General features: G+C 70.2%; 57 protein-coding genes (1 of these 57 cut by a window edge). 7 read left to right on the plus strand and 50 right to left on the minus strand.

Annotated elements, in window-relative coordinates:
* Positions 1 to 471: 471 nt before the first annotated feature.
* The 12 genes from tyrS to KZX17_RS14075 all read right to left on the minus strand — a co-directional run bounded on the left by tyrS (position 472) and on the right by KZX17_RS14075 (position 12,610).
* Entirely contained in the window at positions 472 to 1,785 is a 1,314-nt protein-coding gene (tyrS, locus tag KZX17_RS14020; protein ID WP_248175224.1) for a tyrosine--tRNA ligase, read from the minus strand.
* A gap of 32 nt (positions 1,786 to 1,817) precedes the next feature.
* Positions 1,818 to 2,168 (minus strand): VOC family protein, encoded by a 351-nt coding sequence (locus tag KZX17_RS14025; RefSeq protein ID WP_248175222.1) that lies wholly within the window; start codon positions 2,166 to 2,168, stop codon positions 1,818 to 1,820.
* Positions 2,169 to 2,207: 39 nt separating this feature from the next.
* On the minus strand, positions 2,208 to 2,903 hold the full coding sequence (locus KZX17_RS14030) for a hypothetical protein (protein ID WP_248175220.1): 696 nt from the start codon (positions 2,901 to 2,903) through the stop codon (positions 2,208 to 2,210).
* A complete protein-coding gene (locus KZX17_RS14035) occupies positions 2,900 to 3,547 on the minus strand; it encodes a SatD family protein (protein WP_248175218.1) in 648 nt (215 codons plus the stop codon). The genes KZX17_RS14030 and KZX17_RS14035 overlap by 4 nt, the downstream gene beginning before the upstream one ends.
* 70 nt (positions 3,548 to 3,617) lie before the next feature.
* Positions 3,618 to 5,048, minus strand: a complete 1,431-nt coding sequence (gene argH, locus KZX17_RS14040) for an argininosuccinate lyase (protein WP_248175216.1) — start codon at positions 5,046 to 5,048, stop codon at positions 3,618 to 3,620.
* Positions 5,045 to 6,172, minus strand: coding sequence for a heparan-alpha-glucosaminide N-acetyltransferase domain-containing protein (locus tag KZX17_RS14045; RefSeq protein WP_248175214.1), 1,128 nt, complete (start codon positions 6,170 to 6,172; stop codon positions 5,045 to 5,047). Before KZX17_RS14045 ends, argH begins: the two co-directional genes overlap by 4 nt.
* Positions 6,151 to 7,074 (minus strand): ornithine carbamoyltransferase, encoded by a 924-nt coding sequence (argF, locus tag KZX17_RS14050; protein WP_248175212.1) that lies wholly within the window; start codon positions 7,072 to 7,074, stop codon positions 6,151 to 6,153. The genes KZX17_RS14045 and argF overlap by 22 nt, the downstream gene beginning before the upstream one ends.
* A complete protein-coding gene (locus KZX17_RS14055) occupies positions 7,071 to 8,315 on the minus strand; it encodes an acetylornithine transaminase (RefSeq protein ID WP_248175210.1) in 1,245 nt (414 codons plus the stop codon). Before KZX17_RS14055 ends, argF begins: the two co-directional genes overlap by 4 nt.
* Positions 8,315 to 9,211: an acetylglutamate kinase gene (gene argB / locus KZX17_RS14060; protein ID WP_248175207.1), complete on the minus strand. Its 897-nt coding sequence runs from the start codon at positions 9,209 to 9,211 to the stop codon at positions 8,315 to 8,317. The genes KZX17_RS14055 and argB overlap by 1 nt, the downstream gene beginning before the upstream one ends.
* Positions 9,208 to 10,365: a bifunctional glutamate N-acetyltransferase/amino-acid acetyltransferase ArgJ gene (argJ, locus tag KZX17_RS14065; protein WP_248175205.1), complete on the minus strand. Its 1,158-nt coding sequence runs from the start codon at positions 10,363 to 10,365 to the stop codon at positions 9,208 to 9,210. The genes argB and argJ overlap by 4 nt, the downstream gene beginning before the upstream one ends.
* Positions 10,362 to 11,411, minus strand: a complete 1,050-nt coding sequence (gene argC, locus KZX17_RS14070; RefSeq protein WP_248175203.1) for an N-acetyl-gamma-glutamyl-phosphate reductase — start codon at positions 11,409 to 11,411, stop codon at positions 10,362 to 10,364. Before argC ends, argJ begins: the two co-directional genes overlap by 4 nt.
* Positions 11,412 to 11,617: 206 nt before the next feature.
* A complete protein-coding gene (locus KZX17_RS14075; protein WP_248175201.1) occupies positions 11,618 to 12,610 on the minus strand; it encodes an NAD-dependent epimerase/dehydratase family protein in 993 nt (330 codons plus the stop codon).
* A 106-nt stretch (positions 12,611 to 12,716) separates the two neighbouring features.
* On the opposite strand from KZX17_RS14075, the gene KZX17_RS14080 reads away from it, so the two are divergent.
* Positions 12,717 to 13,838 carry an AAA family ATPase gene (locus KZX17_RS14080; RefSeq protein WP_248175237.1) on the plus strand — a complete coding sequence of 374 codons (1,122 nt, stop codon included), beginning with the start codon at positions 12,717 to 12,719 and terminating at the stop codon, positions 13,836 to 13,838.
* A 6-nt stretch (positions 13,839 to 13,844) separates the two neighbouring features.
* Here the strand turns inward: KZX17_RS14080 and KZX17_RS14085 are convergent, their stop codons facing one another.
* The 11 genes from KZX17_RS14085 to infC form a co-directional block, all read right to left on the minus strand.
* Positions 13,845 to 14,243: a hypothetical protein gene (locus KZX17_RS14085; protein WP_248175199.1), complete on the minus strand. Its 399-nt coding sequence runs from the start codon at positions 14,241 to 14,243 to the stop codon at positions 13,845 to 13,847.
* Between the two features lie 55 nt (positions 14,244 to 14,298).
* A complete protein-coding gene (gene pheT, locus KZX17_RS14090) occupies positions 14,299 to 16,809 on the minus strand; it encodes a phenylalanine--tRNA ligase subunit beta (protein ID WP_248175197.1) in 2,511 nt (836 codons plus the stop codon).
* A complete protein-coding gene (gene pheS, locus KZX17_RS14095; protein ID WP_248175195.1) occupies positions 16,809 to 17,849 on the minus strand; it encodes a phenylalanine--tRNA ligase subunit alpha in 1,041 nt (346 codons plus the stop codon). The genes pheT and pheS overlap by 1 nt, the downstream gene beginning before the upstream one ends.
* A 49-nt stretch (positions 17,850 to 17,898) precedes the next feature.
* Entirely contained in the window at positions 17,899 to 18,807 is a 909-nt protein-coding gene (locus tag KZX17_RS14100; RefSeq protein WP_248175193.1) for an amino acid ABC transporter permease, read from the minus strand.
* The gene (locus tag KZX17_RS14105) at positions 18,804 to 19,451 is read right to left on the minus strand and encodes an amino acid ABC transporter permease (protein WP_248175191.1); all 648 of its coding nucleotides are present in this window, start codon (positions 19,449 to 19,451) and stop codon (positions 18,804 to 18,806) included. The genes KZX17_RS14100 and KZX17_RS14105 overlap by 4 nt, the downstream gene beginning before the upstream one ends.
* 62 nt (positions 19,452 to 19,513) lie before the next feature.
* Positions 19,514 to 20,410 (minus strand): glutamate ABC transporter substrate-binding protein, encoded by an 897-nt coding sequence (locus tag KZX17_RS14110; RefSeq protein ID WP_248175189.1) that lies wholly within the window; start codon positions 20,408 to 20,410, stop codon positions 19,514 to 19,516.
* Between the two features lie 65 nt (positions 20,411 to 20,475).
* Complete coding sequence (locus KZX17_RS14115) at positions 20,476 to 21,195, minus strand: amino acid ABC transporter ATP-binding protein (RefSeq protein ID WP_248175236.1); 720 nt, start codon at positions 21,193 to 21,195, stop codon at positions 20,476 to 20,478.
* Positions 21,196 to 21,357: 162 nt separating this feature from the next.
* Complete coding sequence (locus tag KZX17_RS14120) at positions 21,358 to 22,158, minus strand: RNA methyltransferase (protein WP_248175187.1); 801 nt, start codon at positions 22,156 to 22,158, stop codon at positions 21,358 to 21,360.
* Positions 22,159 to 22,255: 97 nt separating this feature from the next.
* Positions 22,256 to 22,636 carry a 50S ribosomal protein L20 gene (gene rplT / locus KZX17_RS14125; RefSeq protein WP_248175185.1) on the minus strand — a complete coding sequence of 127 codons (381 nt, stop codon included), beginning with the start codon at positions 22,634 to 22,636 and terminating at the stop codon, positions 22,256 to 22,258.
* Positions 22,637 to 22,667: 31 nt separating this feature from the next.
* A complete protein-coding gene (rpmI, locus tag KZX17_RS14130) occupies positions 22,668 to 22,862 on the minus strand; it encodes a 50S ribosomal protein L35 (protein WP_248175183.1) in 195 nt (64 codons plus the stop codon).
* A 45-nt stretch (positions 22,863 to 22,907) separates the two neighbouring features.
* Positions 22,908 to 23,534: a translation initiation factor IF-3 gene (gene infC / locus KZX17_RS14135; protein ID WP_248175234.1), complete on the minus strand. Its 627-nt coding sequence runs from the start codon at positions 23,532 to 23,534 to the stop codon at positions 22,908 to 22,910.
* 250 nt (positions 23,535 to 23,784) lie between these two features.
* Here infC and KZX17_RS14140 point away from each other — a divergent pair, with 250 nt between their 5' ends.
* Complete coding sequence (locus KZX17_RS14140; protein ID WP_248175181.1) at positions 23,785 to 24,183, plus strand: DUF1844 domain-containing protein; 399 nt, start codon at positions 23,785 to 23,787, stop codon at positions 24,181 to 24,183.
* Between the two features lie 36 nt (positions 24,184 to 24,219).
* Here KZX17_RS14140 and KZX17_RS14145 read toward each other — a convergent pair whose 3' ends face one another.
* The 6 genes from KZX17_RS14145 to KZX17_RS14170 are packed head-to-tail and all read right to left on the minus strand — an operon-like array spanning position 24,220 to position 28,570.
* Positions 24,220 to 24,999, minus strand: coding sequence for an SseB family protein (locus KZX17_RS14145; RefSeq protein WP_248175179.1), 780 nt, complete (start codon positions 24,997 to 24,999; stop codon positions 24,220 to 24,222).
* Positions 24,983 to 25,729, minus strand: coding sequence for a bifunctional 1-(5-phosphoribosyl)-5-((5-phosphoribosylamino)methylideneamino)imidazole-4-carboxamide isomerase/phosphoribosylanthranilate isomerase PriA (gene priA, locus KZX17_RS14150; protein WP_248175177.1), 747 nt, complete (start codon positions 25,727 to 25,729; stop codon positions 24,983 to 24,985). Before priA ends, KZX17_RS14145 begins: the two co-directional genes overlap by 17 nt.
* A 53-nt stretch (positions 25,730 to 25,782) precedes the next feature.
* Complete coding sequence (hisH, locus tag KZX17_RS14155; protein ID WP_248175175.1) at positions 25,783 to 26,427, minus strand: imidazole glycerol phosphate synthase subunit HisH; 645 nt, start codon at positions 26,425 to 26,427, stop codon at positions 25,783 to 25,785.
* Positions 26,424 to 27,035 carry an imidazoleglycerol-phosphate dehydratase HisB gene (gene hisB / locus KZX17_RS14160; RefSeq protein WP_248175172.1) on the minus strand — a complete coding sequence of 204 codons (612 nt, stop codon included), beginning with the start codon at positions 27,033 to 27,035 and terminating at the stop codon, positions 26,424 to 26,426. Before hisB ends, hisH begins: the two co-directional genes overlap by 4 nt.
* Positions 27,036 to 27,088: 53 nt before the next feature.
* Positions 27,089 to 28,162, minus strand: coding sequence for a histidinol-phosphate transaminase (locus tag KZX17_RS14165; RefSeq protein WP_248175170.1), 1,074 nt, complete (start codon positions 28,160 to 28,162; stop codon positions 27,089 to 27,091).
* 27 nt (positions 28,163 to 28,189) lie between these two features.
* Positions 28,190 to 28,570, minus strand: coding sequence for a LysM peptidoglycan-binding domain-containing protein (locus KZX17_RS14170; RefSeq protein ID WP_248175169.1), 381 nt, complete (start codon positions 28,568 to 28,570; stop codon positions 28,190 to 28,192).
* Between the two features lie 276 nt (positions 28,571 to 28,846).
* Between KZX17_RS14170 and lexA the strand changes: the two genes are divergently transcribed.
* Complete coding sequence (gene lexA, locus KZX17_RS14175; RefSeq protein ID WP_248175167.1) at positions 28,847 to 29,512, plus strand: transcriptional repressor LexA; 666 nt, start codon at positions 28,847 to 28,849, stop codon at positions 29,510 to 29,512.
* A 61-nt stretch (positions 29,513 to 29,573) separates the two neighbouring features.
* Here the strand turns inward: lexA and metE are convergent, their stop codons facing one another.
* Positions 29,574 to 31,892, minus strand: a complete 2,319-nt coding sequence (metE, locus tag KZX17_RS14180) for a 5-methyltetrahydropteroyltriglutamate--homocysteine S-methyltransferase (protein ID WP_248175165.1) — start codon at positions 31,890 to 31,892, stop codon at positions 29,574 to 29,576.
* Positions 31,889 to 32,848, minus strand: a complete 960-nt coding sequence (locus KZX17_RS14185; protein WP_248175163.1) for a methylenetetrahydrofolate reductase — start codon at positions 32,846 to 32,848, stop codon at positions 31,889 to 31,891. The genes metE and KZX17_RS14185 overlap by 4 nt, the downstream gene beginning before the upstream one ends.
* 216 nt (positions 32,849 to 33,064) lie before the next feature.
* On the opposite strand from KZX17_RS14185, the gene KZX17_RS14190 reads away from it, so the two are divergent.
* Entirely contained in the window at positions 33,065 to 34,972 is a 1,908-nt protein-coding gene (locus tag KZX17_RS14190) for a prolyl oligopeptidase family serine peptidase (protein ID WP_248175161.1), read from the plus strand.
* A 70-nt stretch (positions 34,973 to 35,042) separates the two neighbouring features.
* Here KZX17_RS14190 and hflX read toward each other — a convergent pair whose 3' ends face one another.
* A complete protein-coding gene (hflX, locus tag KZX17_RS14195; protein WP_248175159.1) occupies positions 35,043 to 36,557 on the minus strand; it encodes a GTPase HflX in 1,515 nt (504 codons plus the stop codon).
* A 78-nt stretch (positions 36,558 to 36,635) separates the two neighbouring features.
* Here hflX and KZX17_RS14200 point away from each other — a divergent pair, with 78 nt between their 5' ends.
* Complete coding sequence (locus KZX17_RS14200) at positions 36,636 to 37,277, plus strand: class I SAM-dependent methyltransferase (protein ID WP_248175157.1); 642 nt, start codon at positions 36,636 to 36,638, stop codon at positions 37,275 to 37,277.
* 7 nt (positions 37,278 to 37,284) lie between these two features.
* Here the strand turns inward: KZX17_RS14200 and dapF are convergent, their stop codons facing one another.
* From dapF to thyX, 18 genes are all read right to left on the minus strand, one after another.
* Positions 37,285 to 38,151 carry a diaminopimelate epimerase gene (gene dapF / locus KZX17_RS14205; protein WP_248175155.1) on the minus strand — a complete coding sequence of 289 codons (867 nt, stop codon included), beginning with the start codon at positions 38,149 to 38,151 and terminating at the stop codon, positions 37,285 to 37,287.
* Positions 38,152 to 38,186: 35 nt separating this feature from the next.
* A complete protein-coding gene (miaA, locus tag KZX17_RS14210; protein ID WP_248175153.1) occupies positions 38,187 to 39,098 on the minus strand; it encodes a tRNA (adenosine(37)-N6)-dimethylallyltransferase MiaA in 912 nt (303 codons plus the stop codon).
* 4 nt (positions 39,099 to 39,102) lie between these two features.
* Positions 39,103 to 40,662, minus strand: a complete 1,560-nt coding sequence (gene miaB / locus KZX17_RS14215) for a tRNA (N6-isopentenyl adenosine(37)-C2)-methylthiotransferase MiaB (protein WP_248175151.1) — start codon at positions 40,660 to 40,662, stop codon at positions 39,103 to 39,105.
* Between the two features lie 56 nt (positions 40,663 to 40,718).
* Entirely contained in the window at positions 40,719 to 41,597 is an 879-nt protein-coding gene (locus tag KZX17_RS14220) for an ABC transporter permease (protein ID WP_248175149.1), read from the minus strand.
* Positions 41,594 to 42,514, minus strand: coding sequence for an ABC transporter ATP-binding protein (locus KZX17_RS14225; RefSeq protein ID WP_248175147.1), 921 nt, complete (start codon positions 42,512 to 42,514; stop codon positions 41,594 to 41,596). The genes KZX17_RS14220 and KZX17_RS14225 overlap by 4 nt, the downstream gene beginning before the upstream one ends.
* Positions 42,515 to 42,580: 66 nt before the next feature.
* On the minus strand, positions 42,581 to 43,075 hold the full coding sequence (locus KZX17_RS14230; RefSeq protein WP_248175145.1) for a regulatory protein RecX: 495 nt from the start codon (positions 43,073 to 43,075) through the stop codon (positions 42,581 to 42,583).
* 242 nt (positions 43,076 to 43,317) lie between these two features.
* Positions 43,318 to 44,373 carry a recombinase RecA gene (gene recA / locus KZX17_RS14235; protein ID WP_248175143.1) on the minus strand — a complete coding sequence of 352 codons (1,056 nt, stop codon included), beginning with the start codon at positions 44,371 to 44,373 and terminating at the stop codon, positions 43,318 to 43,320.
* Positions 44,374 to 44,606: 233 nt separating this feature from the next.
* Positions 44,607 to 44,828: a DUF3046 domain-containing protein gene (locus KZX17_RS14240; RefSeq protein ID WP_248175142.1), complete on the minus strand. Its 222-nt coding sequence runs from the start codon at positions 44,826 to 44,828 to the stop codon at positions 44,607 to 44,609.
* Between the two features lie 7 nt (positions 44,829 to 44,835).
* Positions 44,836 to 45,150: a helix-turn-helix domain-containing protein gene (locus KZX17_RS14245; protein WP_248175140.1), complete on the minus strand. Its 315-nt coding sequence runs from the start codon at positions 45,148 to 45,150 to the stop codon at positions 44,836 to 44,838.
* 147 nt (positions 45,151 to 45,297) lie between these two features.
* The gene (locus tag KZX17_RS14250; protein WP_248175138.1) at positions 45,298 to 45,837 is read right to left on the minus strand and encodes a CinA family protein; all 540 of its coding nucleotides are present in this window, start codon (positions 45,835 to 45,837) and stop codon (positions 45,298 to 45,300) included.
* Positions 45,834 to 46,400 carry a CDP-diacylglycerol--glycerol-3-phosphate 3-phosphatidyltransferase gene (gene pgsA / locus KZX17_RS14255; protein ID WP_248175136.1) on the minus strand — a complete coding sequence of 189 codons (567 nt, stop codon included), beginning with the start codon at positions 46,398 to 46,400 and terminating at the stop codon, positions 45,834 to 45,836. Before pgsA ends, KZX17_RS14250 begins: the two co-directional genes overlap by 4 nt.
* A gap of 18 nt (positions 46,401 to 46,418) precedes the next feature.
* The gene (locus KZX17_RS14260; RefSeq protein ID WP_248175134.1) at positions 46,419 to 49,121 is read right to left on the minus strand and encodes a DNA translocase FtsK; all 2,703 of its coding nucleotides are present in this window, start codon (positions 49,119 to 49,121) and stop codon (positions 46,419 to 46,421) included.
* Positions 49,122 to 49,193: 72 nt separating this feature from the next.
* Positions 49,194 to 49,685, minus strand: coding sequence for a GNAT family N-acetyltransferase (locus KZX17_RS14265; protein WP_248175132.1), 492 nt, complete (start codon positions 49,683 to 49,685; stop codon positions 49,194 to 49,196).
* Positions 49,686 to 49,723: 38 nt separating this feature from the next.
* A complete protein-coding gene (locus KZX17_RS14270; protein ID WP_248175130.1) occupies positions 49,724 to 51,400 on the minus strand; it encodes a ribonuclease J in 1,677 nt (558 codons plus the stop codon).
* Positions 51,397 to 52,374 carry a 4-hydroxy-tetrahydrodipicolinate synthase gene (gene dapA / locus KZX17_RS14275; protein ID WP_248175128.1) on the minus strand — a complete coding sequence of 326 codons (978 nt, stop codon included), beginning with the start codon at positions 52,372 to 52,374 and terminating at the stop codon, positions 51,397 to 51,399. Before dapA ends, KZX17_RS14270 begins: the two co-directional genes overlap by 4 nt.
* Before the next feature lie 138 nt (positions 52,375 to 52,512).
* The gene (locus KZX17_RS14280; protein ID WP_248175126.1) at positions 52,513 to 53,361 is read right to left on the minus strand and encodes a type IV toxin-antitoxin system AbiEi family antitoxin domain-containing protein; all 849 of its coding nucleotides are present in this window, start codon (positions 53,359 to 53,361) and stop codon (positions 52,513 to 52,515) included.
* A 223-nt stretch (positions 53,362 to 53,584) separates the two neighbouring features.
* The gene (locus KZX17_RS14285) at positions 53,585 to 54,340 is read right to left on the minus strand and encodes an SDR family oxidoreductase (RefSeq protein WP_248175124.1); all 756 of its coding nucleotides are present in this window, start codon (positions 54,338 to 54,340) and stop codon (positions 53,585 to 53,587) included.
* A 20-nt stretch (positions 54,341 to 54,360) separates the two neighbouring features.
* Positions 54,361 to 55,104 (minus strand): FAD-dependent thymidylate synthase, encoded by a 744-nt coding sequence (thyX, locus tag KZX17_RS14290; RefSeq protein WP_248175122.1) that lies wholly within the window; start codon positions 55,102 to 55,104, stop codon positions 54,361 to 54,363.
* Positions 55,105 to 55,200: 96 nt separating this feature from the next.
* Here thyX and KZX17_RS14295 point away from each other — a divergent pair, with 96 nt between their 5' ends.
* Together KZX17_RS14295 and KZX17_RS14300 are read left to right on the plus strand one after the other, a co-directional pair.
* Positions 55,201 to 55,638: a thioredoxin family protein gene (locus KZX17_RS14295; RefSeq protein ID WP_248175120.1), complete on the plus strand. Its 438-nt coding sequence runs from the start codon at positions 55,201 to 55,203 to the stop codon at positions 55,636 to 55,638.
* Positions 55,631 to 56,032: the 5' portion of a DUF4395 domain-containing protein gene (locus KZX17_RS14300; RefSeq protein WP_248175118.1), read on the plus strand. The gene runs 174 nt beyond the window's last position; 402 of the gene's 576 nt are visible here — the first part of the coding sequence; the start codon lies at positions 55,631 to 55,633; its stop codon lies beyond the right edge, outside the window. Before KZX17_RS14295 ends, KZX17_RS14300 begins: the two co-directional genes overlap by 8 nt.

A 56,032-nucleotide genomic window follows, 5' to 3' on the forward strand; every position in this document is an offset into this window, starting at 1 on the left:
TGATCCAAAGGAATCTCACCTCAGCCAAAACTGAGATCGAGGTTATTTGGCATTTGACAAGTGCACGCTGTTGAGTTCTCAAGGATCGGACGCTCCCACACCACCCCGCAGGGCTTCGTAGTGAGGCTCTTCACTCTGTGCTCCACCCGATGACCGAGCGAGACGGCACAACACGACCGAAGGTCTTCGTTGGGCTCATCACCACGGGGCTTCGAGGTGGAGTTTCCATCCTAGACCATGAGGTCATGTTCTCTCTAGGAGAGGTTTGGGATGGGATGTTCTCCGCTTGAGGGGGCGGGAGCCTTTCGGCCTCTCGCTCTTCCCTGTGGGGCGAACAAGTAATAAGTTACGCGGGGATCGGGGGTCCGGCAAATCAGGTCCGCATCCCGGGCGTGTCGCGCACGCATCCCCCGGAACGACGGAGGCCGCCCTCCCCCGTTCGGGAAGGACGGCCTCGATCTGCATGGCTGGTCAGGAGACGAATACGCCCGCGAGGGTCTTCTTCCCGCGACGGAGGACGGAGACGCCGCCGGGCAGCGAGCCGCTGATCACGTGCGTGTCGTCCGCGACCTTCTCGCCGTCGACGGAGACGCCGCCTTGTGCGATGGCTCGACGGGCTTCACTCGCGCTCGCGACCAACCCGGTGTCGACGAGCGCCTGGACGACGGAGACCTCCTCCGCGGCCGTGATGTGCGGCAGCTCCTCGAGGGCCGATCGCAGTGTCGGCGCGTCGAGCGTCGTCAGATCCCCCTGGCCGAACAGCGCCTCCGATGCGGCGACCACCGCGGAGGCCGCATCGATGCCGTGCACGGTCGTCGTGACCTCCATTGCGAGCCGGCGCTGCGCAGCGCGCCGGAACGGCTCGGCCGCCACGAGGGCCTCGTACTCCTCGATCTCCGCACGAGTGAGGAAGGTGAAGACCTTCAAGCGTGCGATGACGTCCGCGTCGTCGGTGTTCAACCAGAACTGGTACATCCGGTACGGGCTGCACATATCAGCATCCAGCCAGACCGCGTTGCCTTCGCTCTTGCCGAACTTCGTGCCGTCGCTGTTCGTGATCAGCGGGGTGCCGATCGCGTGGACGCTCGCCCCCTCGACACGGTGGATCAGATCCGTCCCACTGGTGAGGTTGCCCCACTGATCGCTGCCGCCGGTCTGCAGCACGCAGTCGTACTGGCGGAACAGCTCCAGGTAGTCCATCCCCTGCAGGATCTGGTAGCTGAACTCGGTGTAGCTGATGCCCGCGTCGGAGTTCAGGCGGGCGGCGACGGCATCCTTCTTCAGCATGGTGCCGACGCGGTAGTGCTTGCCGATCTCGCGCAGGAAGTCGATGGCGCTCATCGGAGCCGTCCAGTCGAGGTTGTTCACCAGGCGCGCCGCGTTCTCGCCCTCGAAGCTCAGGAACCGTTCGACCTGCGACCGGAGCTTCTCGACCCACTCCGTGACGGTCTCACGTGTGTTGAGGGTGCGCTCCGCCGTCGGTCGCGGATCGCCGATCAGTCCGGTGGATCCGCCCACCAGGCCGAGCGGCTTGTGCCCGGCCAACTGCAGACGCCGCAGCAGGAGGAGCTGGACGAGATTGCCGAGATGGAGACTCGGGGCGGTCGGGTCGAATCCGCAGTAGTACGTGATCGGCGCTCCCCCGAGACGCTCCCGCAGGGCGCCTTCCTCGGTGGACACGTGGACCAGGCCACGCCACACGATCTCGTCCCAGACGTTCTCGAAGTCGGGATCGTTGGCGGGCGCGAGCGCTCTCACATCGGCGCTCGAGACGGTTTCAGACACGCCTTCCAGGCTATCAGCGGGCCCGGGCGCGATCAGGCGGCGGAGACCTCGTCGTACAGACCGATGATGTTGCCTTCCGAGTCGCGGATGTAGACCCAGCGCGAGGTCTCGTCGAGCGGCTGGATGTCGCCCAGTTGCGATCCGCCATTCGCCACCGCGAGCGCGACGGTGTCCTCGATGCGATCGACGGTGAACACGACGGTCGGATGCGGAGTCGCCCCGCGCAGGTGCAGGTCGCCGTTGATCCCTCCCCCGCCGGGCTGCTCGATCATGCCCATCTCATCGCCCCAGGGGGTGTAGTCGAAGCCGAGGACGTCTTTGTAGAACGCCTGCGCTCGTGCGATGTCGTCGACCGGGATCTCGAAGTGCTCCACCTTCGCCATGCCGTTCAGCCTCGCATCGCGCGGATCACTGGGCAAGGGTCAGCCGCCGGCTCCCCACCAGAGCAGGAACGCCGCACCCAGCGCGGTCGCCCAGCTGACGAGGCTCCCGATGAGGAAGTACTCCGCTCGGGTACCGGTGTCGCTGTCGCGGGAGATCTCGGGGAATCGGACGATGCCCTTGGCGGCGAGCACGGCCGCGAGGAGCGTGAAGGCGCCAGCGACCGTGAGGGCGAAGACGAGGATCCGCTCCAGCGGCCCGATGAGCCGGCCACCCTTCAACGCGGGGGCGTCCCCGTCGGGGAGCTCCCCGTCCCGGAGCGCCGCGCGCACGACGACGTTCCCTGATTCCGCGAGGAAGCAGATGGCGCCGAGGACGAACAGCCCGGTGTCGAGGGTGACCAGACCCAGCGGCGAGGAATCCGGCCAGATGTCGCCGAGCGGGCCCTGCTGGACGCGGATGCCCTGGAGTGCCACGGCGACGGCGCTCACCGCGGCGACGAGGACGACGGGCCAGAGACCCGCGCGGCCCCCGCGTCGAGCCGGCGTCCCGAGCGTCCACAGCACGGCGACGCCGATGCCGGTGAACAGCCAGGGAACAGCATCGGCGCCTGCAGCCACGACGAGGAGGAGGATGCCGACGGTTGCGAAGAGCGCGATGCGCGCACGCGGCGGCGCATACAGCCGGATGAGGTCGGTCATCCCGACGGCGAGCAGGACGATCCCGGCGCCGATCATCGGCTGCTGCTCAGCGATTCGAATCCGGAGACGATCGCCGCCGCGCCGGCGGTCGCGAGTGCCTGCGAGACGGCGGGCTGGGTGATCCCCTCGCGTTCAGCCAGCTCCCGCTGCGTTCTGCCGAGGCAGCGGCCGTAGGTCAGACGTCGCGATCGCTCGCTCATCGAGCCGACCGTCTCGTCGCGGACGAGGAGGTAGGCGTTGGCGTAGGCGATGCGCTCGCTCATGTCAGCATCCTGCTCCGCCGAGTGGGCGACGCGTGTGCGTGCGCTCGGCACGACGCGATCCTGCAGTCGGTGCACGTGATCGATGGCTTCACGCGCCGCCCACCAGCCGGGGCCGTCCATGATGCCTTTCCCCGAAGAGCCCACGTCGTCGACGAGTCCGACGCCGATGCCGAAGCGGAGTTCGATCCCGTCCGGCAGCGCCAGCTGCATCAGGAGGAGCGACGTCAGTGCCGCTGTGAGATCGGGATAGATGCCTTGGAACTCATCCCCCACGGTCGCCTCGAGCGGGGCGACGTCCACGGGGTGGTCGCGATGCACCTGCGCTGCGCACGATTCGATCGATTGCTGCGCGGCGCTGCGATCGGCGAGCTGCCGCGATCCGACGATGTCGGCGATCACTGCGACCTGGAGAGCCATATGGGCACGGTAGCCGACTTATGGATGACAATCAATAAGTTATCGGCTTATACACTCGTTACGATAAGGGTCAGAGCCCGAGATCGTGGCCCGCTCCCTGCGAACGACGGACGAGCTCGGCCCGCTGCTCTCCCACCCGGACCGGCGCGGTCCCGCCGGCGCCCGTGCGACTCGCGACGGACCCCTCGATCGACAGCACTTCGCGAACGGCGGGTGGGAGCTGGTCGGAGACCTCCGCCAGCAGGTCGTCGTCGGCATCCTCGAGCCCGATGCCGCGCTGCTCGCATGCCTGCACGAGGGCGCCGGAGATCTCGTGCGCGTCGCGGAACGGAACACCTTGCTTGACCAGCCACTCGGCGACGTCCGTCGCAAGGGAGAAGCCCTGCGGAGCGAGCGCCGCCATCCTCTCGGTGTCGAAGCGGAGCGTGGCCACCATGCCGGCGAACGCCGGCAGGAGCACCTCGAGGGTCGTCACCGAGTCGAACACCGGCTCCTTGTCCTCCTGCAGATCGCGGTTGTACGCGAGCGGCAGAGCCTTCAACGTCGCGAGCAGCCCCGAGAGGTTGCCGATGAGCCGGCCCGACTTGCCCCGCGCGAGCTCCGCGATGTCGGGGTTCTTCTTCTGCGGCATGATGCTCGACCCGGTCGAGTAGCCGTCGTCCAGGCGCACGAAGGAGAACTCGCGGGTGTTCCAGATGATGATGTCCTCGGCGAAGCGGGAGACGTCGACCCCGATCATCGCCGTGATGAACGCGAACTCGGCGACGACGTCTCGCGAGGACGTGCCGTCGATGGAGTTCTCGGCGGGGCGGGCGAGTCCCAGCTCCGTGGCCACCAGCTGAGGATCGAGACCCAGGGTGGCGCCGGCGAGCGCTCCGCCGCCGTACGGCGAGACGGATGCCCGAGCCGACCAGTCGCGGAGGCGCTCCAGGTCGCGCACGAGCGGCCACGCATGCGCCTGCAGATGGTGTGCGAGGAGGACGGGCTGCGCGTGCTGCAGATGGGTGCGCCCGGGCATGATCGCGTCGGGGTGCGCCTCGGCCTGCGCGACGATCGCGTCGATGACCCGGAGGAGGTCCCGTGCGATGACACGGGAATGATCCAGCAGGTACATCCGCACGAGGGTCGCGATCTGATCGTTCCGGCTGCGGCCGGCACGGAGCTTGCCGCCGAGCTCCGGACCCACCTCGCGGATGAGCGCTGCCTCGAGCGCGCCGTGCACATCCTCGTCCGACTCCGCGGCGACGAGCGAGCCGTCCTGGACCGCGGCTGCGAGCGCGTCGAGGCCCGCGTGCATCCGGGCCTCCTCTTCGGGCGTGAGGTACCCGGCGGCGGCGAGCGCCCGCGCATGGGCGTGAGACCCGGCGAGGTCGTATCCCGCCAGCGCCCAGTCGAAATGGGTCGACCGGCTCAGCGCCGCGAGCTCCGGTGAGGGACCGGATGCGAACCGCCCGCCCCACAGTGCGCCCCGGTTCGTCGCTTCGCTCTTGCTCTCGCTCACTTGTCCACCCTACCGGCGACCGGTTCGGCCTCGACGGGGGCGAGGCGCCGCGCGAGTGCGACGAGCGCGCGCTCGAGGGGCCCCTGCCCGGCGAGGAGGGCCCACGCCGTGCAGAAGAGGACGATGCCCACGACGAACCACCAGAACGGCTCGAGCGCGCGGAAGGCGAACAGGTCCGAGGGGTCGCCGATCAGGGCGAGCCCGGCAACGGCCCAGATCACCACGTGCAGGACGTACGCCGTCAATGGCATCGACCCGACGGCCCGAAGCGGTAGGACGACCCACGTCAGCGGGGTCCGGCAGACCAGCAGACAAGCACCGAGCACGGCGACCGCGAACCCACCGGAGCCGACGACCTCGATGAGGCCACCGGAGTGGGGCTCGTTGCTCAGCACCCGCCCGAGCAGCGGGTCGGCGAGCGCCGCGCCCGAGACATCCACCGCGAGCGCGGCCATGCCGGCGACCGTGGCGGCGGCGAGCCCGCCGGCCAGCAGGTTCACCTGCACGGCGAGGCTCCGGAGGTCGGTCCGGCCCAGGGCGATCCCTGCGGCGACGAACGCGATCCAGAGCGGGAACGGATACGCCCAGCCGACGACGAAGAACGCTGCTTCCCCGACGTCCCCGTTCCAGATCGGCAGCGCATCGAGGTCCGGCAGCACCCACGGCACGATCAGCGCCACGGACCCGGCGACGGCCCACAGTGCCGCCACGGGGAGGCGGACGATCGGGATCGCGAGGAGGAACAGGATGCCGTAGGCGGGCAGGATGCCGTAGATCGGCACCGTCGTCTGGATGAGCAGCAGACCGATGCCCCAGAGCGCGACGGCGCGGATGGCCAAGCGTCGCCGGTCTGTGCGGAGCCGGATGCCCCCGTGCGGCGTTCGTCCGCCGGTGACGAGGGCGATCGACACACCCGCGAGCACGGCGAAGAGGATCGACGACCGACCGTCGACCACGCCGATCCAGGTCTGCGGCGCGAACAGGATCACCGGATCCTCGATCGTCAGCAGATGCGCGGCGAACATCCCGATCACGGCGAGCGCTCGAGCCAGGTCGATGCCGTGCAGCCTGTCGGGGCCGTTCCAGCTCCGCCAGGCGCGGGTCAGGGCTGCCGGAGCAGCCACACCAGCAGCGCCTTCTGCGCGTGCAGGCGGTTCTCCGCCTCATCCCACACGACACTCTGCGGACCGTCGATCACCTCGGCGTCGACCTCGTACCCGCGATCGGCGGGCAGGCAGTGGATGAAGATCGCGTCGTCCTGGGCGAGGGCCATGGTCTCCTGCGTGACCTTGTACGAGCCGAGGTCTCGGAGCCGGGCGGTCTTCTCCTCCTCCTTGCCCATCGAGACCCACGTGTCGGTGACGATGACGTCCGCTCCGGCCGCTGCCTCGAGCGGATCGGTGAACAGCGTCAGCGAGCCACCGGTCTCGGCGGCTCGGCGGTCGGCGTCGGCGACGACATCCTCGCGGGGCGCGTAGGCCTCGGGCGACGCGATCCGCACGTGCATGCCGGCGGTCACCCCGGCCAGTGCGTACGAGTGCGCCATGTTCGAGAGTCCGTCGCCGAAGAATGCGAGGGTCAACCCCTCGAGTTCGCCCTTGTGCTCTCGGATCGTCAGCAGATCGGCCAGCAGCTGGCACGGGTGGAAGTCGTCGCTCAGCGCGTTGACGACGGGCACCCGCGTCCCGGCGGCCATCTCCTCGAGGCCGGCCTGGGCGTACGTGCGCCACACGATCGCCGCCACCTGGCGTTCGAGGACGCGCGCCGTGTCGGACGGGGTCTCCTTGCCGCCCAGCTGGCTGTTGGCCGTGGAGATGATCAGTGGCGACCCGCCGAGGTCCGCGATGCCCACCGCGAACGAGACGCGGGTGCGCGTGGACGACTTGTCGAAGATGACGGCGACGGTCTGCGGGCCCTCGAGCGGCTTCTCGCCCCAACGATCGGCTTTGAGCTGAACCGCGAGGTCGAGGATCTCGGCCTGTTCGGCCGGGGTCAGATCGTCGTCGCGCAGCAGGTGGCGGGTCATGCGGATGCCTCCGTGGTGTGGGGATGCGGGGTGCGCAGCAGCAGCGCGTCCTCGACGGTCGCGAGCGCCTTGGCGAACAGGGTCTGGAATTCGTCGATCTCGACGTCGCCGATCGTCAGGGCCGGCGCGAGGCGGATCGTCGAGTCGTTGGCCGCGTTGATGATGAGGCCGTGCTGCTGGGCAGCGGCGACGACGGCGGAGGCCACCGGGCGGCGGAGCGCGACCCCGATGAGCAGTCCTTGGCCCCGGCATCCCTCCACCAGCTCCGAGTCGATGGCCGCGACCGCGTCGCGTACCTGCGCCCCGCGCTCGGCCGCGGCCTCGACGAGGCCGGCACGCTCGATCTCGTCGAGGACGGCCGAGGCGACGGCGGTGGCGAGGGGGTTGCCGCCGAACGTCGAGCCGTGGGTGCCCGGGTAGAAGAGGTCGCTCGCCGCGCCGAAGGTGACGAGGGCGCCGATCGGGATGCCGTTGCCGATGCCTTTCGCGACGGTGATCGCGTCCGGCGTGATGCCGGCGTGCTGGAAGGCGAACCAGGCGCCGGTGCGTCCGGCTCCGGTCTGGATCTCGTCGATGATGAGCAGCGCTCCGTGGCGCTCGGTGAGCTCACGCGCGGCCGCGAGGTAGCCGTCGGGCAGCTCGAGCACACCGGCCTCGCCCTTGATCGGCTCGACGAACAGCGCAGCGACGCGGTCGTCGATGGCCGCCTCGAGCGCGTCGATGGTGGTGTCGAGGAACTCGACGCCCGGCACCATCGGCTCGAAGGGCTGCTGCATCGCCGGCTTCCCGGTCAGCGCCAGCGTTCCCATGGTCCGGCCGTGGAACGCGTTCTTGAGGGCGAGGATGCGGGGGCGTTCGCTGCCGCCGTGGAGCCGGGCGAGTTTGAACGCCGCTTCGTTGGCTTCGGCACCGGAGTTGCCGAAGTAGACGCGGCCCGACTCGCCGGTGCCGGCCAGCCGCTTGAGCCGGGCGGCGAGACCGAGCTGGGGCGGCGTCGCGAAGTAGTTGGAGACGTGTCCGAGGGTCGCCGCCTGATCGGCGACGGCCTGGACGAACACGGGGTGCGCGTGGCCGAGCGAGATCACCGCGATGCCGCCGAGGAAGTCGAGGTAGCGGGTGCCTTCGTCGTCCCAGAGGTGCGCACCCTCGCCGCGGACGAGCAGCGCGAACCGGTCCCCCGAGTTCAGGACCAGATCCCGTGCCGCATCGTCCTTCCAGCCGGCTCCCGTCTGCGCGGTCATCACGCCACCACCTCTGTTCCGATTCCGCGTTCCGTGAAGAGCTCGACGAGCACCGAGTGCGGCTGTCGACCGTCGATGATCGCGGCCCGGTCGACGCCGCCCTCGACCGCGTCGAGGCATGCCTGCATCTTGGGGATCATCCCCGACTCGAGGCGCGGGAGCATGTCCCGCAGCTCGGTCGCCGTCAGGTGGGACACGAGCGAGTCGCGGTTCGGCCAATCGGCGTAGAGACCGGCGACGTCGGTCAGGATGACGAGTTTCGTGGCCCCGAGGGCGACGGCGAGCGCCGCGGCCGCGGCATCCGCGTTGACGTTCAGTGACGTTCCGGGCGCGTCGGCGTCGGGGGCGATGGAGGACACGACGGGCACCCGGTCCGCGGAAAGGTGGTCGAGCACGGTCTGCGGGTCGACGCCGACGACGTCCCCGACGTGGCCCAGGTCGTGCTCGGCACCGTCGACGACGACGCCGCGGCGACGTCCGCGGAACAGTCCCGCATCCTCTCCGGAGAGGCCCGTCGCGAACGACCCGTGGGCGTTGATGCGGGAGACGAGCTGCGGATTGATCTGCCCGGTCAACACCATGCGGACGACTCCGATGGCTTCGGTGCTGGTGACGCGGTACCCGCCTTTGAACTCGCTCGGGATGTCGAGGCGGTCGAGCATCTTCGAGATCTGCGGGCCGCCGCCGTGCACGACGACGACCTTGACGCCGACGTGATGCAGGTAGGCGACGTCCTCGGCGAACGCCGCCTGCAGCTCTTCGCTGACCATCGCGTTGCCGCCGTACTTGATGACGACGATCTGATCGCGGAACCGCTTGAGCCACGGCAGGGATTCGACGAGCACGGCGGCCTTCCCGGCCGCTTCCTCAGGGGTGGTCTGCTGGATGTCGGTCATGACGAGTAGGCGCTGTTCTCGTGGACGTAGTCGTGGGTGAGGTCGTTGGTGAGGATCGTCGCGGCGGCGGCGCCGACCCGGAGGTCGATGAGGATGTGCGTCGCGCGCGGCGTGAGGTCGACCTCCTCCCGCGGGCGGTCGGGGCCGCCGGCGTGGCAGACGCGCACCCCGTTGAACGACACGTCGACGTCGTACGGATCGAAGGCGGCATCGGTCGTGCCGATCGCCGCGAGGACGCGACCCCAGTTCGGGTCGTTGCCGAAGATGGCGGCCTTGAAGAGGTTGTTGCGGGCGACCGAGCGGCCGACCGTCACGGCGTCGTCCTCGCTCTCGGCGCCGACGACCTCGATCGTGATGTCGTGGCTCGCGCCCTCGGCATCCCCCTGCAGCTGCGCCGCGAGATCGAGGCACAGCTCCGTGAGGGCGGCGGTGAAGTCCACCGAGGCGGGACGGATGCCGCTGGCCGCGTTCGCGAGCAGGGTCACCTGATCGTTCGTCGACATGCAGCCGTCGGAGTCGAGCCGGTCGAAGCTGACGCGCGTCGCCTGGCGCAATGCTGCGTCGGCCTCACTCGGCTCGAGGTCGGCGTCGGTGGTGATCACCACGAGCATCGTCGCAAGACCCGGCGCGAGCATGCCCGCACCCTTCGCCATGCCGCCGATCGTCCAGCCGTCACGGGCGACGACCGAGCGTTTGGGGCGCGAGTCCGTCGTCATGATGGCGAGGGATGCCGCCTCTCCCCCGTCCGGCGAGAGCGCGGCGATGCCCCGCTCGACGCCGTCGAGCACCTTCGCGCGGAAGACCTCGTCGCCGGTGCCGATGAGCCCGGTGGAACAGACGAGGACATCACCCGCGCCGATGCCCAGCAGCTCCGCGGCCTTCTCGGCGGTCTGATGCGTGGTCTGGAATCCGAAGGCGCCCGTGAAGCAGTTCGCGCCGCCGGAGTTCAGGACGATCGCCTCGACGACGCCGTCACCGATGACCTGCTGCGACCAGAGGATGGGGTTCGCCTTCGCGCGGTTGGAGGTGAAGACGGCGGAACCGGTCTTCTTCGGTCCGCGGTTGACGACCACCGCGACGTCGTTGGCTCCGGTCGACTTGAGCGCCGCAGCGACGCCGGCCGCTTCGAATCCCTGAGCTGCCGTGACGCTCACGGTGCCACCCCGTTCACGGTCAGGCCCGTGTCCTCGGGGAGGCCGAGGGCGATGTTCATCGATTGGATCGCGGCGCCCGCGGTGCCCTTCACGAGGTTGTCGACCGCGGCGACCACCACCACCCGGTTCGCGGCACGGTCGATCGCGAGGCCGAGGAGCGCGGTGTTGGCGCCGACGACGTCGGCCGTGCGGGGGAAGCGCCCCGCGGGCAGCAGCTGGACGAAGGTCTCGCCGGCGTAGGCCGACTCCCAGGCATCCCGGATCTGCGCGTCGGTGACGCCCGGCGCGATCGGTGCCGTCGAGGTGGCGAGGATGCCGCGAGCCATCGGGACGAGCACGGGCGTGAACGACACCCGGATGTCGACGGGCGTCGTCGACGCAGCCGCGAGCGCCTGCCGGATCTCGGGGATGTGACGATGACCCCCGCCCACCGCGTACGGATTCGCCGTTCCAAGGATCTCGGAGGCGAGGAGATTCGGCTTCAGGCTCTTGCCCGCACCCGAGGGTCCGACCGCCAACACCGTCACGATGTCACCCGGATCGATGACCCCGGCGGCGACGCCGGGCGCGAGGCTGAGCGACACCGTCGAGGCGTTGCACCCCGGCGCCGCGATCCGACGTGCTCCCGCGAGCGCCTCGCGCTGCTTCGCGGACCCCGCGGGCAGCTCGGGCACCCCGTAGGCCCACGGCTCGGAGAAGGCCCCACCGTAGAACGCATCCCATGCGGCAGCATCCGTCAGACGGTGGTCGGCGCCCGCGTCGATGACGAGGGGGACGTCGGCGAGCATCTCGGTGTACTGCGCGGACTGCCCGTGCGGCAGGGCGAGGAAGACGATGTCGTGCCCCGCGAGGTTCTCCGGGGTGGTGTCCTGGAGCGTCAGATGCGACAACGAGCGCAGGTGGGGCTGGTGATCGATCAGCGGCTGTCCGGCGTTCGAATGCGCCGTGACGGTGCGGATCTCGACATCGGGGTGGGCGGCGAGCAGGCGGAGGATCTCGCCGCCCGCATAGCCGGAAGCGCCGGAGACGGCGACCGAAGAGGTCATGGATGCAACCTTATTGTCTGGGAGGAACGGGCCGGGAACGGCGACGCCTGCGGCTCGATCCGCACAGGCGGAGAGCGGGAGGGTCGCCTAGCGTCGGCGGTCGCCCAGACGTCGACGCGCGCGCGAGCCCGCGGAAGCGGGGCGGATCACGGCGGAGGACACAGGCCGACGGTATCGCCGCGGCATCCGGTCCCGCAAATCGAGCGTCACACTCCGGTCGGTCGCTCGGCCTCCCACATCCGGAGCAGATCGAGCTCCTCGCTGCGTTCGAGACCGGATCCGCGCGTGCGTGCGACGCCTCGAGTGCGCTCGTCTGCGAGCACCCGGGCGGCAGTCTCGGCGAGGGGACGGATGCGGCCGCCAGCCGCGCGGTAAGCGGCGTTGCTGCGCGTCGCGAAGCCGGGCATGTCGTCGGGGAGCCACAGCGGCAGGGACCGCGGGCCCATCCAGTGCGCCACCCCGTGACGTCCCAGCCAGTCGGCCGGCGCCTCGCGCAGGTCGCCGGTGTGGCCGGCGAGATCGCGGAGAAGGGTCAGGAACTCCGCGATCGGATGCGACTCCCCCACCGCGTTCACGATTCCGTCGAACGCACGGGCACCGCCGGTGACGATGAAATCGGCCAGGTCGTCCACGTCGATCACCTGCACCCGCCCCGCGGTCTGCGGAACGAGGACCGGGCCGTCGGCAGCCGCCGCGAAGCGCGCCGGCCAGTATCCGAAGCGCTCCGTCGGATCGCCGGGACCGACGATGAGGCCCGGCCGTACGATCGCGACGCGCGCCGCATACCCGGTCACGGCGCGCTCGGCGGCGACCTTCGCGCCGGCGTAGTCGTCCTCGTCGCCGTCCGTCCAGGCGGGCACGAGCTCGGCGGTCTCGTCCGCGTCCTCCTCATCGGCGCCGGCATACACCGAGACACTGGACACGTAGGTGGCGTGCGCCGCGCGACCCGCGAGCGCGTCGGCGGCAGCCCCGACCTGGACCGGATCGGAGGAGACGTCGATGACCTCGTCCCAGTCCCGCTCCTGCACAGCGCGGTAGGCATCGGGAGCGTCACGGTCGGCGACCACGAGCTCGACGCCGTCGGCACCGTGGCGATGACCTCGCGCCAGGGACGTCACCTCTGCGCCCCGGTCGACCCAGCGCTGCGCGATGCGGGATCCGAGCCAGCCGGTGCCGCTCAGGATGAGGATGCGCGTCATGCGTCCATCGAATCAGCACCGACGGCGGGACGACACCCCTCCCGCGGCGTCAGCGCGGCGGCGCGAGGCCGACACCGATGTCGGCGTCGCCTGGCACAGTGAGGGGATGCTGCGCACGCTCGCCGTCTCCGGGTACCGGTCCCTCCGCGACGTGGTGATCCCACTCGAGGACCTCACGGTCGTGACCGGACCGAACGGCTCGGGCAAGTCGAACCTCTACCGCGCGCTGCGGCTGCTGGCGTCGGCGGCGACCGGGGACCTCGTCGGGGCGGTCGCACGCGAGGGCGGACTCCCCTCGCTCCTGTGGGCGGGTCCGGAGAACGGCGGCGAGCAGGGGACGGTGCGACGGAACCCCATCGCCGTGCAGCTCGGGTTCGCGTCCGACGAGTTGGGCTACCTCGTCGACCTCGGCATCCCGCAGTCGCAGGACAGCGTGTTCGCCCGAGACCCGGAGATCAAACGGGAGCAGATCTTCGCGGGCCCGATGGCCAAGCCCGCGACGCTCCTCATCGACCGTCTGCGTGCCCGGACCCGCGTCCGCGACGGCGCATGGGTCTCGCTCGACCAGCAGCTCGCCCCCTTCGAGAGCATCATCACCGACCTCGCCGACGGCGACACCGCCCCGGAGCTGCTCGGGCTCCGGCGGATCCTGAACGGATGGCGGTTCTACGACCACTTCCGCGTCGACGCCGACGCCCCTGCGCGCCGCCCGCAGGTCGGCACGCGATCACCGCTGCTCGCGCACGACGGATCCAACCTCGCCGCGGTGTGGGCGACCGTCGTCGACGCGGGGTTCGGCCACCAGCTCGATCAGGCGGTCGACGAGGCGTTCCCCGGCAGTCGTGTGAGGGTCGCGGCATCCGACGGCGTCCTGCGACTCACGCTCCGTCAACCGGGCCTGCTCCGGCCGTTGGACGCCTCGGAACTCTCCGACGGCACGCTCCGGTACCTGCTCCTGTGCGCCGCCCTGCTTCCGGCTCGCCCCGCGCCCCTCACCGTCCTGAACGAACCGGAGTCGAGCCTGCACGCGAGTCTCCTGCCCCCACTGGCGAATCTGGTGCGCTCCGCTGCGGAGCAGACGCAGGTCCTGCTGGTGTCCCACGCCGCCGGCCTGGTCGACGGACTCGGCGACGCGCATCGGATCTCGCTGGTCCGGTTCGCCGACGGCACGGCGGTCGAGGGTCAAGGTCGCCTCGAGGGGCCTCCGTGGCGATGGGGCGCCCGCTGAGACGGGTCAGAGCGTGATGAACGAGGCTCCGACGACGAGGACGATGAGCACGACGGCGATCACAGCTCCGCAGATGGTGAGCGAGCGGTACACGCCGTAGCCCCGGTGTTCGGCCGGCGCACCCAGCGCACCGACACCCGCGGCGAGGACCGCGATGGCGGCGAAGACGAACCAGATCGCTCCGCGCGGGACGATCTCGGCCCATGCGCTGGGGAAGAAGACCGCCGCCTGCGGGAACAGCCACGTCCCGTACTGCCAGCCGGTGGCGAAGGCGACCACGCTCACCACGACCGTGACGAGGTTGAAGACCGCCAGTGCACGGATGACGCCGGCCGCTCGCGGCATGCGGGGCGGCGCGTCACCGCCGTCCGCTCGCGCGGGCACGGTCTCGGTCGTGGAGCTCATCGTCGCACCGTATACCGACCGCGGGTGTCCCCGCCGTCGGCTTCGGCGGACATCGTCACTCGCGGATGGTCGCTCCGAAGCGCTCGGCGGTGACCGCCACACCCGCGAGTTTCGCGTCCGTGGCCTCCGCTGCCGTGAGCGTGCGATCGCTCGCCCGGAACCGCAGGGCGAACGTCAGGCTCTTCGCCCCGTCCGACACTCCGGCCCCCCGGTAGTCGTCCACCAGTCGGACGTCCTCGAGCAACGGTCCTGCGCCGTCGACCAGCGCCGAGCCGACTGCGCCGGCGGGAACGTCCGCCGGCACGACGAGGGACACGTCCTGCGTCGCCGCGGGGAATGTCGCGAGCGAGGCGGCCACCTCGGGCTCGCGCACCAGGGACAGGATGCGGTCGAGGTCGAGCTCCGCGACGAAGACGCGTCCGTGGAGGTCCGCCGCGTCCGCGACCGCCGGCAGGAGTTCGCCGATGTAGCCGACCTCCTCGCCGCGGACGTGGAGCGTTCCGGTGCGTCCGGGGTGCAGCGCCGCCCGCGCCCCCTGTCGCACCTCGATGTCCACGCCTGCCGCGACGGCGACCGTGCGGACAGCGCCGAGCGCGTCCGCGAGATCGAACGGCACCGCCGCACCGGCGGGACGCTTCACGGCTGCGTTCCCGTGCAACAGCACGGCGATATGCCGGGGCTGCGGCGGGATCGACGCGTGGAGCGCGGCCAGGGTCTCCTCGTCAGGGCGCTGCGCGAGCGGCGGAACGGTGTCGGTGCCGTAGATCGCGCCCTCGTCGGGCGTGAAGACGCTGCCGGACTCGAAGAGGGCGACGTCGGTGAAGCCGCGCGAGACATTGCGGTGCGCGATCTGCAGGAGACCCGGGACGAGCGACCGGCGGAGGAACGGCGCCTGCCCGTCAAGCGGATTGGCGAGTCGGATCGACGTGAGGTGGTCACCGGACGCCGAGCCGTGGAGGTCGTTCTGCTCCGCTGTCGTGAACGGGAACGCGACGACCTCGACGAGGCCCGCCGCGGCGAGCGCGTTCGCGACGCGCCGACGGCCGCGCTGGTGGGCGGTCAGTCCGCGGCCCGAGGGCGGGGTCGGAAGAATGGACGGGATGCGGTCGAGCCCGTGGATACGGGCGACCTCCTCTGCGAGCGTCCACCGGTCGGTGAGGTCGGGACGCCAGGTCGGCGGAACGACCTCCCACGCCTCGGCCGCATCCGAGACCTCGCACCCGATCGTCTCGAGCGCGCCGACGACCTCGTCGTCGGAGTAGTCGACGCCGATGAGGCCGGCGGTGAACGCCTTCGGCAGGTCGATCGAGGGGACGAAGACCTCGGCGAAGAGGGCGCCGCCGGTGGCCGTGTCGAGCGTTCCCCCGGCGAGCTCGACCATGAGGTCGGCCACGCGGCGGGCTGCCACGAACGGGATGAGCGGGTCGACACCGCGCTCGAATCGGCGCGACGCCTCGCTGGGCAGCTTGTGACGGCGCGCGGTGCGCGCGATCGACACGGTGTCGAAGATCGCCGCCTCGATGAGGACGTTGCGCGTGGCATCCCCCATCTCGGTCCTGCCGCCACCCATGACGCCCGCGAGGCCGATCGGCCCGGACTCATCGGTGATGAGGAGGTCCTCGGCGTCGAGCGTGCGCTCCTTGCCGTCGAGGGTTGTGAGCTTCTCCCCCACGGCGGCGCGACGGACGGTGATGCCGCCGGCCAGCGTGTCGAGGTCGTAGCCGTGGATCGGGTTGCCGAGCTCGAGCATCACGTAGTTCGTGATGTCGATCAGGATGCCGAGGGAACGGATGCCGGCGAGCGCGAGGCGCGCGGTCATCCACGGCGGTGTGGGCCGAGAGGGGTCGACGTCCCGCACGATGCGGACGACGAACTCGCTCGCCCCGGCGTTGCCGTGGATCGGCGCCGCGTCGTCGACGGCGACCTCGAAGCCACCCACCGGCTGCTGGAGCTCCTCGAAGGGTCGGAGTCCGGGGTCGCGGAAGGCCGCGCCCGTCGCATGGGCGTACTCGCGCGCCACACCGCGGACCGACAGCGCGTATCCGCGGTCCGGCGTCACGTTGATGTCGACGGCGACGTCGTCGAGGCCGAGCAGGGCGATGGCGTCGGCGCCGACCTCGGGGTCGAGTCCAAGCTCGGTCAGCCGCAGGATGCCGGAGTGCTCCTCGCCGAGTCCCAGCTCCTTCGCCGACGCGATCATCCCGTCGGAGACGTGACCGTAGGTCTTGCGCGCGGCGATCGGGAAGGGCCCGGGCAGCACGGCACCCGGCAGGGTCACCACGACCTTGTCGCCCTCGAAGAAGTTGCCGGCGCCGCAGACGATGCCCCGGACGCCGCCGTTCGCCTCGCCGACGTCGACCTGGCACCAGCGGATCGTCTTGCCGTTGGACTGCGGCTCCGCCTCGAATGAGACGACGCGGCCGACGACGATCGGTCCGCTGAGGTCGAACGTGTGCACGTCCTCCTCCTCGAAGCCGACCGAGACGAGCGACGCGAGGACGTCCTCGGGGGTCGTGCCGGGCGCGACGTCGACGTACTCGCGCAGCCAGGAGAGCGGGACGCGCATCAGACCACCATTCCGAACTGCTCACTGAAGCGGACATCGCCCTCGGCCATGTCGCGCATGTCCTGCACATCGCTGCGGAACATGAGGGTCCGCTCGATGCCCATGCCGAAGGCGAAGCCCGAGTACACCTCGGGGTCGATGCCCGCGGCACGGAGGACGTTGGGGTTCACCATCCCGCATCCGCCCCACTCGATCCAGCGCGCCCCGCCCGGGAAGGTGGGGTGCCAGAGGTCGAGCTCGGCGGACGGCTCGGTGAACGGGAAGTAGTTGGTGCGGAACCGGGTCTTCGCCTCGGACCCGAACAGCACCTTCGCCGCGTGGTCCAGCGTGCCCTTGAGGTTCGCCATCGTGATGCCCTCGTCGATGACCAGGCCCTCGAACTGCGTGAACGCCGGCAGGTGGGTCGCATCGAACTCGTCGGTGCGGTAGACCCGACCCGGGCACAGGATGTAGATCGGCACCTCGCGCTCGAGCATCGAGCGCACCTGCACCGGGCTCGTGTGCGTGCGCATGACCAGGTGCCGTGCGACGGGGTCGACGAAGAAGGTGTCCTGCATCTGGCGCGCGGGGTGATCCGGCGCGAAGTTGAGGGCGTCGAAGTTGAACCACTCGTGCTCGAGCTCGGGACCTTCCGCGATCTCCCACCCCATGCCGACGAAGAGGTCGGCGATCTCCTCCTGCAGAAGGGAGATCGGATGCCGCGCCCCGACGCGCGCGGCGGGGACGATCGCGGTGATGTCGACCCGCTCGGCCTCGAGCTTCGCGGCCGTCTCTGCGGCGGCCAGTTCGGCCTCGCGGGCGGCGAGCGCCTGGTTCACGCGACCGCGGGCCTGGCCGACCAGCTTGCCGGAGGCGGCCTTCTGGTCGTTCGGGACGTTGCGCAGCTCGGCGTTGAGACGCGCGAGCGGCGATCCCTCCGCGGTGTGGGCCGAACGAGCCGCCTTGAGCGCGGCGGTGTCGGGGGCGGCGGCGAAGGCGGCCAGCGCCTCGGCGACGGCGGCATCCACCGCCTCGGGGGTGATCTGGGGTGCGTCGGACACGAGAGACGAGTCTACCGGCGGGTCGGGCCACGGCCCGCCGGGATCCCCGTCACAACGCGTTCGAGTCGTACTTCCCTGCGCCCTTCTGGGCCGCGATCAGCTCGGTGTCGGTCGTCTCCGCCAGCGGGCGAGCCGGCGCCGCCGCGACCGCGCGAGGCGAACGGCGCAAGCGCTTCTCGACCCGGTTCGCGACGAGCGACAGGAGCAGGCACAGCACGATGTAGATCGCGCCGACGATGATGGTGGCCGGGACGATCGGCGATCCGTACGTCGACTGCGACCCGATGAAGCGGGCGTAGAAGAGCAGCTCCTCGTACGTGATGATGTAGCCGAGCGCCGTGTCTTTCAAGGTGACGACGAGCTGGGCGATGATGACCGGCATCATCGAGCGCACGGCCTGGGGCAGCAGCACGAGGCGCATGACTCCGCTCTTGCGCAGGCCGATCGCATAGCCCGCTTCCTTCTGTCCCCGAGGAAGCGCTTCGACCCCGGCGCGGATGACCTCCGCCAGCACGGAGCCGTTGTAGGCGATCAACGCGATCACGACGGCCCAGTACGGTTCGAGCTTGGTCCCGATTTCGGGGAGTCCGTAGTAGAGCAGGAACATCATCACCAGCACGGGGATCGCGCGGAGCACCTCGATCACTGCGGTGAAAGGGGCGCGCACCCATGCGTGATCGGAGAGCCTGCCGATCGCGAGGATGAATCCGAGCGCGAGGGCGCCCACGGCCGCGACTGCGAAGGCCGCCAGCGTGTTCCCGGCCGCTTCCGCGATGCTGATCCAGACGTTCGTGAACGAGAACGCGTACCACTTCTCCGCCGTGAACTGGCCCGTCGCCACGAGCCGCCAGACGAGGAAGCCCAGGACGGCGGCGACGAGGAGGATCGTGACGACACCGATGATCCGGTTGCGCGCGACGGCTCGGGGGCCGGGGACGTCGTAGAGGACGCTGCTCATCGGGCCACCTTCCATCGGATCTCGAGTCGTCGCTGCACCCAGGAGAGGACGAGCACCAGGACGATGAAGATCACCATGACCCAGAGGATGACGGCCATCTGGTTCTCGCCACGCTCACTCATGTAGCTGCGGATGGACCCGAGGTTGACGACCGAGAAGCCCGCGGCGACCGTCGTGTTCTTCAGGAGCGCGATGAACACGCTCATCATCGGGGGGATGACGGAGCGGAACGCCTGCGGAAGGACGACGAGCGACATCACCTGCCCGAAGGTCAAGCCGAGAGCTCGCGCCGCCTCGGCCTGGCCGACGGGGACCGTGTTGATGCCGGACCTGATGGTCTCCGCCACATACGTCGCCGTGTAGATGCCGAGGGCAGCGATGCCGAGCTGGAGCGGAGGGATGCGTGTCTCCAGCAACGGAGCCAGGGCGAAGACGAACCCGAAGAACACCAATGTCAGCGGCGTGTTGCGGATGAGGTTGACGTACAAGGTGCCGAACGCCCTGGCGATCGGCACGGGCGACACGCGCATGGCGCCGACGATGAGGCCGAGCACCAGCGCCACAGCACCGCCGCCGAAGAACAGCAGCAGCGTGCCGACGAGGGTCTGGCCCCACAGGTCGAGGTTGTCGGTGATGACGCCCATCGGCGTTCCTCTCGGTCGGGTGTCGGTCAGGGGCGGCGCTCGGGCCGCCCCTGACCTCGTCGTCAGTTCTCGACGTCGGGCTGGGTACCCTCGATGCCGGCGGGAGCCAGGTGCTCATCGAAGAGCGCCGTCCACACGTCGCCGCCGTCGGTGAACAACGTGTTGATGTGGTCGAGCAGTGCCGTGTCGCCCTTCGGCAGGCCGACGCCGTACTTCTCCTCGCTGAACGGCTCGCCCGCGATCTTCAGCTCGTCGGGACGCTGGGCGACGTAGCCGGCCAGGATCGCCTCATCCGTCGTGATCGCGTCGACCTGACCCTGCAGCAGCTGGTCGATGCACTGCGAGTACGTGTCGAACTCACGGGTGTCGCCCGGGTTGTACTCGTCGCGGATGCGCTGCAGCGGGGTCGAACCCGTGACCGAGCAGACGACCTTCCCAGCGAGGTCGTCCGGGCCGTTGATGGAGTCGTCGTCCGCCGCCACGAGGAGGCCCTGTCCCGTGATGAAGTACGGGCCGGCGAAATCGACCTGCTCCTTGCGCTCGTCCGTGATCGAGTAGGTGCCGACGTAGTAGTCGATGTCGCCGTTGACGATGGCCTGCTCGCGGTTCGCCGAGGGGATCGTCTTGTACTCGATCTGATCCTCGTCGAAACCGAGGGATGCCGCGATCCATCGCGCGGTGTCCACGTCGAAGCCGGTGCGCTCACCCGACGCCGCATCCTCGTAGCCGAGACCGGGCTGGTCGTTCTTGACTCCGACCACGACACCGTCGCGCTCGGTCATCGCGTCGAACGTGGGGCTGCCGTCGAGCGAGACGTCGCTGGCGACCTCCCACAGCGCGTCGCCACCTTCACCGCCTTCGGCGCCGGGGCTCGTCGGGCTGCCGCTGTTGCAGCCGGCGAGAGCGAGAGCCGCGATCGCGATGCCGGCGAAGGTGCCGGCGATTCGAGTCTTGCGCATGTGATCCTCCTGGTGTCGTGACGTGTCGTTCGTGGTTCGTCGCGCCGGTGCAGGGCGCGGACGTCTCAGTGCGTGATGAGCTTCGAGAGGAAGTCCTTCGCGCGGTCGCTCTTCGGGTCGGTGAAGAACTCCTGCGGCACGGCCTCCTCGACGATCTGCCCGTCCGCCATGAAGACGACACGATCAGCCGCCTTCCGGGCGAAGCCCATCTCATGGGTGACGACGATCATCGTCATCCCCTCCTGCGCGAGGCCGACCATGACGTCCAGGACCTCGTTGATCATCTCGGGGTCGAGCGCCGACGTCGGCTCGTCGAAGAGCATGACCTTGGGCTTCATCGCCAGAGCGCGCGCGATCGCGACGCGCTGCTGCTGACCGCCCGAGAGCTGCGCGGGCAGCTTGTCGGCCTGGTGCCCCACGCCCACGCGGTCGAGCAGCTCACGGGCGAGCTTCTCGGCATCCGCCTTCTTCATGCCCTTCACCTTGATCGGACCGAGCGTGACGTTGTCGAGGATCGTCAGGTGCGAGAAGAGGTTGAAGGACTGGAACACCATGCCCACGTCCGCGCGCAGCTCCGCGAGCGCCTTGCCCTCCTTCGGCAGCTCCGCACCGTCGATGGTGATCGTGCCGCTCGTGATGGTCTCGAGACGGTTGATCGTGCGGCAGAGCGTCGACTTGCCCGAGCCCGAGGGCCCGACGACGACGACGACCTCACCGCGATTGACGGAGAGATCGATGTCGGTCAGCGCCTGGAAGTCGCCGTAGTGCTTCTGCACGTCGGTCATCACGACGAGCGGCTCACCTCGGCGCACGTCGATGTTCGACGTGCGCGGCGCGGGTTCGGCAGCAGGAGTGGTCATAAATTGACACACTATTCGTCGCGCCGTCCGCGCGCAGACTCGACGACGCGGGGTTTACAGTTCCGTAATGAACGCGGCCGACGCGCCTCAGCCGCGGACGCGCTGCGCGAAGGCCGATTCGTACAGGCAGACGCTCGCCGCCGTTGCGAGGTTGAGGGATTCGGCCCGCCCGTAGATCGGAAGACGGAGCGACAGGTCGACGAGGGCGAGTGCGTCGTCGTCGAGGCCCCGCGCCTCGTTGCCGAACACCCACGCGGTCGGTCCCGCCAACGTGCCTCGATGTGCGAGGAAGTCCTCTCCCCCGACGTCGGCGGCCACGGTCCGAAGACCCGCCGCGCGGGCGCGCTCGACCGTCTCGGCGAGATCAGCGCCGACGGCCACGGGAAGGTGGAAGAGCGAGCCGGTGGTCGCGCGCACCACTTTGGGGTTGAACGGGTCGACCGTGCGTCCCGTGAGGACGACGGCGTCGGCACCCACGGCATCCGCTGCTCGGATGATCGTCCCGAGGTTGCCGGGGTCGCGCACCTCTTCGCAGATCACGATGAGCTGCGGCGCGTCGGCGAACACGTCCCGCACCGACGTGGGCACCTGGCGGGCGACCGCGACGATGCCCTGCGGCGTGACGGTGTCAGCCATCGCGGCGATGACCGCCTCGCTCGCATATTCGACCTCGACGCCGGCATCGGACGCCGCGGCCTGGATGTCCTGATGCTTCTCCCACGCGGTCGGCGTGGCGTAGAGCTCCACGAGGGTGTCGGGCCGCCAGACGAGGGCCTCGCGAGCGGCCTGGGGGCCCTCGAGCAGGTACAGGCCGGTCTCCTGACGGGCAGCCCGCTTCGTGAGCTTCGCGACCGCACGGACACGGGGCGAACGGGGGTTCTCGAGCACGGTCTCAGTGTAGAGGCGCCGCCCCGTCCCCACCTGCGGCGGACACGCGAAAGGGCGCCCCCGAGACGGGGACGCCCTTTCGATGCGATCGAGGCGATCAGGCCTTCGGCGCGTTGACGTCGGCCGGCAGCGCAGCCTTCGCGGTCGCGACGAGCGACGCGAACACGGCCGGCTCGTTGACCGCGAGCTCGGCGAGCATGCGGCGGTCGACCTGGACGCCCGCGAGGCCGAGGCCCTGGATGAAGCGGTTGTACGTGATGCCGTTCTGGCGGGCAGCGGCGTTGACGCGCTGGATCCAGAGGCGACGGAAGTCGCCCTTGCGCTTACGACGGTCGCGGTACGCGTAGACGAGCGAGTGGGTCACCTGCTCCTTCGCCTTGCGGTACAGGCGCGAACGCTGTCCGCGGTAACCGGAGGCGCGCTCGAGGATGACGCGACGCTTCTTGTGGGCGTTGACAGCCCGCTTGACTCTAGCCATTTCTTCTACTTCCTAAGTGGTGCGTCGGCGCTCAGAGGCCGAGGAGCTTCTTGGCGACCTTGGCGTCACCCTTGGCCAGGACCTGCTCCTGGTCGAGGCGACGGGTGCGGCGGGTCGCCTTGCCCTCGAGGTTGTGGCGGAGGTTGGCCTGCTGCTTCATCAGCTTGCCGCTCCCCGTGACCTTGAAACGCTTCTTGGCACCCGAGTGGGTCTTCTGCTTCGGCATATCTCTTCCTTCGTTGGGGTCCCGCGAACGGGAGTCTCAGGCCGCTTACTCCGCCGGGGCGGAAGCGGGGGTCTGCTCGTCCTCGGCCGAGCCGCTGCGTGCATCGCGTGCGGCCTGCTTCGTCGCGGCGCGGGCCGCGTTCTGCTCGGTCTTGACCTCGGACTTGTTCTTGTGCGGCGCGACCACCATCACCATGTTGCGTCCGTCGATCGTGGGGTTGGACTCCACGGTGCCGAACTCTGCGACATCCTCCGCGAACTTGCGGAGCAGACGCACACCCTGCTCGGGACGCGACTGCTCGCGACCACGGAAGAGGATCATCGCCTTGACCTTGTCGCCGGCCTGCAGGAAGCCCTCGGCGCGCTTGAGCTTGGTGATGTAGTCGTGAGCCTCGATCTTCAGACGGAACCGGACCTCCTTGAGGACGGTGTTCGCCTGATTGCGCCGCGCTTCCTTGGCCTTCTGCGCAGCCTCGTACTTGAACTTGCCGTAGTCCATGATCTTGACCACGGGGGGCTTCGAGTTGGGGGCTACCTCGACGAGATCGAGGTCGGCCTCCTGGGCCAGGCGCATGGCCACCTCGATGCGGACGACGCCGACCTGCTCACCCGCGGGGCCCACGAGGCGGACCTCGGGAACGCGGATGCGGTCATTGGTGCGGGGATCGCTGATGCGGGACTCCTCTTCGTGCGGTGGACGGCCTCCGGTGACACGGGAGGTGTGTCGCCGGGCGGAAGATCGTCACGTCCACCCCGCACGATGCAGCATCGGCGTTCTGTGTTCTGCACCCTGACTACCTCGCGGAACGAGGCGGAGTGCGAGACCCGGTAGCCTGGAGCGGCAAGCGCGGGTGGGATGTGATCCTCTTTCGACACGGAGCAGAACACTCCGGTGCCCGCAGAAGTCTAGCAGAGAGCAGCACGTGAGCACTATTCCGGCCGACCACAGCGATCACGACCCCGAGCGCCTCGCGCGGTGGGAGGAGCAGGAGCGGGTTGCGCAGTCCGCCGGGCGGGACATCGCCGACGTCCCCGCCGTCGAGGTCATCACCACGACGTCGGTCCACCTCATGAGCGCCGCAGCCGTGAAGCTCGGCCTGGCCGACGACCCCGACACGCAGAAGGACCTCGACGAGGCGAGGAAGCTCATCAACGCCCTCGCCGGGCTCATCACCGCGGCCGCCCCCGAGGTGAGCGACATGCACGCGCGGTCGCTGCGCGACGGGCTGCGCACCCTGCAGCTGGCCTTCCGCGAGGCCTCGACCATCCCCGACCCGATCGGCAAGGGCCCCGGCGAGAAGTGGACGGGCCCCGTCACCTGACGGGACCGGCAGTGGATGCCGCCGCGCGGCATCCACTCAGCCGCGGACGAGCTTGACGGTCAGCGAATCGACGAGCACCGCGATGCGGTCATCGGCCGCCCAGCGGGTCGCGAGACGCTGCAGGATCGCGTCGAGCGCCGCCTGATCGAGCCCGTCGACCAGATGCAGGCTGACCACCAGCTCCGGACCGCGAAGACGCGAGTGCGGATCCCCCGTCGCGACCGAGAGGTCGAGGACCCCGAGCTCGGTGCCGATCGATTCCTGCAATCCCGCGAACACCTCCGGCGAGGCGTGCGGCGGCTCCCAGGGCTGCGCCTGCCCGATCGCCCAGACGGCCGGGCGACGGATGACGAACTCGGTGTCGCTGCCGGGGTCGATGACGATGAGGTCGGTGTCGTCGGCCGCCGCGGAGAGGGCCGTTCGTACCCCCTCCGCCGGCACCGGGCGGGCCGCGGCATCCCACCGCGACATCGACTGCACGGAGGTGAAGACCGGCAGCACGCGCCTGCCGTCGGGAGCTGCGACCGTCACGATCGAGAGCTCCTGGGTCTTGTCGACGGTCAGACCCGTCGGCCCCACGCCCTCGTCACCCTTCTCGGCGATGAGGGGGATCAGCAGACGCGCGGTCCGATAGGCGTCGACGACCGCGGTCGCCGCCCCCTCCCCCGCGTGGAACGCCGTCAGCGCGGCCAGCAGGGCGGGATCCGCGCTGCCGTCGTCGCCGCTGTGCGGGTTCGCCTGGAAGCTGCGACCCTCCCATGGGACGCCGGCCGAGTCTGCCGGACGGCCGTGGTGCGGGTCAGTGTCCGGCGACATCCAGCGCCTCGGCCAGCGTGAACGCGCCGGCGTAGAGGGCCTTGCCCACGATCGCACCCTCGACGCCCAGCGGCACGAGCTCGCGGAGCGCGGCGATGTCGTCGAGGCTCGAGATGCCGCCCGAGGCCACGACCGGCTTGTCGGTGCGCACCGCCACCTCGCGCAGCAGCTCGATGTTCGGCCCCTGCAGCGTGCCGTCCTTCGTCACATCGGTGAGGACGTAGCGGCTGCACCCGGCATCCTCGAGTCGGTCCAGCACCTGCCACAGGTCGCCGCCGTCGCGGGTCCAGCCGCGGGCGGCCAGGGTCGTTCCGCGCACGTCGAGTCCGACGGCGATCGCGTCGCCGTAGCGCAGGATGACGTCGGCAGCCCATTCGGGGTTCTCGAGCGCCGCGGTGCCGAGGTTGATGCGCGTGGCCCCGGAGTCGAGGGCCGCGTCGAGCGACTCGTCATCACGGATGCCGCCGGAGAGCTCCACCTTCACACCGCGCAGCGACTTGATGACCTTGCGCAGGAGCGCCGCGTTCGAGCCGCGACCGAACGCCGCGTCCAGGTCGACGAGGTGGATCCACTCCGCACCCTGACGTGCCCATTCCTGCGCGGCGTCGACGGGGTCGCCGTAACTCGTCTCGGTGCCGGCCTCACCCTGCGTCAGTCGGACGGCCTTGCCGTCGGCGACGTCCACAGCGGGCAGCAGGGTCAGTTCGGGCGTGGATGCGAATTCGTTCATGGCTCCGGGTGGGACGGTGTGCGCACCGGGCGCGCGCACAGGGGGAAACCTTACTAGGACGCGGGCAGCGACCCGATCCAGTTGGACAGTAGACGGATGCCCGCGGCCCCGGACTTCTCCGGGTGGAACTGCGTGGCCGACAGCGGACCGTTCTCGACTGCGGCGAGGAACGGCGAACCGTGCTCGGACCAGGTGAGGATGGGCTCGCGGAACGGCTTCATGACCTCGAGGCTCCACTGCTGCGCCGCATAGGAGTGCACGAAGTAGAAGCGCTCCTCCTCGAGCCCATCGAAGAGGACGCTCCCGTCACCGGCGCGGACCGTGTTCCAGCCCATGTGCGGGAGCACCGGCGCATCCAGTTCCGTCACGGTGCCGGGCCACTCCCCCAACCCGTCGGTGTCGACGCCCCTCTCGACGCCGAGTTCGAACATGATCTGCATCCCGACGCAGATGCCGAGCACCGGCATCCCTCCAGCCAGTCGGCGCTCGATCAGCTCGTCGCCGCGGCTGTCCTTGAGGGCCGCCATGACCGCCGAAAAGGCGCCCACGCCCGGGACGAGGAGGCCGGCCGCGTCCGCGATGAGGCCCCGGTCCTTCGTGAGCCTCGCATCCGCGCCGGCCTCGATGAGCGCTTTGACGGCCGAGTGGACGTTGCCTGAGCCGTAGTCGAGGACGGCGACGAGAGGCGCGTCCGTCACAGGGCGCCCTTCGTGCTGGGGATGCCCTGGACGAGCGGGTCGAGCGCCTTCGCCTGTCGGAACGCGCGCGCGAACGCCTTGTACTCCGCCTCGGCGATGTGGTGCGGGTCGCGTCCACCGAGGAGGGTCACGTGCATCGTCAGGCCGGCGTGGAACGCGATCGCCTCGAAGGTGTGACGCACGAGGGAGCCGGTGAAGTGTCCACCGATCAGGTGGAACGCATACCCGTCGGGCTCACCCGTGTGAACGAGGTACGGACGGCCGCTGATGTCGACGACCGCCTGCGCCAGCGCCTCGTCGAGGGGGACGAGCGCATCGCCGTAGCGGGAGATGCCGGACTTGTCGCCGAGCGCCTGACGGATCGCCTGACCGAGGACGATGGCGGTGTCCTCCACCGTGTGGTGCGCGTCGATGTGGGTGTCGCCGGTCGCGCGGACGGTGAGATCGGTCAGCGAGTGCTTGGCGAACGCAGTGAGCAGGTGGTCGAAGAACGGCACCGTCGTCTCGATGGTGCTGCGACCGCTGCCGTCCAGGTCGAGCTCGAGCTCGATGGTCGACTCGCTCGTCGCGCGGCGGATCGAGGCCGTGCGGGGCGCGGATGTGCTCATGGATCGAGTCTACCGAGGCCCATCCCGTGCCACGGGCCGCGTGACGGCGGGCGTCAGAGCGAGGCGAGCGCTTCGAGGAACGCCGTGGACTCCTCCTCGCTGCCCGCCGAGACACGGAGGGTGTGCGGGATGCCCACGTCCCGGATCAGCACGCCTCGATCGTAGAGACCCTGCCAGGTCGCTCGGGGATCGTCGACACCGCCGAAGAGCACGAAGTTCGACCAGCTCTCGTACGGCGTGTAACCGAGCGCCGACAGCGTCGCGGAGATCCGATCACGCTGCGCGACGATGTCGTCGACCATGCGGAGCATCGTGGGCGCGTGACGCAGTGCCGCCGTCGCAGCCGCCTGCGTCAGCGCGCTCAGGTGGTACGGCAGGCGGACGAGGCGGAGTGCGTCGATCACGGCGGGATCCGCCGCCAGGTACCCGACACGCGCACCCGCGAAGGCGAACGCCTTGCTCATCGTCCGCGACACCACGAGCCGCTCGCGACCGTGCAGCAGGGTGAGCGCGGACGGCTCGTCGTGAGGGGCGAACTCCTGATAGGCCTCGTCGACGATGACGATGCCTCGGGATGCCTCGTACACCGCCTCGACGACCTCCAGCGGCAGCGGGGTGCCGGTGGGGTTGTTCGGCGCGCACAGGAAGACCACGTCGGGTTGTGCCCGCTCGATCTGCGCAGCGGCGTCCTGCGCGGAGAGCGTGAAGTCCGCACTGCGCGATCCCGAGACGTACGTGGCCCCGGTGGCCTCGGTGAGGAGCGGGTACATGGAGTACGTCGGCGCGAACCCGAACGCCGTCCGCCCGGGTCCTCCGAACGCCTGCAGGATGTGCTGCAGCACTTCGTTCGACCCATTGGCGGCCCAGATCTGCTCGGGCTCGAGGCCGTGTCCGAGGTAGTCGGCGAACCCCTCACGGAGCACGGTGAACTCGCGGTCCGGGTACCGGTTGATGTCGCGCAGCGCGTGGGCGACGGCATCCAAGATGTCGTCGGCCACCTCTTCAGGGACGGGATGCGTGTTCTCGTTGACGTTCAACGCCACGGGAAGTGGCGCCTGCGGGGCGCCGTAGGGCGTCTTGCCACGCAGATCGTCACGGAGAGGGAGGGCGTCCAAACGGGAACTCACCCCGCCATCGTAGGACGCGGGATGCCCCTACTCGCCCGCCGCCGAGTACTCCGCGGGGATGGCGATGGACTGCCCGGCGTCGACGACCGACGACGACAGGGCGTTCAGCCGGACGATGTCGTCGACGACGTCGCGGGGGTCGTACGACGGAGCGACGTCCTGGGCGATCGTCCAGAGCGAGTCGCCGGGCAGGACAGTGACGGTCTCGAAGGACTGCGCCGATGCGCCCGGCTCGCCGCTGGCGAGCGCCCCACCGCCGGAGAGGATGCCGATACCCAGTGCGACGACCGCGGGAACCGCAACGAGGCCGGCGAGCACACGACGTCCTCGCGTCGTGATGCGCAGGCGCGTGCGCGGTGCGACGAACGACGGAGCGGCGTCGATGCGGGTGATGGCGATGGTGCTCATGGTTCCTCCTGGGTGGTGACCCGGCGAGATGGGATCTTCGCCCCCGCCCGTCGGCCGGGACGAGCGGGTGCGAAGTTCTCTTCCGAATCTATCTTCGATGCTTTTCTAGTGTCAAGGGCCGCTGTGTCGCAGATCGATCGAAGACGACACGCGGTCGGCTGCGGGACGATGCTGTGGACACCGGATACGGTTTCGATGACGACAGCCCATCACCGACCTCCGACATTCGAAGGCGAGTGCTCCCCGGCAGGGACCCGGGGCGACGAAAGGAACGACATGAGCGACAAGCCGCAGACGCGTCGGCGGAAGAGCCTCAGCGACAAGCAGCTCGCCATCCTCGAGGTCATCCAGCGCTCGATCGCCCGTCACGGCTACCCGCCGAGCATGCGCGAGATCGGCGACGCGGTCGGGCTCAAGTCCCTGTCGAGCGTCACCCACCAGCTCAATCAGCTCGAGCTGAGCGGCTACCTCCGGCGCGATCCCGGCAAGACGCGTGCGATGGAGGTCCTCATCGACCTCCCCGGCGCAGCCGGCGAGAATCCGGCGGACGCCGCACCTGCCGTCGGCGACGCGGCCATGGTCCCCCTCGTCGGCCGCATCGCCGCGGGTGTCCCCATCACCGCTGAGCAGCAGGTCGAGGAGATCTTCCCGCTCCCGCGGCAGCTCGTGGGCAAGGGCGAGCTGTTCATGCTGAAGGTGTCGGGAGACTCGATGATCGACGCCGCCATCTGCGACGGCGACTGGGTCGTCGTGCGGTCGCAAGCGGATGCCGACAACGGCGAGATCGTCGCAGCGATGCTCGACGGCGAGGCGACCGTCAAGACCTTCCGCCAGCGGGACGGGCACACGTGGCTGCTCCCCCGTAACTCCGCCTTCGAGCCGATCCTCGGCGATGAGGCCGTCGTCCTCGGCAAAGTCGTGGCGGTCCTCCGGGCGGTGTGATCGCGGTGATGCGAGAAGGGGGGATGCCGGCGGCATCCCCCCTTCTGCGTCCCGTGGAGGCTCAGACGCCTGCGGCGACGCTCTCCCGCACGGCGCGAGCAGCTTCGACGATGTGGCGCAGCGACGCGACCGTCTCGTCGTATCCGCGGGTCTTGAGCCCGCAGTCCGGGTTGACCCACAGCCGCCGGACCGGCAGCTCCGCGGCCGCCCGCTCCAGCAGCGCGGTGATCTCGTCGACCGACGGCACCCGGGGCGAGTGGATGTCGTAGACGCCCGGGCCGATGCCGTGTGCGAACCCGGATGCCGCGATGTCGCCGATGACCTCACCCCGACTGCGTGCCGCCTCGATCGAGGTGACGTCGGCATCGAGCGCGGCGACGGCGTCGATGACGACTCCGAACTCGGAGTAGCAGAGGTGCGTGTGGATCTGGGTCGCGTCCGCTGCGCCCGAGGTCGCCAGCCGGAACGATCCGACGGACCACGCGAGGTAGCCAGGCTGGTCCGCGGTGCGCAGCGGGAGCAGCTCGCGCAGCGCGGGCTCGTCGACCTGGACGATGGCGATCCCCGTTGCTTCGAGGTCGGCGATCTCGTCGCGCAGGGCGAGGGCGACCTGATCCGCCGTGACGGCCAGCGGCTGGTCGTCACGGACGAACGACCACGCCAGGATCGTGACCGGACCGGTGAGCATCCCCTTGACCGGCTTGTCCGAGAGCGACTGGGCGTACGCGGCCCACGGCACGGTGATCGGTGCGGGCCGGGACACGTCGCCCCACAGGATCGACGGTCGGGTGGCCCGCGATCCGTACGACTGGACCCACCCGTTGCGCGTCACCGCGAATCCGTCGAGATGCTCCGCGAAGTACTGGACCATGTCGTTGCGTTCGGGCTCCCCGTGGACGAGGACGTCGAGTCCGACCTCCTCCTGGAGCGAGACGACACGGGCGATCTCGCGGCGGAGGAAGCCGTCGTAACCGGCGTCGTCGATGCGGCCGGCGGCGTGGTCGGCGCGGGCCCGTCGGATCTCGGCCGTCTGCGGGAACGAGCCGATGGTCGTGGTGGGGAGGGCGGGGAGGCCCAATGCCTCGTCCTGCGCCGCGGAGCGGATCGCGAAGTCGGTCCGCCGATAGTCCCCGTCGGTCAGGGCGGCGGTCCGCGCGCGGACCGCCGCGTCGCGGACACCCGGAGCCGAATCGCGATCCGCGAGCGCCGCCGTCGCGGCATCCAGTTCGTCGGCGATGCCGGATCGTCCTCCGTCGAGCCCTCGGGCGAGGGTGACCACCTGCCCGACCTTCTGGTCGGCGAACGCGAGCCAGGACGACAGCCGCGCGTCGAGCTCCGGCTCATCGGCCAGGTCGTGGGGAACATGCTGCAGGCTCGTCGACGTGCCCGCGGCGACGACGGCGGCACCCAGCCGCGCCGCGGCGTCGAGGGTGTCGGCCGCTCCGGCGAGATCCCCCCGCCACACGTTGCGCCCGTCGACGACCCCCGCGACGAGTGCCTTCGAAGCGAGACCGGGATGGGGCTCGGGGAGGGATCCGCGGGTGAGGTCGATTGCGAGGCCCTCGACCGCCGAGGCGGCGAGCGCGTGCCACCCCTGCGACGACAGCGGGCCGTAGCCTGCTGCGACGAGGAGTTTCGGGCGCCGCGTCGCCGCGGCGAGCACGGCGTAGGTGCGCGCGGCCGCATCCGCCAACTCGTCGTCCGTGTACCCGAGCGACTGGCTCACCAGCGCGGGCTCGTCGAGCTGCACCCACTCCGCTCCGGCATCGCGGAGGGTGCGCAGCAGCTGTGCGTAGACGGGGAGGAGGTCGTCGAGACGCTCGAGGGGCCGCGGCGCGCCAGAAGCACTCGGCTTGGCGAGGGCGAGGAAGGTCACCGGACCGACGAGCACGGGCCGCGTCACGACGCCGTCGGCGATCGCCTCGGCGACCTGTCGCGAGAACCGGTCGCTCGACAGCGAGAAGCGGGTCTCGGGGCCGATCTCGGGCACGAGGTAGTGGTAGTTCGTGTCGAACCATTTGGTCATCTCGAGGGGCGCGTCCTCGCCCTCGCCGCGCGCGGCGGTGAAGTACGCCGCGAGGGGAACCTCCCCATCGGCGCCGCGGAGCCGGTCGAATCGCGCCGGAAGCGCGCCGACCGCCGCGGCGACGTCGAGCACCTGGTCGTAATAGGAGAACGATTCGGGGATGGCGGAGTCCGTGCGGCCGAGGCCGAGGGCTGCGAGACGCTCCCGGGTCCGACGGCGCAGGTCGGCGGCGACCTGTTCCAGCCCGCCCTCGTCGAGGTCGCCGCGCCAGTGGGCTTCGACCGCGCGCTTGAGTTCGCGGCGGCGGCCGATGCGGGGGTAGCCGAGGATCGTTCCGGCGGGGAAGGCGGTCATGGGGCGGTCTCCTTGGTCGAGGCGATGATCCCGGCCTCGCGCAGGGTGGCGAGGACCGTGTCGTGGTTGTTGAAGGCGTAGAGGTGGATGCCGGGGGCGCCGCCCTCGAGGACGGCACGGCTGAGTTCCGCGGCGTATCGGATGCCGAGTTCGCGGCGCCCCTCCGCGGTCGGCTCCACGTCGAGTTCGACCGCGAGGTCGCCGGGCACCTGCTCACCGGTGAGCTCGAGCACCCGACGGAGGCGGCCGGGCGAGGTGATCGGCATGATGCCGGGGAGGATCGGGATCAGGACACCCGCCTGCCGCGCGCGGCCGACGAAGGCGAGGTAGTCGTCGGCGTGGAAGAACAGCTGGGTGATGGCGAGCGTCGCCCCGGCCGCCTGCTTGGCGAGCAGGGCGTCGATGTGCTCGGACGGGTACCGCGACCGGGGGTGGCCGTTCGGGAAGGCCGCGACGGCGATGTCGACCTGCTGACGGCGGCCGACGCGGGCGGCCCCCGGGACACCCGGGATCGGATCTTCGCGGTAGGGCGAGTGCTCGGCCTGCACACGGTCGATGAGCTGCACGAGCTGGGCCGCGCTCTCGAGGTCGCCGAGGGCCGTCTCCCCCGGTGCGGCACCCTCGGGCGGATCGCCGCGGAGCGCGAGGAACGAGCGGATGCCGGCTGCGAGGAACTCGCGGATCAGCGCGGTCGCCTCGGCGTACGAGCTGCCGATGCAGGTGAGGTGGGCGAGGGGCTCGACGCGCGTCTCGCGGAGGATGTGCGTCAGCACGTCCAGCGACCGGCCCCCGGTGGACCCGCCGGCACCGTAGGTCACGGAGATGAAGGACGGGGCGACCTCGGCCAGTCGCGCGATCGTCTCGTAGAGCGCGGCGTACGAGGCGTCGCTGCGGGGCGGGTACACCTCGAACGACACCGGCACGGTCGTGACGGACGGGGTCGTGATGATCGACATGAGCGGTACTCCGGGGACGGCGGTAGGGGCCTGGCGGCCGCGGACCGCACGAGGGGTGCGGTGACATCGCGGGCGGGTGCCGGGCTCGGCTGTCGCTCCGGACCCGGATGACCGGGCCACTGGTCAGCCACAGTAGCCACCGGCATCCCGTCGCGACAGGGGTGTGACGGTTCGTTGAGACATGTGACGCCGCATTGCGCCGCGTAGCGTGGACGCATGACGACCGTCGCGCCGTACGGCTCCTGGATCTCGCCCCTCTCCGCCGCGGATGCGTCCGCCGCCGGCACGCGCTTCGACGGTGCGCGCTTCGTCGGCGACGAGGTGTGGTGGGGCGAGTCCGTCGCTGCGGAGGGCGGTCGCAGTGCGGTCCGCCGATCCGCGACGGACGGGACCGTCCGGGATGTCCTGCCGGCACCCTGGGACGCGCGCTCGCGCGTGCACGAGTACGGCGGCGGGGCGTGGACGGCGTCGCCCGACGGCATCCTGTTCTTCGTCGAGAAGACCGATCAGCGGATCTGGTCGCTCGTGCCCGGGCAGGAGCCGGTGGCCCTCACACCCGAGGACCCCGCCGCACGCCACGGCGGTCTCCGATGGCAGCACGGCGTCCTGCTGGCCGTTCGCGAACAGCACGGCGATCACCCCGTGCCGAGCCGGTCGATCGTCCGGATCCCGCTCGAGGGCGGCGCCCCGGTCGAGGTGGTGGCCGGCTCCGACTTCGTCGCACAGCCCGCCCTGTCCCCGGGCGGCGACTCGCTCGCGTGGGTGGCCTGGAACCATCCGGACATGCCGTGGGACCGCACCGAGGTGCGCGTCGGCTCGCTGGTCGACGGACGGGTGACCTCCTGGCGCCGCGTCAGTTCGGGCACGACCGCCGCGCTGCAGCCGGAATGGGATGCCGAGGGCCGCCTCGTCTTCGTCGACGACCCGAGCGGGCGGTGGAACCTGTGGCGCACGGGCGACGCGCCGACCGGCACGGACGGCGCGCCCGCCGTATGCGTGGCACCCGCGGACGCCGACACCGGCGGCGGTCTGTGGGTACTCGGCTCCCGCTGGTACGCGCCCCTCGCCGACGGGTTCGCGGCGGTGCGCACCAACGGCAGCAGCGAGATCGTCCTGGTGCACCCGGACGGCAGTACCAGCCCGACGGAGGTGCCCGTCCGCGACCGGGCGGTCATCGAGGACGCCGCGGTCACACGCGTGCTCGTCTCCGGGTCGGCGCCGGGTGTCTCGGGCGTCTGGCTCGTCGAGGCGGACGGGCGGGCGACCCTCGTGCGCGGCAGTCGCTCCGACCTCGACGAGCGGTGGATCCCGTCCGTGCGGGAGGTCACCGTCGCGGGACCGCACGGCGAGGTGCACGCCTACGATCACCCCCCGACGAATCCCGGGTTCACCGCGCCCGACGGTGAGCTGCCGCCCTACGTCGTCCTCGTGCACGGCGGCCCGACGGCGCACGTCGGCGGGGTCGCGGACAGCAAGACCACGTTCTTCACGAGCCGCGGGATCGGCGTCCTCGACGTCAACTACGGCGGTTCGACAGGGTACGGCCGCGCCTACCGCGATCGCCTGCACGGGCAGTGGGGTGTCGTCGACCGCGATGACGTCGCGGCTGTGGCATCCGGTCTCGCGGCGGAGGGCCGTGCGGACTCGTCCCGCATCGCCATCGAAGGCGGCTCAGCGGGTGGATGGACCGTGCTGTCCGCCCTGGCACGGACCGACGTCTTCGCCGCAGGGATCTCGCGATACGGCGTCGGCGACGCGCGGTTGCTGGCGACGGACACGCACGACTTCGAGGCCCGCTACCTCGACGGACTCATCGGACCGCTGCCGGAGGCGGAGGACCTCTACGTGGAGCGGTCGCCGTTGACCCACACGGACGGGTTCTCCGTGCCGGTGCTGCTGCTGCAGGGCCAGGATGACGCGGTCGTGCCGCCGTCGCAGGCCGAAGCGATCCGCGACGCACTGGCCGCGCGCGGCGTGCCGCACGCCTACGTCCTGTACCCCGGCGAAGGTCACGGATTCCGTCGTGCGGAGACGGTCGTGCACTCCCTCGAGACCGAGCTCGCCTTCCTCGGTCAGGTCTTCGGCTTCGACACGCCGGGTGTGGCCGAGGTCGCACTCGAGTGAATGCGAACGGCGGATGCCGCGGGCTCGGCGAGCCGCGGCATCCGCCGTGCTCCGGTCGTGACGACCGGGCCTAGACCGTGTACGGCGCGAGCTCCGCGGCGAGGCGCTCCGACACGTGCGCGTGCACGGCGGTGCCGCCTGCCTCGTGCGAGGTCGACACGATGTGCCCCGACTCGTGGACCGCGTTGACGAGATCGCCTCGGTCGTACGGCACGAGCGCCCGCACCTCGACCGCGGGCAGCGGCAGCGCATCCTCGATCGCGGCGCGGAGGTCGGCGATGCCCTCCCCGGTGCGCGACGAGACGAAGTGCGCCTTCGGCTCGAGGCCGCGCAGGACGAGGCGGGTGTCGGGGTCGACCAGGTCGGCCTTGTTGAAGACGACGATCTCGTTGGTCGATCGCGCGCCGACGTCGCCCATCACGTCGCGGACGGTCGCGAGCTGGGCCGCCGGGTCGGGGTGGGAACCGTCGACCACGTGCACGATGACGTCGGCGCCGCCGACCTCCTCGAGGGTGGAGCGGAACGCCTCGACGAGCTGATGCGGCAGGTTCCGCACGAATCCGACGGTGTCCGTCAGGGTGAACACGCGCCCGTCGGCCGCCTCGGCGCGACGGACGGTCGCATCCAGCGTCGCGAACAGCGCGTTCTCGACGAGGACCCCCGCGCTCGTCAGCTTGTTGAGCAGGCTCGACTTGCCGGCGTTCGTGTACCCGGCGATCGCCACCGACGGGATCGTGTTGCGCTTGCGCTCGGCGCGCTTGGCGTCGCGGGCCGGAGCGAAGTCGCGGATCTGCCGTCGCAGCATCGCCATGCGCGTGCGGATGCGGCGGCGGTCGAGCTCGATCTTCGTCTCACCCGGTCCGCGCGAGCCCATGCCCGCACCGCCGGCACCGACTTGGCCACCGGCCTGTCGGCTCATCGAGTCACCCCAGCCGCGCAGCCGTGGGAGCAGGTACTCGAGCTGCGCGAGCTCGACCTGCGCCTTGCCCTCGCGGCTCTTGGCGTGCTGACTGAAGATGTCGAGGATGACGGTGGTCCGGTCGATGACCTTGACCTTCACGACGTCCTCGAGCGCGCGCCGCTGGCTGGGCGCGAGCTCGGTGTCGGCGATGACGGTGTCCGCACCGACCGCGACGACGAGGTCGCGCAGCTCGGCGGCCTTGCCGCGTCCGATGTAGGTGGCGGGGTCCGGATGCGGCCGCCGCTGCAGGACGCCGTCGAGGACGACGGCGCCCGCCGTCTCGCTCAGGGCGGCGAGCTCGCGCAGCGAGTTCTCGGCATCCTCGTGCGAGCCCTGCGGGTAGACCCCGATGAGCACGACGTTCTCGAGCCGCAGCTGCCGGTACTCGACCTCGGTGACGTCCTCGAGCTCCGTCGACAGCCCGGGCACGCGTCGGAGCGCGGCGCGCTCCTCGCGATCCCACTGCTCGCCGTCGGTGTCGCCGTACGCGACCGTGCTCTCGTCCTGCAGCGCCTGCGCCGCACCGAACACGCGCACCCCAGAGCGCGCATCGGCGCGCGCGAGCACCCGGTCGACGGGATCCACCGCGTCGTCCGTCGTGGAAGGGGTGGTGGTGTCTGTCATGTGATCCTTTCGCGGCCTCGCGGCCATCCGTGCACTCTAGCTTCCCGCGGCTCCGAACGCCTCCGCTACGCTCGTCGCATGGGGAGCGATCATTACTTCAGCGCGTCCCCGTCCAGCTCTGAGAACCTCCGCCGCATCCGCGTGACCCTGGCGGGCCGCGACGTCGAGGTGACGACGGCGGGCGGGGTCTTCAGTCCCGACCATGTGGACGGCGGGACGGCCGTGCTGTTGGCCAACACGCCCCCTCCGCCGGCCGGCGGCCACCTGCTCGACCTCGGATGCGGCTGGGGACCGATCGCCCTCTCGCTCGCCCTCGACGCGCCGCACGCGACGGTCTGGGCGGTCGACGTGAACGAGCGCGCGCTGGACCTGGTCCGCCGCAACGCTGAGCATCTCGGCCTCGACAACGTCAACGCCGTGCTGCCCGAGGATGTTCCCGCGGAGGTCGCGTTCCGCACCATCCGCTCGAACCCCCCGATCCGCGTCGGGAAGGACGTCCTCCACGGCCTCCTCGAGACGTGGATCCCGCGGCTCGCCGAGCGCAGCGACGCGTGGCTCGTCGTGCAGCGCAACCTCGGTTCGGATTCGCTCCAGCGGTGGCTCGCGGCATCCCTCGACCGCGGGTACTCGGTCAGCCGGGCGGCGACGGGTCGCGGGTTCCGGGTGTTGAAGGTGCGCCGGCACGGGACGCCCGCCACGGGGACGATCCCGCTGCCGTGAGGGGCGTTCAGGCGAGGGTGATCTCGCCGGAGTAGACGAGGGACGCGGGCCCCGACAGCAGCACGCGCTCGCCCTCCGAGGTGCGCACGACGCGGACGCCGAGCCGCCCCCCGGGGACGTCGACCGTCCAGCGATCAGGCGCGCCGGCGCCGGCCCAATGACGGACGGCGAGGGCGGATGCCGCGACGCCCGTCCCGCACGAGAGGGTCTCCCCCACGCCCCGTTCGAACACCCGCATCCGGATCGCGCCGACCCCGTCCTGCACGAGCGGCTCCTCGGGCACGACGAACTCGACGTTCGCGCCGGCGGAGGGCTGCGGGTCCAGGTGCGGCTGGACGGTGAGATCGAGGTCCGCGAGCTCGTCGAGACTCGACAGCGCGACGACCACGTGCGGATTGCCGACATCGATGCCGAGACCGGGACGCGCGACCTTCAGGCCCCGCCCGCGGACGAGCACCTCGTCGTCCACCGGACGCCACAGTCCGAGATCCACCTCGAAGCCGTTGTCGCTGAGCGTGACGGACTTGGTGCCCGCTCGTGTGCCGACGGCGAGGGTCTCCCCCGGCGCGAGCGTCACGAAGCCCGCGCTCAGCAGATACTTCGCGAAGACCCGGACACCGTTGCCGCACATCTCGGCGATGGAGCCGTCGGCGTTGCGGTAGTCCATGAACCACTCGGCGTCGGGCGTCGCCGCGCCGGCGTCGATCGCGCTGGAACGGACCACGCGCAGCATGCCGTCGCCGCCGATCCCGAACCGGCGGTCGGTCAGCGCCGCCACCTGCTCGCCGGTGAGGTCGAGCGCGCCATCGGGGTCGGCGACGATCACGAAGTCGTTGCCCGTCCCGTGGCCCTTGGTGAACGCGATCGTCGGCATCCCCCGATTCTACGGGCGCCCGCCTGCGCGTCGGCTCAGCCGGAGAGGAGCTCGGATGCCGCCGCTCCGGGCTGCATCCACGCCAGCTCGCGGTACCGCTTGAACCACGAGACCTGCCGCCGCGCGTACCGACGGGTCAGGGCCTGCGTCTGCTCGATCGCCTCGGAGGCGGTGAGGCGACCGTCCAGCTGCGCGAGCGCCTGCGCGTAGCCGATGGCGCGAGGAGCCGTCGTGCCCGACTCCAAGCCGAGCTCGCGCAGCCGCGCCGCTTCGTCGACGATGCCCGCCGCCCACATCCCCTCGACGCGCCGGTCGAGCCGGTCGACGAGCTCGGCCCGGTCCACGTGCACGCCGCGGACGACGGTCCGCCCGTGCCAGAGATCCGGCGACTCCGGCAGCGCCGCCCCGTGGGTGTCGGCTCCCTGCAGCACGACCTCGAGCGCACGGACGATCCGACGACCGTTGCCCGGGTCGACGCGTGACGCCGTCGCGGGGTCGGCGGCACGCAGCCTGGCGAGCAGTGTCCCCGGCCCGTCCCGTTCGAGCTCGGCTTCGAGCTCGCGACGGAGCGCCTCGTTTCGCGGCGGGAAGCGGAAGTCGTAGAGCACGCTCGACACGTAGAGACCCGAGCCGCCCACGAGGACGGCATCGCGGCCTCGGGCGAAGATCCCCTCGATGGCCGCGCGGGCATGGGCCTGGTAGGCGGCGACGGCGGCGTCCTCGGTCACGTCCAGCACGTCGAACAGGTGGTGCGGGATGCCGCGACGCTCCGCGACGGGGAGCTTCGCGGTCCCGATGTCCATCCCTCGGTACAGCTGCATCGCGTCGGCATTGACGATCTCGGCGCCGGGGCCGTCTCGGGTCAGCGCCTCGGCGAGGTCGAGCGAGAGCGCCGTCTTGCCTGTGCCGGTCGCACCCACGATCGCCCACAGGCGCGGTGCGCCCACGGACTCAGCGCCCGGGCGCGACGGGGCGGAGTGTGGGCAGCCCCAACGAGACGGCGCGAGGCGCCCCGTCAGCGGATGCCGGGGCGGGCACACCGCACGAATCAGCCTGCGCACGGTCCCAGGCGTCACCAGCCCGTGTCCGGCGGATGCGCAGGGGCGCACTGTCAGGGCTGTCGGCCAGGAGGTGGAACGGAGCGGCGTGCGTGATCGTCACCGATACGACGTCGCCCGGCCGAGGCACGGGCGATCCCTCCGGCAACTCGAAGTGGACGAGTCGGTTGTCCTCCGCGCGTCCCGTCAGGCGGTGCGTCGCGGCATCCTTCTTGCCCTCGCCCGTGGAGACGAGGACCTCGACCGTGCGACCGAGCTGTCGCTGGTTCTCCTCGAGGGAGATGCGCTCCTGGAGGGCGACGAGCCGGTTGTAGCGCTCCTGGACGACCTCCTTGGGAACCTGGTCGGGCATCGTGGCCGCAGGGGTGCCCTCGCGGATGGAGTACTGGAAGGTGAACGCGCTCGCGAACCGGGCCTGCTCGACGACGCGCATGGTGTCCTCGAAGTCCTCGTCGGTTTCGCCCGGGAAGCCGACGATGATGTCGGTCGAGATCGCGGCGTGCGGCATCTTGGCGCGGACGCGGTCGAGGATGCGGAGGAAGCGCTCGCTGCGGTACGAGCGCCGCATCGCCTTGAGGATGCGGTCCGACCCGGACTGCAGCGGCATGTGCAGCTGTGGCATGACCGCAGGGGTCTCGGCCATCGCATCGATCACGTCGTCGGTGAAGGCGGCGGGGTGCGGGCTCGTGAATCGGACCCGCTCCAGCCCGGGGATCTCGCCCGCCGCGCGCAGCAGCTTTCCGAACGCATGCCGGTCACCGAACTCGACGCCGTAGCTGTTGACGTTCTGGCCCAGCAGGGTGACCTCGATCGCGCCGTCCTCGACGAGCAGTCGGATCTCGTTCAGGATGTCGCCGGGTCGGCGGTCCTTCTCCTTGCCGCGCAGGCTGGGCACGATGCAGAACGTGCAGGTGTTGTTGCATCCGACCGAGATCGAGACCCACCCGCTGTGGGCCGAGTCCCGCTTGGTCGGGAGCGTCGACGGGAAGATCTCCAGCGACTCGAGGATCTCCAGCTCGGCCTCGCCGTTGTGGCGCGCGCGCTCGAGCAGGCTCGGCAGGGATCCCATGTTGTGGGTGCCGAAGACGACGTCGACCCAGGGTGCCTTCTGCTGGACGGCATCCTTGTCCATCTGCGCCAGGCAACCCCCGACCGCGATCTGCATGCCGTCGTGCTTGTCCTTGCGGCTCTTGAGGTGACCGAGGGTGCCGTAGAGCTTGCCCGCAGCGTTGTCACGGACCGCGCACGTGTTGATCACGACCACGTCGGCCTCGGCGCCGACCTCGGCCCGGATGTAGCCGGCCGACTCGAGCGACCCTGAGAGCCGCTCGGAGTCGTGGACGTTCATCTGACAGCCGAAGGTCCGCACTTCGTAGGTGCGGGGGCGACCGTCGTCGGCGACGGCGGCGGCGGACGGGGCGATCAGGGTGGGAGCAGCGGAAGGGCTGGACATGATCAGGCCATTCTACGATCCGCGACTGCGCGTGACGCCCGGCGCACGCACGTGGGTCAGCGCAGGAGCGCCCGGATGCGTCCCGCAGAGATCGCACTGAACCCGACGGCGACCGCCGACAGCGCGGCCACCGCGACCCAGGCCGGCACCACCGCCGACCCGACGGCGATGTCGATGCCGTAGAAGTCCGACAGATCGGTCGCCGCGTCCGCGTCTCCCCCGGTGACGGCGACGAGGGTCTCCTCGGTGAACGGTCGCCGCAGCAGCATCGCGCCCTGCGCGAAGGGCAGCGCGTTGATGAACGAGGCCACGCTCTCGGGGAGCGAGCCCACCGGGATGTAGGACCCGGCGACGAACCCGAGGACGGTGCCCACCACGGTCGAGAACGCCGAGTACGACCCCGTGGTCTTCAGGAACGATGCGCCGAAGCTGCCGAGGGTCGTGAAGGCGACACAGCACAGCAGCATCGCTCCCAGGGCCGCGACGATCTGCGCCGGAGTCAGCCACACAGAGCGGACCAGTCCGAGGTGGACGAGGGTGAGGGCGAAGATCACGCTCGACATGAGGATCGCCACCGTCACCGATGAGACGAGGTAGCCGAGGACCAGGTGTGTGCGTCGGATCGGCGCCACGAGGAAGTCCGCGAACCGGCCGGTGGAGCGGTCATCGACGAACACCGACACCGCGCCGATCCCGGACGTCACCGTGGTGAGCAGCACGATGCCCGACAGCATCCAGCTGTCGACGAACGCCTCGATCTCGGACCGTGTGGCGTGCGGCAGGGTCTGCTCCAGTCCGTCGACCTGCAGTCGGGCGAGGAACAGCGTGTAGAGGAAGAAGAGGATGAGGCCGCTGAGCAGGGAGAAGAAGACGTTGAGGCGGTCGCGGAAGAAGAGCACGAGATTGCGTCGGACGATCGCCCCGACGACCCTCACGCGACGTCCTCGGCTGCGCCCCGGTGCCCTGTGAGGGCGAGGAACACGTCGTCCATGCGACCGTGGCGGAACTCGAAGTCCCGCACCGCGTCGCCATGGTCGACGAGGATGCGGCGGGCCTGCGCCGCATCGGCGACGGCGATGGAGACGACGCTCCCGTCGCGCTGGATCGCGTCGGCGTCAGTCACGCCTGCCGACAGGAGTCGTTCGGGTTCGGCGGTCGTGACTGTGAGGATGCTGCGGCTGTGGCGGGCGCGCAACTCCGTCGGCGTGCCCTCTGCGACGATCCTGCCGGCGTCGATGATGCTGACGCGATCGGCCTCCTCGGTCTCCTCCATGTAGTGCGTCGTGAGGAAGACCGTCAGCCCCCGCTCCCGGCGGAGCCGGTCGATCGCGGACCAAACCGCGACCCTGCTCGCGGGGTCGAGACCGGCCGTGGGCTCATCGAGGAAGAGGATGGACGGTTCGTGCAGGAGCGCCCGCGCGATGTCCGCGCGGCGTCGCTGTCCGCCGGACAGCCGGCCGTACGGGCGACTCAGGAACTCGTCCAACTCGATGAGCTGTCCGAGCTCGGCGATGCGCTCGGCGAATCGCGTCTTCGACACATGTGAGAGCGTGGCGCGGAGCGCGAGGTTCTCGTGGACGGTCAGCGCGTCGTCGAGCAGGGACCGTTGGAAGACGACGCCGATGGCCGCTCGTACGGCTTCGGCATCGGTGCGCACGTCGTGACCGGCGACGTGGATGCGTCCGGCATCCGCCGTCAGCAGGGTCGTGAGACACCCGATCGTCGTGGACTTGCCGGCCCCGTTGGCGCCGAGGAACGCGAACAGCTGACCGTCGGGGACGGACAAGGAGATCCCGTCGACCGCACGGACCGCCCGGTAGGACTTCTCGAGACCTTCGACCTCGATCGCCATCGCACGTCCTCCGATCGACGTGCGGCGCGCACGTGAGCCGAGTCTGTCAGAGCCCGGCCAGCGGTGTCACGGTTCGAAGCGCACGCCGTGCCGCGGCGGAGCGCTTCGCTCGTCGAGTGCCTGCCGCGCCGCCGACAGTGCCACGGCGCCGTATCCGCGGCGCGCCAGTTGACCCGCCAATCGTCGCAGTGCGGCGTCGCGCTCCACTCCGTCGAATCCCGCCGCTTTGGACCGGGCGAACTCCAGGGCCCGCTCCGCTTCGTCATCGGGCAGCGCCTCGAGAGCCTCATCGATCACCTCGCGCGGGATGCTCCGCTGGGACAGGGTCTGCGCGATCGCCTGACGCCCCTGCGCCTTGCGTGAGGTCGCCTTGTCGATGAGTTGCTCCGCCAACGCGAGGTCGTCGAGGTACCCGAGCGAGACGAAGCGCTCGACGATCTCTTCGCGCTCCGCGTCGTCGAGGTCGTGATCGCGGAGCGCAGCGCGCGCTTCGCGCAACGACAGCGACCGTGTCCGGAGCTTGCGCAGCAGCATCCGCTCGGCGTCGTCGGCCGCGCGCACGTCAGCACAAGGCGACTCGTCCACCACACGGAACGTCGGGCCGCCCGGAGTGGACGGGTGCGCGGCACGGGCTGACCGGGCACCGCCGCGGTCATCGATCCAGGTCGCGTGCCATGGGCTCCCGGAGTCCTCCTGCACGACATCGCCCGCGTCCGCGGCTGGAGACGAGGGCGCCGCTCCCCCGAAGAGGGGGATCACGGGGGCGAGCGAGTCCCGCTCGCCCCCGCCATCCGTCGACATGATCAGGCGGGGCGACGAGCCGCCAGCTCGTCGGCGTCCGTGGACGACTCCGACTGCTTCGGCTGGCCGATCCCGAGCTTCTGCTTGATCTTGGTCTCGATCTCCGCAGCGATGTCGGTGTTCTTCAGGAGGAAGTTGCGCGAGTTCTCCTTGCCCTGACCGAGCTGCTCGCCCTCATAGGTGTACCAAGCGCCGGACTTCTTCACGATGCCGTGCTCGACGCCGAAGTCGATCAGGCTTCCCTCGCGCGAGATGCCGACGCCGTAGAGGATGTCGAACTCCGCCTGCTTGAACGGCGGCGCCATCTTGTTCTTGACGACCTTCACGCGCGTGCGGTTTCCCACCGCCTCCGACCCGTCCTTGAGGGTCTCGATCCGACGGATGTCGAGGCGCACGGACGCGTAGAACTTCAGCGCCTTTCCACCGGCGGTGGTCTCGGGCGACCCGAAGAAGACACCGATCTTCTCTCGGAGCTGGTTGATGAAGATCGCGGTGGTCTTCGTCTGGTTCAGTCCACCGGTGATCTTCCGGAGGGCCTGCGACATCAGTCGCGCCTGCAGGCCGACGTGCGAGTCGCCCATCTCGCCCTTGATCTCGGCCTCGGGGACGAGCGCCGCGACGGAGTCGATGACGACGAGATCGATCGCACCGGAACGGATCAGCATGTCAGCGATCTCGAGCGCCTGCTCACCGGTGTCGGGCTGCGAGACGAGCAGTGCGTCGATGTCGACACCCAGCTTCTCGGCGTAGCTGGGATCGAGCGCGTGTTCCGCGTCGATGAAGGCGGCGATGCCACCGGCACGCTGGGTGTTGGCGATGGCATGGAGCGTCAGGGTCGTCTTACCGGAGGATTCCGGGCCGTAGATCTCGACGACGCGGCCGCGCGGGATGCCGCCGATGCCGAGGGCGACGTCCAGGGCGATCGACCCGGTCGGGATGACCTCGACCGGCGCGCGCTCGTCGCTTCCGAGTCGCATGATCGACCCCTTGCCGAACTGGCGGTCGATCTGGGCGAGGGCCGATTCCAGGGCCTTCTCGCGGTCGGCAGGTGATGGCATGTCGTGCTCCTTCGTGCTCGCGGTTCCGTCGCCCGTAGGCTGTCGCGCTCGTCACCGACGGATTGGATGCTGCGACAGGGCGTGGGTGTCATCTGACCTCGGCAACGCTACGGAGGGCCTCCGACATCGTCTTGTGGAGGACCGCCGCGGTGGACGACGTCCGTCCGACCCCCGGTGTGAAGGAGCTTACGCTCGCATCGAACAGATCTTCGATGCGACACGCCGACCCGTCGTCACCGCCGGGGGTCGAGACGACCCGCGCCGTGACGTCGGGAGACCGGGACATCCGTCTCCGCGCAGAGCGCGAGCCAGACCTCTCGCGGCGCCACACCGGCTGCCAGCGCCTCGCGCGCCGTGCGGCCGCCGACCGCCGTCAGGACGAGGTCCGCGACGAGGGCGGACCCGCCGGCCCCGAATTCATCGTCGACGGCGCGTTCGAACTCGCTGTGTCGCATCGAGCGATCAGCGCAGCGACAGCTCGGGTGCCGCGTCGCCCAGCGACGCGAGGTCGTCCGGCACGACGTCCGTGATGGGGTGGAGGCCTTCGAGAACCGAGATGCGCTCACCGACCTCGCGCATGATCGCCGAGATCGGCACGTCGAGGGCCTCGGCGACGGCAGCGAGGATCTCGCTCGACGCCTCCTTCTGCCCGCGCTCGACCTCGGAGAGGTACCCGAGCGCGACACTCGCCTTGCCGGAGACCTGACGGAGCGTGTGCCCCTTCTGCAGGCGGAAATCGCGAAGGACATCACCGATCTCTTGACGAACCAGGATCATGCGTGGGCCCTCCTTCTGCTGCGATCCACCGGGCCTTCGGGGGAACCACGGTACAGCACGTTCGCTGTCACACTAGACCCCGAGCGCTGGGGAATGGGTGGGAATCACCGAGACGTAACCGCGCCGAAACCGACCGTATTCCCGCGCTCACAACGCGTCGATCGCGAGTGCGATCGCGTGCGCTGCGGCCGCCGTCCTGATGGCGTCCCGGTCACCGTCGAGCAGGAGCGATTCCACCCGCGATCCGAGCGGCGTCGAGACCGCGACGTGCACGGTTCCCACTGGTTGCCCGTCGGCGGAGACCGGACCCGCGATGCCCGTGGTGGAGATCCCGACATCGGCGGGGTCGTCGTCGCCGACCGCGCGTCGGACGCCGTCCGCCATCTGACGCGCCACGCGCGGGTGGACTGGCCCGTGGGCCGCGAGCAGCGTGTCGTCGACCCCCAGCAGGCGCGACTTCACGGCGGTCGCATAGGCGACGACCGCGCCCCGGAAGACCGCCGATGCCCCGGGGACGGAGACGATGGATGCCGCGACGAGCCCCCCGGTGAGCGACTCGGCCACGCCGAGCGTCCACCCCAATTCCTTCAGCCGCTCGACCAGACGTTCGGGCTCGGACCTCGGCCCCGCGGAGACCGCCGTCTCCTCGAGTTCTTCGGGGAGCTCCGACGGCGCCCGGCGCGTCATGCGCGCCTCGACGCGCGGGAGCAGAGGGCGGTCACGACGTAGTCGATGCCGCTGGCGACCGTCAGGAGGACCGCGATCGTCATGGCGACGGCGTTGACGACGTGGATCCACTCCCCCACGACGGTCCACAGCGGGAGGAGTGCGAGCGAGAGCGCGACCGCCTGCGCCACCGTCTTCAGCTTGCCCATCCACGCGGCGGCGACGACGTGGTCGGTCGCCACCACGAGCCGATGTACGGTGATGCCGAGCTCACGGACGAGGACGAGCACCGTGATCCACCAGTCCAGCTCGCCGAGGACGGACAAGCAGACGAACGCGGCCCCGGTGAGGACCTTGTCGGCGATGGGGTCCAGCAGCTTGCCCAGGTCCGACACGATGTCATGTCGTCGTGCAAGGTAGCCGTCGATGCCGTCCGTGGCGATCGCGACGATGAACAGGACGGCGGCCCACCACCGGAGTGCGCCGTCCTGACCGCCGTCGGCCAGCAGCATCCACACGAACACCGGGGCGCACAGGATGCGCACGATCGTGATGGCGTTGGGGAGTTGCCGAGGGATCGTCACGGGACGAGCCTAACGACGTCAGTCGCGGCCGGTGAGACCCCAGGCATCCTCATCGCCCTCGGACTCGACCACCTCGTACCCCTCGAACTGCTGCGTGACCGCATCGGGACCATAGGGATCCGCCTGCGGAACGGGGGGCGCGGCGGCGGGCGGCGGGGCGTCCTCCGGCGGCTCCTCGCCGCGGAGTCGGGCGAGGACGACGGGCAGCTCGTCGGGCGTGACGAGGACGTCACGCGCCTTCGACCCCTCCGAGGGTCCGACGATCTCACGCGCCTCGAGCAGATCCATGAGCCTGCCGGCCTTGGCGAACCCGACGCGGAGCTTGCGCTGCAGCATCGAGGTCGAGCCGAACTGCGTCGTGATGATCTGCTCGGCGGCGGCGAGCAGCAGCTCGAGGTCATCACCGATGTCGGCGTCGATCTCCTTCTTCTCGACGATCGCCTCGACGTCCTTGCGGTACTCGGGGCGCGCCTGGTTCTTGACGTGCGAGACGACCTTCTCGATCTCCTTCTCGGCGACCCACGCGCCCTGGACGCGCACGGCCTTCGAGGCGCCCATCGGCAGGAACAGGCCGTCGCCCTGACCGATGAGACGGTCGGCCCCGGGCTGGTCGAGGATGACGCGCGAGTCGGTGACGCTCGTGACCGCGAACGCGAGCCGCGACGGCACGTTCGCCTTGATGAGGCCGGTGACGACGTCGACCGAGGGCCGCTGGGTGGCGAGCACGAGGTGGATGCCGGAGGCGCGCGCGAGCTGCGTGATGCGCACGATCGAGTCCTCGACGTCGCGCGGCGCGACCATCATGAGGTCCGCGAGCTCGTCGACGACGACGAGGAGGTACGGGTAGGGCTTGAGGATCCGCTCGCTGCCCGCAGGCAGCTGGATCTCACCCGCGACGACCGCCTTGTTGAAGTCGTCGATGTGGCGGAAGCCGAACGACGCGAGGTCGTCGTACCGCATGTCCATCTCCTTCACGACCCACTGCAGCGCCTCGGCCGCCTTCTTCGGGTTCGTGATGATGGGCGTGATGAGGTGCGGCACGCCCGCGTAGGACGTGAGCTCGACGCGCTTCGGGTCGATCAGCACCATGCGGACGTCCGACGGCTTCGCGCGCATCAGGAGGCTCGTGATCATGGAGTTCACGAAGCTCGACTTGCCCGAGCCGGTCGAGCCGGCCACCAGGAGGTGAGGCATCTTCGCGAGGTTCGCGACGACGTATCCGCCGCCGACGTCCTTCCCGATGCCGATCGTCATGGGATGCGTCGCCTGCTGCGCATTCGGGGAACGCAGGACGTCGCCGAGGGTCACGATCTCACGATCGGTGTTCGGGATCTCGACGCCGATGGCGCTCTTGCCCGGAATCGGCGCGAGGATGCGGACCTCGTTCGAGGCGACGGCGTAGGCGATGTTGTTCGTGAGCGCCGTGATCCGCTCGACCTTCACGCCGTGGCCGACGGAGATCTCGTACTGGGTCACTGTCGGGCCGCGCGAGAACCCGGTCACCTTGGCGTCGACGGAGAACTGCTCGAAGACACCGGTGATCGCCCGGACCATGGCGTCGTTCGCCTCGGACCGCGCCTTGTGCGGCGTTCCCGCCGCGAGCGCATCAGAGGAGGGCAGGCGGTAGTCGGCGGCATCCGGATCGACGGAGTCGAGGTTCGCGGCGACGAAGTCGGGCAGCGGCGGGACGGGCGGCGCCTCGGGCGCGGCGCCGGGCTTGCGTCCCGGCTTGCGCGGTGCGGGTTCGATGATCTCGGTCACTGCGTCGGGCATGACCTCGGGGGTGGGCGTCGTGACCGGGTTGTCGAAGCTCCCGTCACCGCTGGCCTCGAGGAGGGCGGTGAGATCGTCGGCGCCGAGTCCCCCGTCGGCGTCCTCTTCACGCCCGGACTTGTTGCGTCGCCACCACGGCAGGGCGTCGCCCTCGTCCTCGGGTGCGTCGAAGGCGACGGTCGGTCCCGTCTCGCCCTTCGGCTCGCGCTCGGCGCGCTCGACCCGCTCGGCGCCGAACATCCAGGCGTACAGGTCGCCGAGACGCTGCACGATGCGGTTGGGCGGGGTCTTCGTGAGGATGAGGACGCTCAGCAGGGCGAGGAGGCCCAGGACGATCCCGGCGCCGACCTCCGTGAGGACGGTGAGGGGCTCGCCGATCGCCCAGCCGAAGAGTCCTCCCGCCGCACTGAGCGCGGGCAGACCCTCGCTCGGCTGCGGCCGCGTGCCGACGACGTGGCAGAACCCGGCGACGGCGAGGACGAACAGGCCCGCGCCGATCCCGATGCGGCCGTTGTCGTGCACGGACGGCGGATGCCGGAACAGCCACCCGGCGAGGATCAGGAGGATGACGGGGAACACGAACGCCTCGCGCCCGATGAGGGCGCCCACGCTGTAGGCGCTGATGTTCACACCGACCTGGGTGCCGATCAGGAACCATTCGACGACCGCACCGGCGATCGCCATGAGGACGAGCAGGAACGGGAACCCGTCCCGCCGCTGCTCCTTCTCCAGCGTCTCCGACCCAAAGGCGCGGAACATCCCACCCGCGACGTGCGCGAGTCCGAGCCACGCTCGAACGAGGACCGGAGGCTTGTCCGCGTCATCGACGTACCGCTGCGGGGCGGGTTCGGCCTTCCGCCGTGGGGCCGGCTCGGTCTTCTTGGCGCGCGACGAGGAGCCCGACGCGGACGCGCGGGACTTGCTGGTCGGACTGCTGCTCCTGGCCATACCTTCCACGGTAAGCCGGGCGGCCGACACTTCCGCGGATAGACGCGGCGGCGCCCGGCATCCGAGCCGCGGTCAGGCCAGCCGTTTCACCATCGTGTCGCGACCGAAGCCGCTCTGCGTGACCGCGAAGCCCTCGGTCCGGTACAGGACCTGCGCGTAGTTGCCGCGCTCCACCGAGAGGCAGATCCGCGCTCGTCCCTCTCGACGGGCCGCATCGCACAGGCTCTGCAGCAGGGCCCTGCCCACCCCGTGTGCGCGCCAGAGCGGTTTGACGCCGATGATCAGCTCTGGGACGCCTGTGCCGACGTAACCGAACCCGGGGTCGGTGCGCGGCAGCATCCTGTACCAGGCCGCGCCGATCGGGTCGCCGGCCGCGACCGCGATGACACCGACGTCGCCCGGGCGCTGCCAGCCCGACAGGTAGCGGCTGTGCTCGGGACTGGTCAGGATCTCGTGCCGCGGGCGCGCGGCACCCGGACGCCAGTTCGCGGCCTCGACGACCATGTCGCCGAGGAACACGCCATCGGCCTGCAGGGCAGGACGAAGCGACCACGACTCGGGCATGGCCGAATCGTAGCGCCCGCGTCACGCTCCGACGGAGTTCAGGCCTCGATCACCATGGGGACGATCATCGGGCGGCGCCGCAGCGACTGATTGACCCAGCGACCGATCGTGCGGCGCACGACCTGCTGCAGCGCGTGCTGATCGCGGACACCCGACTGGGCCGCTTCGGTGAGCGCCTGCGCGATCTTCGGCTTGACCGAGTCGAACACCGCGTCGTCCTCCGCGAACCCGCGGGCGTGGATCTCGGGACCTGTGATGATGCGGCCCGTGGCGGCATCCACCACCACGATGACGGAGATGAAGCCCTCCTCACCGAGGATTCGGCGGTCCTTCAGATCGGCGTCGGTGATCTCGCCGACCGACGAGCCGTCGACGTAGACGAAGCCCAGATCGAGCTGGCCGACCACCCGGGTCGCACCGTCTTTCAGGTCGATGACGGTGCCGTTCTCGGCGATGATCGTGTTCTGCGCCGGGATGCCGCTGTCCTGCGCCAGCTTCGCGTTGGCCATGAGGTGCCGGTACTCGCCGTGAACCGGGAGGACGTTCTTCGGCTGCAGGATGTTGTAGCAGTAGAGCAGCTCACCGGCGGCGGCGTGACCCGAGACGTGGACCTTCGCGTTCGCCTTGTGGACGACGTTGGCGCCGAGCTTGGTCAGTCCATCGATCACGCGGTACACCGCGTTCTCGTTGCCGGGGATGAGGCTCGAGGCGAGGATGACGGTGTCGCCCTCCCCGGGCTCGATCGCGTGGTCGAGATTGGCCATCCGCGACAGCACGGCCATCGGCTCGCCCTGTGACCCCGTGGACATGTAGACGATGCGATCGTCGGGGAGGTCCTTGGCCTTCTTGTAGTCGATGAGCACGCCGTCGGGCACGTTGAGGTAGCCGAGCTGCTCGGCGATCGTCATGTTGCGGACCATGGAGCGCCCGAGGAAGGCGACGCGGCGACCGTGTGTTGCGGCGGCGTCGATGACCTGCTGGACGCGGTGCACGTGGCTCGAGAAGCTCGCGACGATGACGCGACGAGGTGCCTTGCCGATCACCTGATCGAGGACCGGACCGATCGCGCGCTCCAAGGGCGTGAAGCCCGGGACGTCGGCGTTGGTGGAGTCCACGAGGAACAGGTCGACACCCTCCTCCCCCAGACGCGCGAAGGCGCGGAGATCGGTGAGTCGGCCGTCGAGCGGCAGCTGGTCCATCTTGAAGTCGCCCGTGGCGAGGACGAGGCCCGCCGGCGTGCGGATCGCGACGGCCAACGCGTCGGGGATCGAGTGGTTGACCGCCACGAACTCGAGGTCGAAGGGTCCGACCTGCTCGCGCTGGCCCTCCTTCACCGTGAGCGTGTAGGGCTTGACGCGATGCTCCTTGAGCTTCGCCTCGACGAGCGCGAGCGTCAGCTGCGAACCGATGAGGGGGATGTCGCCCTTGCGCTTGAGCAGGTAGGGCACCGCGCCGATGTGGTCCTCGTGGCCGTGCGTGAGGACCACCCCGACGATGTCGTCGAGGCGTCCGCGGATCGCTTCGAAGTCGGGCAGGATCAGGTCGACGCCGGGCTGATGCTCCTCGGGGAAGAGCACGCCGCAGTCCACGATCAGCAGCTTGCCGTCGAACTCGAACACGGTCATGTTGCGACCGACCTCGCCGAGGCCTCCCACCGGTGTGACGCGGAGCGTCCCCGGGGCGAGGGGCTCAGGGGCGGAAACGGTTGCGCTCATCGGGTGGTCCCATGGATCTTGGGCAGCGCGCCGCCGGCGGCGGCGTTGCGGTCCGGTCGGAAGTTGGAGAAGTCGGCGCCGTCGACGTCCTTCACGAGGGCGAGTTCGTCCTCGATCAGGGCGGCCTCCCACTCCTCCGGCCCCACGAGGGGCAGGCGGACGCGCGGGCTGGAGATGCGCCCGAGGCCGTGCAGGATGTACTTCGCGCTGACGGTGCCGGGAACGTGGGTCATGACCGCTCGGACGAGCGGCTCGAGCTTCTGGTGCGCGGCGGTCGCGGTCTGCAGGTCGCCCCGGTTCACGGCATCCACGATCACGCGGTAGGGCGCTGACGTGATGTTCGCGGTCACGCCGATGAGACCCGCCGCCCCGATCGAGAGGTGCGGCAGCACGTTCGCGTCGTCGCCGGAGAAGTAGAGGAGGTCCGTCTGGTTGAGGACCCGGCTCACCTCGCTGAAGTCGCCCTTGGCGTCCTTCACCGCGAGGATGTTCGGGTGCTTGGCCAGGCGCAGGATCGTCTCGTACCTGATGGGCACACCCGTGCGTCCCGGGATGTCGTAGAGGATCACGGGCAGGTCCGTCGCGTCCGCGACGAGGCGGAAGTGGGTCAGGATGCCGGCCTGCGTCGGCTTGTTGTAGTACGGCGTGACGATCATGATGCCGTCGGCGCCGGCCTTCTCGCTCGCCTTGTACAGCTCGATCGCGTGCGCGGTCTCGTTCGAGCCGCCGCCGGTGATGATCTTGGCGCGACCGGCCGACACGGACTTGCCGACCTCGACGAGCTTCAGCTTCTCGGCATCCGTCAACGTACTCGTCTCGCCGGTGGTCCCGGTCACGACGATCCCGTCTGCGCCGCCCACGATGACATCGTCGATGTGCTTCTCGACCGCGGGCCAATCCACTTCGCCGTCCGCCGTCATGGGAGTGACGAGCGCAACGAGCACCTGACCGAAGGGATTGCCGGAGTGCGTCATGCTCCCAGGGTACCGGTCGGGGCCCGACGCACCCGCGCGGTAGCCTGCGCCGACGACGCCGACGACGCGGAGCGACGGTTGCACGACCGGTGGTGCGCAACGTGGCGGGTGTGGTCGATGATGCGCTGGGGAAGCCGGTCACCGTGCGGGCGTCGCCTGCACGCGGCCGAGGGCGGCCAGGATCGCTCGTTCGACGCGCGGCCAGTCATGGACGACGAGCGCGTAGTCGAACCGCAGCGCGACATAGCCCGCAGCGGCAGCCTCGGCATCCCGCACGAGGTCATGATGACGGCGCGACGGGCCATCGTGATTCAGCCGCCCGTCGACCTCGAGCACGATGCGACCCGCGAGGAGGAAGTCCACGCGCCCGACCGCGGGGATGAACACCTGGCACTCCAGCTGGAGCCCCAGGCGCAGAAGGCGGAGCCGGAGCAGCGACTCGATCCCGCTCTCGGCGTCCGGTCGGGCGACGTCGACGAGCCAGCGGAAACGCGCCGGGACCCCCTGCCGGATGAGCGCCCGGTCGGACCGCGAGAGCAGTCCGAGATTCCACGCGGACTCGAACGCGGCGAAGAACCCCTCAGAGCCGAGGCAGCGAGCGGACTGGATGAGCGCGTGGACCACCGAGACCGCCCCGAACGCGGCGGTGCCCTCGTCGCGGTGCGTGACGCAGCGACATCCGTCGTGCTGATGCACTCGGGCGTCGGGACCGACCCAGACGTGCAGACGCTCGCGCGATTCCAGGACCCACACGCCGAGATGGCGCAACGCCGACGCGCAGCAGAGCTCACCGCCGTGCGCGGCAGCCATACGGATCTCGGGTGAAGTCTCTATCACTGCGTAGACGCCGTTTCGCACTCGATCCACGGTCCCGCGATCGACGGCGCGCGCGAGCTGCGCACGCGACGCGCCCCGACGACACAGCTGCGAAGACCTCGCGATCCCGCCGAGGCCCCGGACATGCTGCGCGACGGTCGCGGGATCCATGCCCGCCAGGCTCCTCGCCACCCGTTCGCCGTCGATCGTCCCGGAGGCCACCTGTGGCCGGGGCGCGGAGGCCGGGCGATGTGCAGGAGGACATGCCCGGGACGGATGCACGACCCGCGGGGCAGGAGTCGCCTCGTACGGCCGACACCTGCTCACCTGCACCGCCGGTCGTGCATCCGTCACCGTGCGGCGGCCGGACGCAGGGCCCGACGCGGCCGCCGGGTCAGCGGCCGCGCGACGCGGCGGCGACCACGAGCGAGTCGGGCAGCATCCGGGCGAGGGACGTGAGCACCTTGTAGCGCAGCGACGGGATGCTGACGGCCCGGCCTCGGGCGGCGTCGCGCAGCGCCTCGCGCACGACCTGCGGCGCGTCGAGCCACATCCACCGCGACACGCCCTCCTCGCCGGGAGGCAGCCCGAGACGCTCGTGGAAGTTCGTGTGCACGAACCCGGGACACACCGCCGTCACCGTCACCCCGCGCGGAGCATAGACGGTGTTCGCCCACCGGCTGAAGCTCACGACCCACCCCTTCGCCGCCCCGTACGTGCCGCGGGGCATGAGCCCTGCGACCGAGGCGACGTTCATGATGCGACCGTTGCCACGCGCCAGCATCGCGGGCAGGACCGCGCGGCTCAGCCGCATCGTGACCTCGACGTGCAGCCGCAGGTGGCGCGCCTCGTCCTCGATGTCGTTCCGCTCGAAGGCCAGCGGCAATCCGTACCCGGCGTTGTTGACGAGGACGTCGATGCCACCGGCCGCCAGGCGCTCCTCGACGCGGGCTCGCTGCGCGTCGTCGAGCAGGTCGGCCACCAGCACATCGGCTCGACCGCCTGCCGAACGGATCTCGTCCGCGAGCGCGTCCAGGGCGTCCGCGTCCCGCGCGACGAGGACGACGCTCGCACCGCGGGCGGACAGCTGGCGGGCGAACTCGGCGCCGATGCCGGAGCTCGCTCCGGTGACCAGGGCGGTGCGACTCATGCGCGCCAGCCTAGGAGCCGTCAGGGGGCGACGCGACCGTTCGCGTTGAAGGCGGCGTAGGTCAGGGGCATGAGCTCCTGCCAGGCGTCCTCCATCTTCTCGGCGCACATCTCGATCTCGCGCTGCGGGAACGACGGGAAGTGGGTGCCCTCGCGCATCGTCCGCAGCGACAGGAAGTTCATGAGCGACCGGGCGTTCACCGTCACGTACATCGACGACATGATGTTCAGCGGCAGGACGATGCGGGCGACCTCACGCGCGACGCCGGCGTCGAGCATCCGCTGGTAGCTCTCGAACGCGGCGACGGATGCCTGGCGCGTCTCGCGGGCGACGAGCTCGACCTGCTCGTCGGACCCGGGCAGGAAGTTGTAGGCGCCGGGCTTGCCGACCTGGACGAGGTTCCGCTCGGGCGCCGGGACGTAGAAGACGGGGCGGAGCTCGCGGTAGCGGCCGGACTCTTCGTTGTAGGACGCCATGCGGTGGCGCATGAACTCCCGGAACACGAAGATCGGCGCCTGCACGTAGAAGGTCATCGAGTTGTGCTCGAAGGGCGATCCGTGTCGGTCGCGCATCAGGTAGTTGATGAGCCCGCGGTCGCGCCCCGTCGCCTCGGTGCCTTCGGCGGCGGCTCCGAGCGTCTGCTCCCCCTGTGTGGACACCCGCGCCGCGAAGAGGACGTCGCTGTCGGACGCAGACGAGCGCACGAGCTCCACCGTCACGTCGCTGCGGAACTCGATCTCGGGGGTCTCTGCTCGCTCGCTCACAGGGCCTCAGCCTACCGGCGGATGTGTCGACGGATGACGACCTGCGCACCGCGCGGCGCGTCCGGGGAGGCCGCTCGGCACTACTGTGGAGCGGTCATGGATCTGATCCCCGCCATCATCGCGTTGAGCGTCCTCCTCGTGGCGACCCTGGGCATCGGCCTGGCCCTCCGGTGGGGGCAGAACCGCCCGCGGCGCTTCGACCCCACCGAAGTCGTCGAACCGGCACGACTCGGCGCCGATCGCCTCGGCGACACGGCCACGCTGCTGCAGTTCAGCACCGAGTCGTGCAGTCGGTGCCCCGGCGTGCACCGCACGCTCCGCGCCATCGCGGACGATCGTGACGGCGTCCTGCACCTGAACGTCGACCTCACCCACCGCGTGGACATCGCGCGGCACTTCCACGTCATGCAGACCCCCACCACGCTCATCCTCGATCGACACGGCGTCGTGAAGTCCCGCTTCGGCGGGACTCCGGGCCGACAGGTCGTCGAGATGGAGCTCGACCGCGTCACGATCGGATCGCATCATGGCTGAGCCCCGCGGTATCGACCCGAGAGGGCCGCGCTTCGCGGCATCCGTCACCGCCGTCCTGCTGCTCGGGGCGACGTTCCTCGCGCTGCTCGGGATCTCGACCCAGCAGCCCGCCGCCGCGTCCTTCGGGTGGTTCGCCTACCAGCCCCTGTCCGCGGAGTCGCTGCGCCCCACGTTCGGGCCATGGGTCCTTCCCTTCGCGCCGCTGTCGGCCCGCCTCCTCGACCCGGGCTTCCTCGCAGTCCTCGTCCTCGCGCTGCTGTTCCTCTGGGGCGTCGCCTCTCCCAGGACGGCCCCGTGGGGAGTCCTGTACCGCCGGCTGGTCCAACCCCGCCTCGCTCCCCCGACCGAGCTCGAGGACCCGCGTCCGCCCCGCTTCGCTCAGGGCGTCGGCCTG

Origin of the sequence: Microbacterium sp. EYE_78 (genome assembly GCF_023149035.1) — a bacterium.
GTDB lineage: Bacteria > Actinomycetota > Actinomycetes > Actinomycetales > Microbacteriaceae > Microbacterium.

Coding starts and splice junctions, on each gene's coding strand:
- KZX17_RS14025 (WP_248175222.1), bottom strand. CDS start 2,168: ATGGCGAAGGTGGAGCACTTCGAGATCCCGGTCGACGACATCGCACGA.
- KZX17_RS14030 (WP_248175220.1), bottom strand. CDS start 2,903: ATGATCGGCGCCGGGATCGTCCTGCTCGCCGTCGGGATGACCGACCTC.
- KZX17_RS14035 (WP_248175218.1), bottom strand. CDS start 3,547: ATGGCTCTCCAGGTCGCAGTGATCGCCGACATCGTCGGATCGCGGCAG.
- argF (WP_248175212.1), bottom strand. CDS start 7,074: ATGACCCGCCACCTGCTGCGCGACGACGATCTGACCCCGGCCGAACAG.
- KZX17_RS14055 (WP_248175210.1), bottom strand. CDS start 8,315: ATGACCGCGCAGACGGGAGCCGGCTGGAAGGACGATGCGGCACGGGAT.
- argB (WP_248175207.1), bottom strand. CDS start 9,211: ATGACCGACATCCAGCAGACCACCCCTGAGGAAGCGGCCGGGAAGGCC.
- argC (WP_248175203.1), bottom strand. CDS start 11,411: ATGACCTCTTCGGTCGCCGTCTCCGGCGCTTCCGGCTATGCGGGCGGC.
- KZX17_RS14075 (WP_248175201.1), bottom strand. CDS start 12,610: ATGACGCGCATCCTCATCCTGAGCGGCACCGGCTGGCTCGGATCCCGC.
- KZX17_RS14080 (WP_248175237.1), top strand. CDS start 12,717: ATGCTGCGCACGCTCGCCGTCTCCGGGTACCGGTCCCTCCGCGACGTG.
- KZX17_RS14085 (WP_248175199.1), bottom strand. CDS start 14,243: ATGAGCTCCACGACCGAGACCGTGCCCGCGCGAGCGGACGGCGGTGAC.
- pheT (WP_248175197.1), bottom strand. CDS start 16,809: ATGCGCGTCCCGCTCTCCTGGCTGCGCGAGTACGTCGACGTCGCGCCC.
- KZX17_RS14100 (WP_248175193.1), bottom strand. CDS start 18,807: ATGAGCAGCGTCCTCTACGACGTCCCCGGCCCCCGAGCCGTCGCGCGC.
- KZX17_RS14105 (WP_248175191.1), bottom strand. CDS start 19,451: ATGGGCGTCATCACCGACAACCTCGACCTGTGGGGCCAGACCCTCGTC.
- KZX17_RS14110 (WP_248175189.1), bottom strand. CDS start 20,410: ATGCGCAAGACTCGAATCGCCGGCACCTTCGCCGGCATCGCGATCGCG.
- KZX17_RS14115 (WP_248175236.1), bottom strand. CDS start 21,195: ATGACCGACGTGCAGAAGCACTACGGCGACTTCCAGGCGCTGACCGAC.
- rplT (WP_248175185.1), bottom strand. CDS start 22,636: ATGGCTAGAGTCAAGCGGGCTGTCAACGCCCACAAGAAGCGTCGCGTC.
- rpmI (WP_248175183.1), bottom strand. CDS start 22,862: ATGCCGAAGCAGAAGACCCACTCGGGTGCCAAGAAGCGTTTCAAGGTC.
- KZX17_RS14145 (WP_248175179.1), bottom strand. CDS start 24,999: ATGTCGCCGGACACTGACCCGCACCACGGCCGTCCGGCAGACTCGGCC.
- priA (WP_248175177.1), bottom strand. CDS start 25,729: ATGAACGAATTCGCATCCACGCCCGAACTGACCCTGCTGCCCGCTGTG.
- hisB (WP_248175172.1), bottom strand. CDS start 27,035: ATGAGCACATCCGCGCCCCGCACGGCCTCGATCCGCCGCGCGACGAGC.
- KZX17_RS14170 (WP_248175169.1), bottom strand. CDS start 28,570: ATGAGCACCATCGCCATCACCCGCATCGACGCCGCTCCGTCGTTCGTC.
- lexA (WP_248175167.1), top strand. CDS start 28,847: ATGAGCGACAAGCCGCAGACGCGTCGGCGGAAGAGCCTCAGCGACAAG.
- metE (WP_248175165.1), bottom strand. CDS start 31,892: ATGACCGCCTTCCCCGCCGGAACGATCCTCGGCTACCCCCGCATCGGC.
- KZX17_RS14185 (WP_248175163.1), bottom strand. CDS start 32,848: ATGTCGATCATCACGACCCCGTCCGTCACGACCGTGCCGGTGTCGTTC.
- KZX17_RS14190 (WP_248175161.1), top strand. CDS start 33,065: ATGACGACCGTCGCGCCGTACGGCTCCTGGATCTCGCCCCTCTCCGCC.
- hflX (WP_248175159.1), bottom strand. CDS start 36,557: ATGACAGACACCACCACCCCTTCCACGACGGACGACGCGGTGGATCCC.
- KZX17_RS14200 (WP_248175157.1), top strand. CDS start 36,636: ATGGGGAGCGATCATTACTTCAGCGCGTCCCCGTCCAGCTCTGAGAAC.
- dapF (WP_248175155.1), bottom strand. CDS start 38,151: ATGCCGACGATCGCGTTCACCAAGGGCCACGGGACGGGCAACGACTTC.
- miaB (WP_248175151.1), bottom strand. CDS start 40,662: ATGTCCAGCCCTTCCGCTGCTCCCACCCTGATCGCCCCGTCCGCCGCC.
- KZX17_RS14225 (WP_248175147.1), bottom strand. CDS start 42,514: ATGGCGATCGAGGTCGAAGGTCTCGAGAAGTCCTACCGGGCGGTCCGT.
- recA (WP_248175143.1), bottom strand. CDS start 44,373: ATGCCATCACCTGCCGACCGCGAGAAGGCCCTGGAATCGGCCCTCGCC.
- KZX17_RS14240 (WP_248175142.1), bottom strand. CDS start 44,828: ATGCGACACAGCGAGTTCGAACGCGCCGTCGACGATGAATTCGGGGCC.
- KZX17_RS14245 (WP_248175140.1), bottom strand. CDS start 45,150: ATGATCCTGGTTCGTCAAGAGATCGGTGATGTCCTTCGCGATTTCCGC.
- KZX17_RS14250 (WP_248175138.1), bottom strand. CDS start 45,837: ATGACGCGCCGGGCGCCGTCGGAGCTCCCCGAAGAACTCGAGGAGACG.
- KZX17_RS14260 (WP_248175134.1), bottom strand. CDS start 49,121: ATGGCCAGGAGCAGCAGTCCGACCAGCAAGTCCCGCGCGTCCGCGTCG.
- KZX17_RS14265 (WP_248175132.1), bottom strand. CDS start 49,685: ATGCCCGAGTCGTGGTCGCTTCGTCCTGCCCTGCAGGCCGATGGCGTG.
- KZX17_RS14270 (WP_248175130.1), bottom strand. CDS start 51,400: ATGAGCGCAACCGTTTCCGCCCCTGAGCCCCTCGCCCCGGGGACGCTC.
- dapA (WP_248175128.1), bottom strand. CDS start 52,374: ATGACGCACTCCGGCAATCCCTTCGGTCAGGTGCTCGTTGCGCTCGTC.
- KZX17_RS14280 (WP_248175126.1), bottom strand. CDS start 53,361: ATGGATCCCGCGACCGTCGCGCAGCATGTCCGGGGCCTCGGCGGGATC.
- KZX17_RS14285 (WP_248175124.1), bottom strand. CDS start 54,340: ATGAGTCGCACCGCCCTGGTCACCGGAGCGAGCTCCGGCATCGGCGCC.
- KZX17_RS14295 (WP_248175120.1), top strand. CDS start 55,201: ATGGATCTGATCCCCGCCATCATCGCGTTGAGCGTCCTCCTCGTGGCG.